The 57,671-nt window shown below is 58.6% G+C and carries 53 protein-coding genes and 1 tRNA gene (1 of these 54 only partly in view); 50 read left to right on the top strand and 4 right to left on the bottom strand.

Going from position 1 to position 57,671, the window contains the following annotated elements; all coding sequences use genetic code 11:
* The 4 genes in view from PA598K_RS11090 to PA598K_RS11075 are tightly spaced (at most 30 nt apart) and all read left to right on the top strand, a layout consistent with a single transcriptional unit that may run on beyond the window.
* On the top strand, positions 1 to 1,219 hold the 3' portion of the coding sequence (locus PA598K_RS11090; protein WP_260405356.1) for a phytoene desaturase family protein. It extends 260 nt beyond the left edge of the window; the window shows 1,219 of its 1,479 coding nt (coding positions 261-1,479); its start codon lies off the left edge, out of view; the stop codon is at positions 1,217 to 1,219.
* 19 nt (positions 1,220 to 1,238) lie between these two features.
* The gene (gene fni, locus PA598K_RS11085; RefSeq protein WP_128657010.1) at positions 1,239 to 2,327 is read left to right on the top strand and encodes a type 2 isopentenyl-diphosphate Delta-isomerase; all 1,089 of its coding nucleotides are present in this window, start codon (positions 1,239 to 1,241) and stop codon (positions 2,325 to 2,327) included.
* A 30-nt stretch (positions 2,328 to 2,357) separates the two neighbouring features.
* The gene (locus tag PA598K_RS11080) at positions 2,358 to 3,095 is read left to right on the top strand and encodes a class I SAM-dependent methyltransferase (protein WP_128657009.1); all 738 of its coding nucleotides are present in this window, start codon (positions 2,358 to 2,360) and stop codon (positions 3,093 to 3,095) included.
* A 23-nt stretch (positions 3,096 to 3,118) separates the two neighbouring features.
* Positions 3,119 to 4,105: an MBL fold metallo-hydrolase gene (locus PA598K_RS11075; RefSeq protein WP_260405355.1), complete on the top strand. Its 987-nt coding sequence runs from the start codon at positions 3,119 to 3,121 to the stop codon at positions 4,103 to 4,105.
* Between the two features lie 226 nt (positions 4,106 to 4,331).
* On the opposite strand, the gene PA598K_RS11070 is transcribed toward PA598K_RS11075, so the two are convergent.
* Complete coding sequence (locus PA598K_RS11070; protein ID WP_128657007.1) at positions 4,332 to 4,871, bottom strand: phosphatidylglycerophosphatase A family protein; 540 nt, start codon at positions 4,869 to 4,871, stop codon at positions 4,332 to 4,334.
* Between the two features lie 132 nt (positions 4,872 to 5,003).
* Between PA598K_RS11070 and PA598K_RS11065 the strand changes: the two genes are divergently transcribed.
* From PA598K_RS11065 to rdgB, 3 genes are all read left to right on the top strand, one after another.
* A complete protein-coding gene (locus tag PA598K_RS11065) occupies positions 5,004 to 6,056 on the top strand; it encodes a GerMN domain-containing protein (protein WP_260405354.1) in 1,053 nt (350 codons plus the stop codon).
* A 166-nt stretch (positions 6,057 to 6,222) separates the two neighbouring features.
* Positions 6,223 to 6,969 carry a ribonuclease PH gene (gene rph, locus PA598K_RS11060; RefSeq protein ID WP_128657006.1) on the top strand — a complete coding sequence of 249 codons (747 nt, stop codon included), beginning with the start codon at positions 6,223 to 6,225 and terminating at the stop codon, positions 6,967 to 6,969.
* Entirely contained in the window at positions 6,966 to 7,610 is a 645-nt protein-coding gene (rdgB, locus tag PA598K_RS11055; RefSeq protein ID WP_128657005.1) for an RdgB/HAM1 family non-canonical purine NTP pyrophosphatase, read from the top strand. The genes rph and rdgB overlap by 4 nt, the downstream gene beginning before the upstream one ends.
* A gap of 89 nt (positions 7,611 to 7,699) precedes the next feature.
* Here the strand turns inward: rdgB and asnB are convergent, their stop codons facing one another.
* A complete protein-coding gene (gene asnB, locus PA598K_RS11050; protein WP_128657004.1) occupies positions 7,700 to 9,544 on the bottom strand; it encodes an asparagine synthase (glutamine-hydrolyzing) in 1,845 nt (614 codons plus the stop codon).
* Between the two features lie 157 nt (positions 9,545 to 9,701).
* On the opposite strand from asnB, the gene PA598K_RS11045 reads away from it, so the two are divergent.
* Together PA598K_RS11045 and PA598K_RS11040 are read left to right on the top strand one after the other, a co-directional pair.
* Positions 9,702 to 10,112 (top strand): hypothetical protein, encoded by a 411-nt coding sequence (locus PA598K_RS11045; protein WP_128657003.1) that lies wholly within the window; start codon positions 9,702 to 9,704, stop codon positions 10,110 to 10,112.
* Positions 10,109 to 10,444 carry a hypothetical protein gene (locus PA598K_RS11040; RefSeq protein WP_128657002.1) on the top strand — a complete coding sequence of 112 codons (336 nt, stop codon included), beginning with the start codon at positions 10,109 to 10,111 and terminating at the stop codon, positions 10,442 to 10,444. The genes PA598K_RS11045 and PA598K_RS11040 overlap by 4 nt, the downstream gene beginning before the upstream one ends.
* 44 nt (positions 10,445 to 10,488) lie before the next feature.
* Here PA598K_RS11040 and PA598K_RS11035 read toward each other — a convergent pair whose 3' ends face one another.
* Positions 10,489 to 11,391, bottom strand: a complete 903-nt coding sequence (locus tag PA598K_RS11035) for a YihY/virulence factor BrkB family protein (protein ID WP_128657001.1) — start codon at positions 11,389 to 11,391, stop codon at positions 10,489 to 10,491.
* Between the two features lie 162 nt (positions 11,392 to 11,553).
* Between PA598K_RS11035 and PA598K_RS11030 the strand changes: the two genes are divergently transcribed.
* The 7 genes from PA598K_RS11030 to PA598K_RS11000 all read left to right on the top strand — a co-directional run bounded on the left by PA598K_RS11030 (position 11,554) and on the right by PA598K_RS11000 (position 18,644).
* Positions 11,554 to 12,921 (top strand): spore germination protein, encoded by a 1,368-nt coding sequence (locus PA598K_RS11030; RefSeq protein WP_185601830.1) that lies wholly within the window; start codon positions 11,554 to 11,556, stop codon positions 12,919 to 12,921.
* Positions 12,921 to 14,024 (top strand): GerAB/ArcD/ProY family transporter, encoded by a 1,104-nt coding sequence (locus PA598K_RS11025; RefSeq protein ID WP_128656999.1) that lies wholly within the window; start codon positions 12,921 to 12,923, stop codon positions 14,022 to 14,024. The genes PA598K_RS11030 and PA598K_RS11025 overlap by 1 nt, the downstream gene beginning before the upstream one ends.
* Positions 14,021 to 15,121: a Ger(x)C family spore germination protein gene (locus PA598K_RS11020; protein ID WP_128656998.1), complete on the top strand. Its 1,101-nt coding sequence runs from the start codon at positions 14,021 to 14,023 to the stop codon at positions 15,119 to 15,121. Before PA598K_RS11025 ends, PA598K_RS11020 begins: the two co-directional genes overlap by 4 nt.
* Before the next feature lie 134 nt (positions 15,122 to 15,255).
* A complete protein-coding gene (locus PA598K_RS11015) occupies positions 15,256 to 15,948 on the top strand; it encodes a response regulator transcription factor (protein ID WP_128656997.1) in 693 nt (230 codons plus the stop codon).
* A gap of 82 nt (positions 15,949 to 16,030) precedes the next feature.
* The gene (locus PA598K_RS11010) at positions 16,031 to 16,954 is read left to right on the top strand and encodes an ATP-binding cassette domain-containing protein (protein ID WP_128656996.1); all 924 of its coding nucleotides are present in this window, start codon (positions 16,031 to 16,033) and stop codon (positions 16,952 to 16,954) included.
* Positions 16,947 to 17,708, top strand: a complete 762-nt coding sequence (locus PA598K_RS11005; RefSeq protein WP_128656995.1) for an ABC transporter permease — start codon at positions 16,947 to 16,949, stop codon at positions 17,706 to 17,708. Before PA598K_RS11010 ends, PA598K_RS11005 begins: the two co-directional genes overlap by 8 nt.
* Before the next feature lie 30 nt (positions 17,709 to 17,738).
* Positions 17,739 to 18,644 carry a sensor histidine kinase gene (locus PA598K_RS11000; protein WP_260405353.1) on the top strand — a complete coding sequence of 302 codons (906 nt, stop codon included), beginning with the start codon at positions 17,739 to 17,741 and terminating at the stop codon, positions 18,642 to 18,644.
* 84 nt (positions 18,645 to 18,728) lie between these two features.
* Here the strand turns inward: PA598K_RS11000 and PA598K_RS10995 are convergent.
* Positions 18,729 to 18,802: transfer RNA gene (locus tag PA598K_RS10995), tRNA-Arg, on the bottom strand.
* Between the two features lie 273 nt (positions 18,803 to 19,075).
* Here PA598K_RS10995 and PA598K_RS10990 point away from each other — a divergent pair.
* The 34 genes from PA598K_RS10990 to PA598K_RS10825 all read left to right on the top strand — a co-directional run.
* Complete coding sequence (locus PA598K_RS10990) at positions 19,076 to 19,942, top strand: hypothetical protein (RefSeq protein WP_128656994.1); 867 nt, start codon at positions 19,076 to 19,078, stop codon at positions 19,940 to 19,942.
* Positions 19,943 to 20,037: 95 nt separating this feature from the next.
* Positions 20,038 to 21,339: a trigger factor gene (gene tig, locus PA598K_RS10985; RefSeq protein WP_128656993.1), complete on the top strand. Its 1,302-nt coding sequence runs from the start codon at positions 20,038 to 20,040 to the stop codon at positions 21,337 to 21,339.
* Between the two features lie 237 nt (positions 21,340 to 21,576).
* Positions 21,577 to 22,164: an ATP-dependent Clp endopeptidase proteolytic subunit ClpP gene (gene clpP / locus PA598K_RS10980; protein ID WP_128656992.1), complete on the top strand. Its 588-nt coding sequence runs from the start codon at positions 21,577 to 21,579 to the stop codon at positions 22,162 to 22,164.
* A 26-nt stretch (positions 22,165 to 22,190) separates the two neighbouring features.
* Positions 22,191 to 23,447 (top strand): ATP-dependent protease ATP-binding subunit ClpX, encoded by a 1,257-nt coding sequence (gene clpX, locus PA598K_RS10975; protein WP_128656991.1) that lies wholly within the window; start codon positions 22,191 to 22,193, stop codon positions 23,445 to 23,447.
* A gap of 145 nt (positions 23,448 to 23,592) precedes the next feature.
* The gene (ispG, locus tag PA598K_RS10970) at positions 23,593 to 24,702 is read left to right on the top strand and encodes a flavodoxin-dependent (E)-4-hydroxy-3-methylbut-2-enyl-diphosphate synthase (protein ID WP_128656990.1); all 1,110 of its coding nucleotides are present in this window, start codon (positions 23,593 to 23,595) and stop codon (positions 24,700 to 24,702) included.
* A 320-nt stretch (positions 24,703 to 25,022) separates the two neighbouring features.
* Complete coding sequence (gene lonB / locus PA598K_RS10965) at positions 25,023 to 26,732, top strand: ATP-dependent protease LonB (RefSeq protein ID WP_128656989.1); 1,710 nt, start codon at positions 25,023 to 25,025, stop codon at positions 26,730 to 26,732.
* A gap of 37 nt (positions 26,733 to 26,769) precedes the next feature.
* Positions 26,770 to 29,112: an endopeptidase La gene (lon, locus tag PA598K_RS10960; protein ID WP_128656988.1), complete on the top strand. Its 2,343-nt coding sequence runs from the start codon at positions 26,770 to 26,772 to the stop codon at positions 29,110 to 29,112.
* A gap of 19 nt (positions 29,113 to 29,131) precedes the next feature.
* Positions 29,132 to 29,719, top strand: a complete 588-nt coding sequence (gene yihA, locus PA598K_RS10955) for a ribosome biogenesis GTP-binding protein YihA/YsxC (RefSeq protein ID WP_128656987.1) — start codon at positions 29,132 to 29,134, stop codon at positions 29,717 to 29,719.
* Between the two features lie 200 nt (positions 29,720 to 29,919).
* On the top strand, positions 29,920 to 30,510 hold the full coding sequence (locus tag PA598K_RS10950; protein ID WP_128656986.1) for a non-ribosomal peptide synthetase module: 591 nt from the start codon (positions 29,920 to 29,922) through the stop codon (positions 30,508 to 30,510).
* Between the two features lie 253 nt (positions 30,511 to 30,763).
* A complete protein-coding gene (gene speD / locus PA598K_RS10945) occupies positions 30,764 to 31,162 on the top strand; it encodes an adenosylmethionine decarboxylase (protein WP_128656985.1) in 399 nt (132 codons plus the stop codon).
* Positions 31,163 to 31,428: 266 nt separating this feature from the next.
* A complete protein-coding gene (gene hemA, locus PA598K_RS10940) occupies positions 31,429 to 32,817 on the top strand; it encodes a glutamyl-tRNA reductase (protein WP_128656984.1) in 1,389 nt (462 codons plus the stop codon).
* Positions 32,818 to 32,843: 26 nt separating this feature from the next.
* The gene (locus PA598K_RS10935) at positions 32,844 to 33,665 is read left to right on the top strand and encodes a cytochrome C assembly family protein (RefSeq protein ID WP_128656983.1); all 822 of its coding nucleotides are present in this window, start codon (positions 32,844 to 32,846) and stop codon (positions 33,663 to 33,665) included.
* A 19-nt stretch (positions 33,666 to 33,684) separates the two neighbouring features.
* Positions 33,685 to 34,317 (top strand): precorrin-2 dehydrogenase/sirohydrochlorin ferrochelatase family protein, encoded by a 633-nt coding sequence (locus PA598K_RS10930; protein ID WP_185601827.1) that lies wholly within the window; start codon positions 33,685 to 33,687, stop codon positions 34,315 to 34,317.
* Between the two features lie 17 nt (positions 34,318 to 34,334).
* Positions 34,335 to 35,276, top strand: a complete 942-nt coding sequence (hemC, locus tag PA598K_RS10925) for a hydroxymethylbilane synthase (RefSeq protein ID WP_128656981.1) — start codon at positions 34,335 to 34,337, stop codon at positions 35,274 to 35,276.
* Positions 35,277 to 35,284: 8 nt separating this feature from the next.
* Positions 35,285 to 36,838: a uroporphyrinogen-III C-methyltransferase gene (gene cobA, locus PA598K_RS10920; RefSeq protein WP_128656980.1), complete on the top strand. Its 1,554-nt coding sequence runs from the start codon at positions 35,285 to 35,287 to the stop codon at positions 36,836 to 36,838.
* 94 nt (positions 36,839 to 36,932) lie between these two features.
* A complete protein-coding gene (hemB, locus tag PA598K_RS10915; RefSeq protein ID WP_128656979.1) occupies positions 36,933 to 37,919 on the top strand; it encodes a porphobilinogen synthase in 987 nt (328 codons plus the stop codon).
* A gap of 25 nt (positions 37,920 to 37,944) precedes the next feature.
* A complete protein-coding gene (hemL, locus tag PA598K_RS10910) occupies positions 37,945 to 39,246 on the top strand; it encodes a glutamate-1-semialdehyde 2,1-aminomutase (RefSeq protein ID WP_128656978.1) in 1,302 nt (433 codons plus the stop codon).
* A gap of 2 nt (positions 39,247 to 39,248) precedes the next feature.
* Positions 39,249 to 40,193 carry an RluA family pseudouridine synthase gene (locus PA598K_RS10905; RefSeq protein ID WP_260405352.1) on the top strand — a complete coding sequence of 315 codons (945 nt, stop codon included), beginning with the start codon at positions 39,249 to 39,251 and terminating at the stop codon, positions 40,191 to 40,193.
* Positions 40,194 to 40,281: 88 nt separating this feature from the next.
* A complete protein-coding gene (locus tag PA598K_RS10900) occupies positions 40,282 to 41,763 on the top strand; it encodes a LysM peptidoglycan-binding domain-containing protein (protein ID WP_128656977.1) in 1,482 nt (493 codons plus the stop codon).
* Positions 41,764 to 42,154: 391 nt separating this feature from the next.
* A complete protein-coding gene (locus PA598K_RS10895) occupies positions 42,155 to 44,821 on the top strand; it encodes a valine--tRNA ligase (RefSeq protein WP_128656976.1) in 2,667 nt (888 codons plus the stop codon).
* A 27-nt stretch (positions 44,822 to 44,848) separates the two neighbouring features.
* Complete coding sequence (locus PA598K_RS10890) at positions 44,849 to 46,207, top strand: bifunctional folylpolyglutamate synthase/dihydrofolate synthase (protein WP_128656975.1); 1,359 nt, start codon at positions 44,849 to 44,851, stop codon at positions 46,205 to 46,207.
* Positions 46,191 to 47,621 (top strand): UDP-N-acetylmuramate--L-alanine ligase, encoded by a 1,431-nt coding sequence (gene murC, locus PA598K_RS10885; RefSeq protein WP_128656974.1) that lies wholly within the window; start codon positions 46,191 to 46,193, stop codon positions 47,619 to 47,621. Before PA598K_RS10890 ends, murC begins: the two co-directional genes overlap by 17 nt.
* 152 nt (positions 47,622 to 47,773) lie before the next feature.
* Positions 47,774 to 49,165, top strand: coding sequence for an SPOR domain-containing protein (locus PA598K_RS10880; protein WP_185601823.1), 1,392 nt, complete (start codon positions 47,774 to 47,776; stop codon positions 49,163 to 49,165).
* 58 nt (positions 49,166 to 49,223) lie between these two features.
* Positions 49,224 to 49,466, top strand: a complete 243-nt coding sequence (locus PA598K_RS10875) for a DUF4321 domain-containing protein (RefSeq protein WP_128656972.1) — start codon at positions 49,224 to 49,226, stop codon at positions 49,464 to 49,466.
* Between the two features lie 21 nt (positions 49,467 to 49,487).
* Positions 49,488 to 50,120 carry a Maf family protein gene (locus PA598K_RS10870; protein ID WP_128656971.1) on the top strand — a complete coding sequence of 211 codons (633 nt, stop codon included), beginning with the start codon at positions 49,488 to 49,490 and terminating at the stop codon, positions 50,118 to 50,120.
* Positions 50,121 to 50,206: 86 nt separating this feature from the next.
* The gene (gene radC, locus PA598K_RS10865) at positions 50,207 to 50,896 is read left to right on the top strand and encodes a RadC family protein (protein WP_128656970.1); all 690 of its coding nucleotides are present in this window, start codon (positions 50,207 to 50,209) and stop codon (positions 50,894 to 50,896) included.
* 63 nt (positions 50,897 to 50,959) lie between these two features.
* Positions 50,960 to 51,976, top strand: a complete 1,017-nt coding sequence (locus PA598K_RS10860; RefSeq protein ID WP_128656969.1) for a rod shape-determining protein — start codon at positions 50,960 to 50,962, stop codon at positions 51,974 to 51,976.
* A 42-nt stretch (positions 51,977 to 52,018) separates the two neighbouring features.
* Positions 52,019 to 52,903, top strand: a complete 885-nt coding sequence (mreC, locus tag PA598K_RS10855) for a rod shape-determining protein MreC (RefSeq protein ID WP_128656968.1) — start codon at positions 52,019 to 52,021, stop codon at positions 52,901 to 52,903.
* Entirely contained in the window at positions 52,900 to 53,424 is a 525-nt protein-coding gene (gene mreD, locus PA598K_RS10850; RefSeq protein ID WP_128656967.1) for a rod shape-determining protein MreD, read from the top strand. Before mreC ends, mreD begins: the two co-directional genes overlap by 4 nt.
* Before the next feature lie 47 nt (positions 53,425 to 53,471).
* Positions 53,472 to 54,155, top strand: a complete 684-nt coding sequence (gene minC, locus PA598K_RS10845) for a septum site-determining protein MinC (protein WP_128656966.1) — start codon at positions 53,472 to 53,474, stop codon at positions 54,153 to 54,155.
* Between the two features lie 3 nt (positions 54,156 to 54,158).
* Complete coding sequence (minD, locus tag PA598K_RS10840; RefSeq protein ID WP_128656965.1) at positions 54,159 to 54,950, top strand: septum site-determining protein MinD; 792 nt, start codon at positions 54,159 to 54,161, stop codon at positions 54,948 to 54,950.
* Positions 54,951 to 54,956: 6 nt separating this feature from the next.
* Positions 54,957 to 56,102, top strand: coding sequence for an FtsW/RodA/SpoVE family cell cycle protein (locus PA598K_RS10835; protein ID WP_128656964.1), 1,146 nt, complete (start codon positions 54,957 to 54,959; stop codon positions 56,100 to 56,102).
* 161 nt (positions 56,103 to 56,263) lie between these two features.
* A complete protein-coding gene (locus tag PA598K_RS10830; RefSeq protein ID WP_128656963.1) occupies positions 56,264 to 57,145 on the top strand; it encodes a M23 family metallopeptidase in 882 nt (293 codons plus the stop codon).
* Positions 57,138 to 57,671: M50 family metallopeptidase (locus tag PA598K_RS10825; RefSeq protein ID WP_260405351.1), on the top strand; the 534-nt coding region annotated here is incomplete at its 3' end. The genes PA598K_RS10830 and PA598K_RS10825, both read left to right, overlap by 8 nt.

The following is a 57,671-nucleotide window of genomic DNA, read 5'->3' as shown; positions in this document are numbered from 1 at the left end:
GGTGCGCAATGTGTTCCACGACGGCTCGATCGTCGACCTCCATCGTTCCGTCGAAGCGGTAGCCTTGCAGATCGCCGCCTACAGTCCGGAGGACGCTGCCGCCTATCCTCGCTTTTGCGAGGAAGCGGAGCGGTTGTACCGGATCTCCGAGGAGCAGTTCCTCGGCAAGCTGATGCTGGGCTGGCGGGATATGGCGCGTCCCCGGATGGCTGCGGCCTTTGCTCGCATACGGCCCTTTACGACACTGCAACAGCTGCTCCGCCATTACTTCCGCCATCCCAATACGCTTGCAATGCTGGGCCGATACGCGACGTACGTCGGCTCCTCGCCTTATGAGGCGCCAGCGATATTCGCGATGCTGGCCCATGTCGAGCGAGAGCTCGGCGTCTATAGCGTGAAGGGCGGCACGAGCTCGATCGTGGACGCCTTCGAGCGGCTCGCCGGCGAACTTGGCGTCGAGCTGCATTACCGTACGACCGTCGAGCGCATCAGGGTCAGCGGCGGCCGCGTAGCCGGAGTGGAGACGACTGCGGGCAGTATGGACGCCGACATCGTGATCGCCGGCGGCGACGTGCTGACGATCTGTGAGCGCTTGCTTCGTCCCGAGGACCGGCGCTCCATGCCGGACGCACGTATCCGAGGATACGAGCCGTCGCTGTCGGGCTTCGTCATGCTGCTCGGCATCCCTGCTTCGCAGCCGCAGCTGCTGCATCACACCGTCTTCTTCCCGGCGCGCTATGAGGACGAGTTCCAGTCGATCTTCCGCGAGCTGCAGCCGCCGCAGGCGTCGACCGTCTATATCTGCCATCCGGCAGCGACCGAGCCGGAGGCGGCGCCGCCGGGCGGCAGCAGCCTGTTCGTGCTCGTCAATGCGCCTTACCTCTCGGAGCGATGGTCGTGGGAGGAGGAGAGCGAGCGTTATGCGGCGCGGATCGCAGCCGATCTGACGCGGCTTGGCGTCGCAGGCGTCCCGCAGGCCGAGGTGCGACGCATCTACACGCCGCAGCAACTGCACGCCGATACCGCAGCCTACCGGGGAGCGATCTACGGCATCTCCTCCAACGGCGCCCGCCAGACCTTCTTCCGCCCGGCCAATCGCTCGCGAGACATCGAGGGCCTCTGGTTTGTCGGCGGCACGACGCATCCCGGCGGCGGCACGCCGATCGTCACGCGTTCGGGCCAATTGGTAGCGGAACGCCTCATATCCATATACAGCTAATAAGCAAAGGAGGAGTAGGATGACAGAAGAGAGAAACAGCCATCACGAGGAAGCTGCTACAGCCAAACGCAAGGGCGAGCATATCCGCATCTGTCTCGAGGAGGATGTCGCCTCTGTCGGCATCGCCAGCGGCTTCGAGCATCTGCGCTTCCGTCATAATGCATTGCCCGAGCTGTCGCTTGGCCGCATCGACCTCTCGAGCGCCTTCCTCGGCAAGCCGCTCAAGGCGCCGCTGCTCGTCAGCTCGATGACCGGCGGCACCGATCAGGCGGAGCGGATCAATCGCAAGCTGGCCGAAGCGGCGGAGGCGCACGGCTGGGCGATGGGACTGGGCTCGATGCGCGCCGCGATCGAGGACGAGGCGCTGGCCGCGACGTTCCGGGTGCGCGCAGAGGCGCCGACGATACCGATCCTCGCCAATCTTGGAGCGGTGCAGCTTAATTACGGCTATGGCGTCGATACGTGCAGGCGGGCCGTCGAGCTCGCCGAAGCGGACGGGCTGGTGCTGCATCTCAACAGCATGCAGGAGGTGTTCCAGCCGGAGGGCGACACCAACTTCGGCGGGCTGCTCGAACGCATCGCCGAGCTGTGCCGGGAACTGCAGGTGCCGGTCGGCGTCAAGGAAGTCGGCTGGGGAATCGATGGCGATACGGCCCGGCGACTGCTGGACGCCGGGGTATCCTTCATCGACGTCGCGGGCGCGGGCGGCACGTCCTGGAGCCAGGTGGAGAAGTTCCGCACCTCCGATCCGATCCGGCGTGCAGCAACAGCGGCGTTTGCCGACTGGGGCATCTCGACGGTCCAGAGCATCCGCGAGGTGCGGGAGCAGTCATCGTCCGTCTCCGTTATCGCCAGCGGCGGTCTGCACTCGGGCGTCGACGCGGCCAAGGCGATCGCGCTTGGCGCCGATCTGGCGGGCTTTGGCCGGGCGTTGCTGCCCTCGGCCGCTGGCCGGTCGGCAGGTGCGACAGCAGACGGATTGCTGAGCCAGTTCGAGCGCATCGAGTTCGAGCTGCGCGCCGCCATGTTCGGGATCGGCGCCGCTACGATCGCCGATCTGAAGCGGACGACGCGGCTTGTATCGAGCGGACGCGGGGATCAGCAATAGCAGCAATACGGAGAGGGGGAGAGACTCGCGATGAGTTGGTTTGAGCATAGCTTCGGCGAGGATTACAAGGTTGTCTACAGACATAGAGATTGGGAGCAGGCCGCGCAGGAGGTCAACCGGATGGCCGGCTGGCTCGCGCTGGCCGGCGGCGCCCGCGTGCTCGATGTCGGCTGCGGCATGGGCCGGCACGCGCTGGCAATCCAGAGGCTGGGATACAAGGTGACGGGCATTGATCTGTCTGAGGCGCTGCTGCGCGAGGCGCGCGCCCACGACGGCGAGCAAGCTGTGACCTGGGTACAAGGCGACATGCGTCGATTGCCGTTTGCCGACGAGAGCTTCGATGCCGCGGTCAATCTGTTTACTTCATTTGGTTATTTCGACACGGAGGCGGACAACGAAGCGGTGCTGCGACAGCTGCGCAGAGTCGTCAAGCCGGGCGGCAAGCTGCTGATCGACTATCTTAATCCCGCTCAGGTCCGGGAGAGTCTGGTCCCGCACTCGGAGCGGCTGGATGAGCCGACGGGCTGGCGGATCATCGAGGACCGTCTTGTCGATGAGCAATGGGTGCGCAAGCAAATCCGCGTCGTCACCCAGGAAGGACTCGAACGACGGTATGAGGAGCGGGTGCGGCTGCTCGGCCCGGCGTGGTTCGAGCAACGGCTGGCGGAGGTGGGCTTCCGCATCGTCGGGCTGTTCGGAGACTATGAGGGAGCCGTCTACGACGAGCGGTCCTCGCGTCGCCAGATTCTGCTGGCGGAGGCGCGCTGATGGATCCGTCCAGGAGGCGCAGCGTGACTGAATGGCCGGAAGGGTGGCTGCAGGTCAAGGTGCCGCTGCCCTTCTCGCTGCGCTGGGTGAACAGCTATCTGATCCCCGACCGTCGGGGTTATACGCTGATCGACCCCGGCTTGCACACCCCGGAGGCTGCGGCGTTCTGGGGGACGACCATGGCAGAGCATCAGGTAGCTTGGCAGGCGATCCATACGATCGTGCTCACCCATCAGCATCCCGACCATTACGGGCTCGCCGGGTGGTTCCAGGCGCGCACGGGAGCCGAAGTCCGGATGTCGTCTGCCGCCTTGGCGTATGCGTCTGAGCTGTGGGGGGCGGAGAGCGACTTTGACGCGCGGCTGGCTGAGCTGTATGCGCGGCATGGCATGCCGGAGCGCGAGCTGGACGGCATCCTAACCAATCTCGGGCTATTCGTCGGGCGCGTATCGCCGCAGCCGACACAGATTAGCCTACTTGAGGCGGGAGAGTCTATCCTGTTGGGCGACCGCGCCTGGGAGATGATCGACGCGCCGGGTCATGCCTATGGACAGTTGCTCTTCTACCAGCGCGAGCGCCGTCTTATTCTGTGCGGCGACCAGGTGCTGCCGGGCATCACGCCCAACATCAGCCTCGTCCCCGGAGGGGAAGTCGATCCGCTCGCATCCTTCCTGAATAGTCTCGACGAGCTCTCGCGTCTGCCGGTCGAGCGGGCCTTCCCCGGTCACCGCGATCCGTTCGCCGACTTTGGCGGCAGGATTGCGGAGATCCGGGCGCATCACGAGTATCGACTCGCCGAGATCGCGGAGTGGCTAACCGAGCCGCTGCACGGGTATGAGATCTGCCTGCGAATGTTTGGCGAGCGAGTCGGCCGCGACAGCCACAATCTGCGGTTCGCGATGGCGGAGACGCTAGCGCATCTGCAGCATCTGGCCCACTCTGGCGCGATCGTCGAGCTTGGGGCATCCCCAGACGGCGTCATGCGCTATCTGTCAACCGATAAGGAATAAGTTCCGAATAGAGAATGATATCCAAGAGAGAATGATATTCAAAAAAAGCGCTGTGCGTAAGGCGGATAACTTGCCTTATGCACAGCGCTTTTTGGTGTGATCTCTGCGCGCGATAGCACTCGTCGCCGGTCTGAAGACGCATACTCGTGCGGGCGTTCCCGCGCGGGCTTCGAGGAGCGAGTCAGCTATCGGCATCCGTTCGTGAGAAGCCCGGTCTGGCAAGCGTTCAGTCGAGCGGCGGCGTCGTCTCGCCCTCGCGCTCCGCCTGCTTGCGGTGGGCGATCCGGCTGCTGGCCGAGGCCGCGATGGCGCCGACGATATCGTCGAGGAACGTATGCGTATGCTCGCCGTTTTTTTCGTTGAGCTTGACGAGCACGCCAGGCTTTAGCTTGTCGATATAGCCAAAGTTGGTCAAGCCGATGCTGCCGTATACATTGACGATGGACAATGCCAGGATCTCGTCGCAGCCGTACAAGCCTTCGTCATTGACGATCATTTCCTGGAGCGGGGTCAGCAGCTTGCCTTCCTCAGCGAGGATGTCGAGCTGGATGCCGGTCAGCACCGCGTTTTGCACCTCGCGCTTGGAGAGTACAGCCTCGACGTTATGGACGCATTCCTCCATCGTCAGCTCGGGAAAGTAACTTTTTTGCAGCAGCATGACGAGCTCCGCGATCTGAAGCTTGGTGACGCCGCGTTTTTCCAGCCACGCTTGCGTCGCTTCGGCGACTTGGCGGCTGTTCAGGCTGTATTTTGCAGGATTGGACATGTTGGACACCCCTTTGGGACGAATTCTGAATATGGGACAAAACTTGGTCTAAAAGTGGAGAGGGCTCGTATACATAGTACTACAAAACAGAAGTTGTACCAAATGAAACCTACGTTACAGGGAGGCGCGGAGATGATGAGACGAACACAATGGATGCGGCGTAGTCTGCTGGCAGGGGGAATGGTAGCGGTGCTGGCGACAGCGTCCGGCTGCGGTCTGTTCTCCGAACAGACAAGCCGGCAGATTGATCCGCCGCAGACGATCGAGGACCCGCTGTCCGGCGATCAGGCAACGGCGGCTCCAGTGGAGGGCGGCACCGAGCTGACGGTGTTCCTGAAGGATGCGAATGGCTATATCGCGCCGGTGACGCTGCAGGCTGCCCTGAAGCCGGACGAGCGCATCGAGCAGCGTGCGCTCGAGATGATGGTGGAGAACGGCGCTTACGCGGACCAACTGCCTGCGGGATTCTCGCCGGTGCTGCCGCAGGGCACAGAGGTGCTGACGTTTAACGTCATTCAGGAGCAACGCAAGGCAATCGTCGATTTTACGAGTCCGTTCCTCGATTACAATGTCCCGGATGAGCGCAAAATCGTCGAAGCGCTCACTTGGACGCTGACCGGCTTCCCTGGCATCGAACAGGTGGAGATCTGGAACGAAGGCGAACGTCTCGACGAGATGCCGGTCGACGGTATGCCGCTGGCAGGTCCGCTGTCGCGCAAGATGGGCATTAACCTGGAGATAGCGGAGGGCGTCAATTATGCCCGCTCCACACCGGTGACGCTCTACTTCTCGGCGATTACCGAAGAGGACGAGCAATACTATGTGCCAGTCACCCGTCTCATCGAGCGGTCTTCCGAACCGGCCAAAGCGGCCATCGAGCAATTGATCGCAGGTCCGGGGCCGTTCAGCAAGCTGCATGCGGTCATGACTGAGGATATCGAGGTAAGCGGGCTTGATATCGCGGATGGGGTCGTCACCGTCGATCTGAAGGACGAGATGTTCAGCGCCGAGCAGAAGCTGCCCTCGGAGATGCTGCAAGCCGTCGTGCTCTCGCTGACGGAGAATACCGGCGCCAAGCAGGTGCAGATTCAGCTCAACGGCAGCTCCGACCTCAAGGACACCGACAATCGCTCCTACAGCGAGCCTGTCGATCGCCCGACCCATGTCAACGGTTTGAAGTTTTAAATCCGCCTGCCGCGGAAGGAGAGAGAGGGGCAACCCTCTCTTTTGCGCGTCGCTTGCTCGCTGCACGGGCATCGCTCCAAGGGTGCTTTTGCGGCGGGGATTTGGTAGAATGGGGGAGGACTGTTGGAAATCAAGGGTCGGAATCAATCTATCAGGAGGCTATTACATGCGAGTAGAAGGACGCTCAGACGCGCAGCTGCGGCCGGTAACGATCACGCTGCATCCGAATAAATACGCCGAGGGCTCGGTCTGGATCGAGATGGGCGAGACCAAGGTACTCTGCACCGCTTCGATCGAGGAGCGGGTGCCGCCGTTCATGAAGGGGCAGGGCAAGGGCTGGATTAATGCCGAGTATGCGATGCTGCCGCGCTCGACGCATACGCGCAATCAACGGGAAGCGGTGCGAGGCAAGCTGACCGGACGGACGATGGAAATTCAGCGGCTGATCGGACGCGCGCTGCGGTCGGTCGTCGATCTGCAAGCGCTCGGAGAGCGGACGATCACACTCGACTGCGATGTCATCCAGGCTGATGGCGGGACCCGCACGACGTCGATCACCGGGGCGTTCATCGCGCTGGCGCTGGCGGTGCATAAGCTCGACCGTTCGTCCCGCTTCGCTCGCTACCCGCTGACGGACTTCCTGGCTTCGGTGAGCGTCGGCGTCATCGGCGATGCGGTCCGGGTCGATCTCAATTATGAGGAAGACTCCAAGGCCAAGGTCGATATGAATGTCGTCATGACGGGCAAGGGCAACTTCGTCGAGGTGCAGGGCACGGGGGAAGATGCGCCATTCTCGCGGCAGGAGCTGAACGCGCTGCTTGAGCAGGCGGAGGCCGGCATCCGCCTGCTCATCGACCATCAGCGCGAGGCGCTCGGCGAGGCCGGAGCGCGGATCGGCGGGGAGCAGGCATGACGCAGCTTAGCGAACGGATCGTCGTCGCCACCCAGAACCAGGGCAAGACTGCGGAGTTCCGCCATGCCTTCGCCAAGCTCGGCATCGCCGTCGAGAGCATGGCCGACTACGAAGGGCTGCCGGACATCGTCGAGGACGGCAGCACCTTCGCCGACAATGCCCGCATCAAGGCCCGTATCGTCGGCGATGCGCTGGGGCTCGCGGTGCTCGCTGACGACTCCGGACTGTGCGTGGACGCCTTGGGCGGCGCTCCCGGCGTCTACTCGGCGCGTTATGCCGGCGCAGGCGCTACCGACGCGGATAACAACGCGAAGCTGCTGGCCGAGCTGGCACGGATCGGCGCGCGGGTACCGGCGGACGAGCTGCCAGGAGGCGTCGAAGGACTGAGCGCAGGACGCTTCGTCTGCGCGCTGGCGCTGTACGACCCGGCCTCCGGAACATTCGTAGAGACGGAGGGGACGATGGACGGCATGATCGTCGCATCGCCATCAGGCGAGGGCGGTTTTGGCTACGATCCATTGCTGTACATCCCCGAGTCCGGGCAGACGGTCGCCCAGATGTCCAAGGACGAAAAGCAGCGGCTTGGCCATCGCGGCCGCGCGCTGGCCAAACTACTGGAGCTGTTGGCTTCGCGGGCTTAGATCTTGTAGTGGATAGTGAAAAGGCGGCTTCCGGCGCATTGCGCAACGGGAGCCGCTTGTTTTGTGCTGTGAAATGAAACCGAGTCGTGTCAGCGAATCGAAATATTGTACGTCTTCAGCCACGTATTCGTCTGCGACAAATAGGCAAATAGCTGCGGCGTCGACATCAACTGACCGAACCAGGGCAGGTGGGAGGAGGGATCGGCGGCTTCGGCGAGCGCACGTATTTTTTTGACATTGATCAGCGGCAGCAGCGGAGCGGACGGATCGTCGAGGATCGTCAGCACCTGCTGCTTCATCGCTTCCAAATAGGCCGGATTATGCGTCTTCGGATACGGGCTTTTTTTGCGCTTCAGCACATCCTCAGGCAGTACACCCCGCAGCGCCCGTCGCAGGATGCCCTTCTCGCGGTCTCCCGACGTCTTGATCTCCCAAGGGATGTTCCACACATATTCCACCAGCCGATGATCGCAAAAAGGCACCCGGACCTCCAGACTGGCCGCCATGCTCATCCGGTCCTTGCGGTCCAGCAGCGTCGGCATGAAGCGGGTAATGTTCAGGTACGACATTGTCCGCATCCGCCGCTGCGCTTCGGTCTCGCCCGCCAGATGCGGCACCTCGGCGACGGCATCGCTATAACGCGAGGCGATATACTCTTCCGGCCGGATCCAGGCCGCGATCTCGGGCGAGAGCAGCTCGGCGCGCATCCCGGAGGCCAGTGCCCACGGGAAGGTAGCAGCCTGCAGCGACTCCTCGCGGTGGAACCACGGGTAGCCGCCGAAGATCTCGTCAGCCGCCTCCCCTGACAGCGCAACCGTTGCCTCTTGCTTGATCGCCCGGCAGAACAGCAGCAGCGAGCTGTCGACATCGGCCATCCCCGGCAGGTCGCGAGCCCGCAGGGCGTCGTCCAGCGCCGTCGCCAGTTCCGGCGTATCGAATGCGACCGCATGATGCTTCGTGCCGAGATGCTCCGTCATGCGCTTGATCCAGGGCGCATCGCTGCCTGGCTGGAAGACGTGGGCCTTGAAGTGCTTGTCGTTGTCGACGAAGTCAACGGAGAAGGTATCGACGCCGCCCAGGCCGAGACTGTCGTAATGCCGAGCGGCGAAGCTGGTCAAGGCGCTCGAGTCGAGACCGCCGGAGAGCAGCGTACAGATCGGCACATCCGAGACGAGCTGGCGGCTGACCGTATCCTCGAGCAGCTCGCGCACCCGCGCCGCCGTCGCTTCGACATCGTCGGCATGCGGCGCGCTCTCGAGTCGCCAGTAGGTGCCGATCTGATGGCCGGAGCGGTCGACCCGCATATACTGGCCGGGCCGCAGCTCGCGGATATGCCGATAGACGCCATGTCCCGGCGTGCGAGCCGGCCCGATCATGAAGATCTCCGCCAGTCCTTCGCTCCCGACCTCTGGCGGACAGGCAGGATGCGCCAGCAGCGCCTTCTGCTCGGAGCCAAACACGAATAAGCCGTCGACCGCGCTGTAGAACAACGGCTTGACGCCGAGACGATCGCGTGCGAGGAACAACGTCTGCTCCTTGTCATCCCATACCGCAAAGGCAAAAATGCCGTTCAATCGCTCCAGGCAAGCACCGCCCCATACGATGTACGCGGCCAGCAGCACCTCCGTGTCGCATTGGGTCTGGAATCGAATCCCCTCGCTTTGCAGTTGGACGCGCAGCTCCGGCGCATTGTACAGCTCACCATTATATACGATGACATACGTATCGTCGCCTCGCAGCTTCACCATCGGCTGGGCGCCGTTCTCGGGGTCGATGACGCTTAATCTGCGATGCCCGAGCGCGCAATGGGCGTTGATCCATGAGCCTGACGCATCCGGCCCGCGCAGTGCCAGCGTCTCCGTCATCTGCTCCAGGGTTGCGCTCTGCTGAGTCAGGTCGTTTGTCCAATCGATCCACCCGGTAATACCGCACATAGCGTTCATTCCTCTCCTGTCGTTTTTGCAGGGCTTATGACATAAGGTCTAAGAGGTATATGCGTGCGCCAAGCATAAAATGTCTGTCCGGCTGGGAAGCTATAGGCAGCGGCAGGCACTCTTAACCCCTATAAGTCAAAAGGAGGCGCAAGCGCAAATGACGACAGAACACGAGAAGGAGCCGCATCGCGAAGAAGCTCAGGCAGGCGCTCAGGACGCATCGTTCGACGCCCGCAAAACCTACTATGTTGCCGTAGGAGGGGCACAGATTCTAGAGGACCCCGAGGCGGCAGCCTATGAGCTGGTGATCCGGGCCAATGAGGAAGAGTTGAACCGGCTGCAGGAGCTGTTCGAGGAACTGGTCAGCTGGGACGAGGCGCAGACCTTTCATTTTGCCAAGACGCCATACACGAGCTTCTCGACCGACCGGATCAACCTCGGATATGACTTGCTCTTGAAGCGTGTCTATACGATGCTGTACGAGCTGGGGACGGAATCGACACGCGCGCATATCAAATCTATAGCATTCGTCGAAATTCCAGGAGAAAAGGAGACATCCGATTCATGAATGTACTGAGGGCAAGCGTGCGTAGAATTGTCGATCGGGGCGGCGTGCGATGCGGCGAGGTAGAGGTCAAAACCGACGACCCGGAGCACCCGGTGCTGCTCGCCTATATGACGCCGACTTATGGCGACGAGTATGACATGGTATCCTTGCTGGGCAACGATGCCGATATGGAGATCGACTGGTACGACAATAATCTGCATCATGCGTTTACCGACGAGACGATGGCGTTGTCCTCTGGCATGGATGGCAACGTCGAGCTGGCCTCCTTGAAGCAGCAAATATTGGCCAGCGGGGTCGTCCGCGAGGACCTTGCCCGCGAATTGTCCAGATAAACAAAGCTGTCGCCCCGCGCAGCATCAGGAGATCGTCCGGCCTCTCATGTGTTGAGAGGACCGGATTTTTTGTTGGCCCAAGGCAGTTTCACGCCGATCGTCTTGGCTCCGATTTTCTCCCGCCCCTCGCGCTTGAAGGCAAGCGCGGCGTTAATCTCGCCGCCGGTGATGATGATGATCGAGCTGATATAGAGCCAGATGAGCAGGACGATGACACCGCCGATGCTCCCATACGTGTTGGTGTAATTGCCAAAGTTGTTGACGTAGAAGGAAAAGCCAAGCGACGTGACGATCCAGCCTAGCGTCGTAAAGATGGCGCCGGGGACGACCTCCTTGATGCGAATTTTGCGGTTGGGCGCGATCCAGAACAATACCGTGAACACTGCAATCATGCCAAGCAGAGGCACGACAATCTTGACCACGTTCCAGGTCGATTCGAAGCCAGCAGGATACTCCAGTATCTCGAACAGATAGGCGCCGATGCCACGGCCGAATACGAGCAGCACCATCGCCAGGATGATAACGATCGAGAGGACGAGCGTCAACAGGATGGAGATACCCCGTACCTTCCAGAACGGGCGGCTCTCCTCCTCGTCATACGCCTTGTTCAGTCCCTTGATCATCGCATTGACTCCGTTGGAGGCAGCCCAGATCGTACCGAGGATGCCAAACGAGAGGACTGCGCCGCTGCGATTCAACGCGACCTCGTTGAGGATCGAGGTGACGGTGCTGGCCGTCTCGGTCGGCAGCAGCTGCACCGTTTCCTGGATGAACTGCTCGCCAGACATCTGGGCAAAGCCGAGCAGCGTCACGGTGAAGATGAGGAACGGAAAAAACGACAGGACAAGATAATAACTGAGCTGAGCGCCAAGCGCAGGCACCTCGTCGGCCTGGAAGCGGGCGATCATGCGTTTGACAAAATCCATGACATGTTCTTTTTTAGACATCGAGATTCCCCCTTGGCGATTGCAATAGCAACCGAATAAGCTGATATGTTGTTCATTACCCTGATGATCTGACCTGAAACGAAAGGGCTGCCTACATGAAATGACTGGGAATGGGCATGCTAAAGCGCAGCTTCGCATTCAGTCAGGGGCAGGGGGATGCATATGGCCGATCTTTTGACCTTAATCTATCGTTTAAATGAAGCGCCGGGGGCTCGTTCCCTGTATGAACAACTAAACGAGGCGTTCTCCGACTCGGCCGATTACATAACCGAGCGGCTGGGGACGGATACGGAGGGCGAGCTTATTTTATGCTATTTGCGCTCCTTATGCTCTTCAGTCAAGCTCAATTATTTGCTTCGATCCAATAATGAAGGCGAGATATCGATCCATCTTGACCATTACAGAGGCAACGATCTTGATGAGGGCGACTTCAATCGATGCAAGCAGGCGATTTGTCAAGGTTTTGCAGTGCTGTGCAAGCGGGGCTCAACGGAAGGCATTATTTTGAATCTGGAGCAATACCATGGGCGAACGGTTCAGTCTCCGATCACTGAAAATGTGCTGCAAGGGCCAATGAGCGCATTTACGGAAAATCTTGATATCAACACCGCTTTAATTCGCCAGCAGCTCCGTTCGTCCAAGCTGAAGCTATGGGAGTATCGAATCGGCGAAGAAAGTCATACGCGGATCGCCATCTATTCCTATTCGGATAAGACGGACGAGACGATGCTGACGCAGTTGAAGGAAAAGATTAAAGGCATTCGAACCGAAAGCTTGCAAGACAGCGGGCAATTGCTGCGGCTATTATTGTCCTCTAAACGAATGAAGCTGTTTCCGCTTGCTGTTTCGACAGAGCGACCCGACAGAGCATCGACAGAATTGATGGCCGGGAAGGCCGTTATAATCGTGGACGGTTCGCCATTTGCATTAAGTGTGCCTTCAGTGTATACGGACTTCTGGCATTCTCCCGAAGACAAGTATGTCAATGGATATGTTGCTTATTTTCTGTTAACCCTTAGATTCCTGGCCATGCTGGCCAACCTGTTCCTGCCGGCCCTGTACGTTGCGCTGACCTCTGTAAATGTCGACGTCAATCGGCTGGAGATTAGCCTGGCGGCCTCCGCAAGCCGCGAGGGCGTCCCGTATCCTGTCTTTGTCGAAACCCTTTTGATGCTAATTATTATTGATTTCATCACCGAAGCAGGTCTCCGGCTGCCGAAGACGATCAGCTCGACTGTCACCATGGTTGGCGGCGTCGTCCTCGGACAGGCTATCATTCAGGCCAATATCGTCAGCCATCTGTTAGTCATTATTACAGCTGCTACCGCCATTACGAACTTTATCGTTGTCGATTATCAGATGGGGCTTGTTCAGCGCATACTCAAATATTTCATTATGATCGGAGCGACCATCGCCGGACTTTTGGGCGTCGTATTTTGCTTCGCTTGCCTCATTTTCTATCTGAGTTGCCTGGAATCCTTCGGCTCCCCTTACTTGACCTCGTTGCGACCGAAGAAAGGAGCATCCTGATGGACAAGTCTTCCAAGCTAGGCGGATATGAGCATTTCGTTATTCACTTGCTTTACTTTGGTTCGACAGCCGGTTTCATTTACCCCAGCTTCCTGACACGCAGCACGGCGGGCAGCTATTGGGTTCCGCTTGTAGTCTGGTGCGCGGCAGCTGTCGTCTGCTCCTGGCTTTACGCCCTTCTTCTTTCCCGCCTCCAGGGCAGGCGATTGCTGACAGAGCTAAAACGATCCGTCGGCTGGGCGCCCGCAATTCTGCTTTGCTTGCCGTTATTTGTCTCTCTGCTCGGAGCACTCGTCGTGATGCTGCGATCCTACGCCGAGGTCATCACGATGACGATGCTGCCGACAACGCCCATTGCCTTTTTGAATGGCATGATCCTGGCGCCGGCTTTACTCGCCAGCGCAGGGGTGATGCCGATCGTTCGGTCAGCCAAAGTACTCGTTCTCTTCGCTGTGCCGGCAAGCGTCACGCTGCTCATCCTGGGTTGGAGCAATCTGGATTGGTCGATGGGGATTCCTTGGGCCCGCTTCAATGGCGACTTCATCCGCAACAATCAGTTTTACGCCGGCTCCTGCCTTTGGATGGGCTTTGTTATTACGGCTCTGATCCAGCCTTACTCTCATCGCTCCGTCGCTGTCGCTTGGCGCGCGTATGGACTGGCGTTATTATGCGCGCTGCCGATGATTGCGGGCTACATCTACTTGCCGGTGCTTACCTTTGGCCGAGAGTTGACGAGTCAGCTTACGGTGCCTTTTGTCTCCAAGATGGATTCGATCTATCATTATTGGGTCATCGTTGAGAATTTGGGCGCCATTTTTGTAACGGTCTCGTTGTTGTATGTGCTTGTCATCCTGGCGCTGAAGCTGCATGTCTTAAATGAAACCGTGCGTACGTTCCTGCCTCCGCGCAGCAGCAAGATGACTGGCGCCGTACTGGTGCTGGCGGTGTTCTTAACAGCCACATTTATCCCTTCGTGGCGGGACGTTGAGCTGGTCATGGTACTGACGGCGGGGCTGCGGCTCTATGTCATGTTTGTGTTCCCGTTGCTGGGGATAGCATTGCTGCATCTGGCAGGACGTCGCATGCAGGAGCGTGCGGTATGAGCAGGGGGAGTCGAATTCTCGCCGCATGCTGCGCTGCAACCCTGCTCCTCCTGTGTGGTTGTTGGGATTCCCGCGATGTTGACAATCGCCTGATCGTTGGCGCGCTTGGGCTTGAGCATGCCGATGGCGACACCGTCCGTATCTGGGTGCGCTTCCCTCTTCCCAAGGCGACACTGGAGCAATCCAAAAAAGATTTTTTCGTGATCAGTCAGGAAGGCCATACCGTACCCGACGCCTTGTATAAAGTAGGCTATAAACTCCCCAAAGCAGTCGACGCCTCTTCGACGCGCGCGCTTCTCATCGACGAAAAGCTCGCAAAGGTAGGGCTCGCCCCCTATCTAGAGTTTGCCATGCGCGAGCGCTCGGTGCCGCTTGATACCGTAGTGGCTGTTGTCCGAGGCAATATGGAGCATATATTCAGCAGCCCGAACCCGACCGGAGAGCTTTCGGGTATTTATACCAAGTTGTTTTTCGAGCCTTATGCCGGAGGGATGCCGCGCAAAAATAAAACAAGGTTATGGGAGATTTACTCCAAATTTCACAATCCGTTTCATGCCAACTTGATTCCATTATTGAAGGAAGGCGAGCAGAACTCGTTTGAATTCGCAGGCAATGTCATTTTCAGGGGGGACAAAATCATCGGCGAGCTCAACAAGGATGAATCGCTGTTGTATCAGTTGTTCACTCACCGCTTCCATGACGCGGAAGTCGAGCTTATGGATCGGGCGGATGTCCGTATCGTGCATAACATCAGCCACATCGACACGTCGATGAAGGCAGGCATTCCGACCATTCGAATCCATTGCGAGTTATCGTTGACGCTGATCGACAGCTCGCATTGGGGGGATGCGAGCAAGACGGACGTCGTATCCGAGCTCGAAACGGAACTAAAGGGCTTGGCCAAGTCGATGTTTGAAAAAACCCAGCGAGCAGGCGCCGACGTTTTCGGCTTTGGCAACCGTTATCGCGGACAGTTAACGTCATCCCAATATGCAGATTGGTCGGAGCTATACAAAAGGGCTCGAATCGACTACACGTTCGGGATCGAATTAAGAAACACCGGGTTGCAGTTTCTCGAACCTCCAACTCAGCGATAGGGAAAAGGCATGGACAGAGTACGAACGAACGTCGATCCTTCGGATTGTCCGGCGTTTCATGCCATGCTACACTTATGTAAGCAACCGTCCTGACGGGCTTGACTACGTATACCTATGTAGGTGAAGGTGAGCTCATGAATCAAAGCGTACATATCCTCGTAGCCGAGGATGACAACGATATTAATCGATTGCTGTGCAATATTATTCGGAAAAGCGGCTACATCGCCCAGCCTGCGTACTCCGGGACAGAGGCGTTGTTGTATTTGGGGCAGAGGGCCTGGAGCCTGCTGCTGCTTGATTTGATGTTGCCAGGCTTATCCGGGGAGGAATTGTTGATTCAAATCAAGGATCGCGACGCGATGCCGATTATTATTATTTCAGCGAAGCAAGAGAGCCAGACCAAGGTAACGGTGCTGCGCAACGGAGCCAATGATTTTATTACCAAGCCTTTTGATACGGAAGAGGTATCGGCTCGGATTGACACTCAGTTAAGATTGTATGCCCGCATGGGCAGACCGTCTCTCCCCGAGGTCAGGGAGTATCGAGGCCTGGTCCTCGACCCGGAGCCTCGGACCGTTGCCTATCAAGGAGTGGAGTTGCATCTTACGTCGAGGGAGTTTGATATTTTGTTCCTGTTGATGCATCACCCCAAAAAGGTGTTCGCCAAATCGAATCTGTATGAGCGGGTGTGGGGCGAAAATTACTACGGCGATGACAATGCCATCAACGTGCATATTAGCAATCTGCGAGGCAAATTGTCCAAAGCCGCTCCAGATCACGAATTTATCGAAACAGTCTGGGGATTGGGCTATCGTCTGAAGCCTTAATACATTCTTAAGATTTGCCTTTAGAATTGCTAATGAACCTCCTAGTAAGCTTGGTCTATTGCCAAAGGAGGCGAGTAAAAGCATGCAAGAGTATGTATTAAAAACAAATGAGTTGTCCAAAAGCTTCAAAGATCAGCGTGCGCTCGACAAGGTAACGATGGCTGTGCGCAAGGGAGCGATCTATGGTTTTATCGGACAAAACGGCGCCGGGAAATCTACCTTGATCAGAATCGCAACTGGTCTTGCCTTCCCAAGCACAGGCTCGCTGGAGCTGTTCGGTGAAACCGGAGAGAAGGCCTTGATCAAGGCGAGACGGCGAATGGGATCGATTATCGAGAGTCCGGCATTATTCCCGACCATGACAGCGAGGGAAAACCTCGAGGCTAATCGTATGTTGCGCGGGATTCCCGGGAAAGATACCGTCACTCGCATGCTGCGCCAGGTAGGTCTGCATGAAACGGGCAGCAAGAAGGCCAAAAACTTCTCGCTCGGCATGAAGCAGCGACTGGGACTGGCCATAGCCTTGCTAGGAGATCCTGAGTTTATTATTCTCGATGAGCCGACGAATGGCCTGGATCCGATGGGCGTAGTTGAAATGCGGGAGTTGCTAAAAGCCTTAAACAGGGAGCTAGGCATCACAATTATGATCTCAAGCCATATCCTAAGCGAATTGCATCTAATGGCGACCGATTATGGGATTATCCATCAGGGGAGATTGGTTGAACAGCTGACCGCCGAGGAGCTTGATCAAAAATGCCGGCAATATATTTATATTCAGGTCGATGACGCCAGAAAAGCAGTAACGGTGCTGCAAAACGAATGGGGGCACTTGAATTACGAAGTGATGCCGGATGGAGCGATCAAGTGGTACGGTCACTATGAGGAACCAAACCGACTATCGTCGAGCTTGTTTGCGGCGGGACTGAAGATCGACAAATTCATGCCGATGGGCGAAGACCTCGAGAGCTATTTCATGAAGATTGTCGGAGGTGGCTCTCATGCATAACCTGTTGAAGGCGGAATGGTTCAAGCTTCGCAAAAACCGCGCGTTTTGGACCCTACTAGTGTTGCTTTCCGTGCTGTCGCTCATTTACCCGCTTCTCTACTATTTTGATCGTCAGACGAACGGTGAGCCGCAGTTTACAGGCGCCGAGTTTCTTCTGTCGTTTATCGGCAGCAACAGCTACCTGATCAAGCTGGGGACTGCGATGCTCGCAGGTTTCTTCATTGCCCAGGAATACGCCACAGGAGTTATGAAAACGATCGTTTCATCGGGAATTCGCAGGGAACGGCTATATTTGGCCAAAACGGCGATTTTTGCGTTTGGAGCCGGCATGCTGTCGATAGCGTTTCCAGTGGTAAGCACGCTTACGGCCACATTGCTTTCAGGGTTCGGTGAATGGCCGGCCGAGGCGGGGGCGCTATATGGGGTCCGTGTCCTGCTGCTTACGATGTTGTATACTGCGGCTTACGCTGCTATAGCGGCATTGGTTGCTACCCTTTTCACGGATAGCGGCAAAACGATCGCTTTTTCGCTTGTTTTTTTCATCGGGATCGAATTCGTCCTATCGAGCTTGGGCTCAAAAGTTGCGATGGTGCAATCCTTTTATGAATGGTCTGTATTTAAATTCGTGGGAGAGATCGGACAAGTGGCTATTGCTAGCGAGGATTGGCTCGCGATTTGGCTTGTCCCCTCGGTCAGCGCTGTGTTGTCGGTTGTACTCGGCATGATTGTTTTTCGTAAGAAAGATATTAAGTAGCCGTATTCATCAAGCGGAGGGAGGAAGACCGTGTTGCTGGCCATGCTCTTCATTATCTTTGCGACGGCTACAGGTCTTCTGCTCATTCACTTGCTCCGGTTGCGACGTGAAATAGTACGGATGACCAAGCAGCTGCTGCTCAGCAATGAAAAGGCTCAAGGCGTTAAAATTAGACTCAGTCTGTTTGATCGCACGCTTGAAGGATTGGCAGAGCAGATCAATGGCCAGTCTCGCTTGATAGATGAGAAAGAAGCGCTGAGGGATAGAAAGCAGAGGGAATTCCGCCAAGCTATCGCTCATATCTCCCATGACATTCGAACGCCGCTTACCTCTATACAGGGTTATGTTCAAATGATGGAGACAGCCAACATTACGGCGGAAGAAAAGCGCGAGTATATAAGCATCATCAAAAATCGCACGCTTCGCCTTCAGACGCTATTACATGATTTTTACGAGCTGACTATCATTGAATCGCCCGATTATGAATTGAGCAGGGAGCCGCTCGATTTGACCTCGTTGCTGTATGAAACCTTGTTCCATTACTTTGATTTGTTTCAAAGCCGGGGAATCACGCCGGTATTGGGGCTGACAGAGGAAAAACTGATGGTACGCGGTGATGAGCATGCGATCAAAAGGGTCATCGAAAACTTGCTGGCCAACACAGCCAAGCATGGCGAAGCGCCGGTCGAGATCTATTTGCAACGCGATCAGGAGAACGCCGCGCTGACCATTGTCAACGAGGCAAGAGGACTGAACGAAAGCGAGGTGCGGCTGCTTTTTGACCGTTTTTACACGGTTGATCGCGCCCGCGCCTCGCAAACCTCCGGCTTGGGACTGGCGATCGCACAGCAATCGATGATCAAAATGGGAGGCATGCTCACTGCCGAGCTAAAAGAGGGCCGACTGACAATGAACTGTCGTTGGCCATTGGAGTAAATGCACAAGCAACTTATCCATTCAAAAAATCCGCAAATCCCTTAATGTGCAAGGGGGTTGCGGATTATAAAATAGTTGTAAAAGCGTCCCAGGAGGGATTCGAACCCCCGACAACTCGCTTAGAAGGCGAGTGCTCTATCCGACTGAGCTACTGGGACAAGATGACATATCGAATATACGATATCGAATAAACACAGCCAGATTAATATACCATATCCTCGACATCTTGGCAACGAAATTAAGGAAAAAACAAAAAAAATACTGCGAAAGGTTGATGCTTCGTATTTTTAGGTGGCGCGTGGTATAATCAAACCGATTTGTGGTAATAACTTCGTAAGATTGTCGTCAGAGACGAAGGCGGTGATAGCATTACTACTTCCAATACGCCGGAAGGCGATACACCGAAGGACAATGTATACCTCTTCCCCAACATGCTCGATCACTATCAGTTCCAACTGACGCGCATGCTGGAGGCGGAGCAATACGGGGAGGCTCGCGAGCTGCTGCAGTTTTTGATGCAATGCCAGGGCGAGGATCAACGCCACTACGAGGAGTGGAGCAATCTGCTCAAATGGGTGGAGATGGCCTTTCCCGAAAGCTTGACGACTCAAACGCCGAGCGAGTCCTCGCAGAGCGAAGAAGACTTGCGCCGGCAAGCGCTCGACCCCGGCGAGCAAGACGAAGAGTACATAAATCAAGTGTTGTATATTATGAAACATCATCCGATGATCGACCAGCAGATGCTGGCGCTCGAACGGGCAGCGCTGCTCGAATCCCCTATCGTCAGTCGGGAGATCGAGGATTGGATCGTCTCATCCGCTCTGCATCCGGCCGTCCAGTTCAAGGCGTTGCAATGCCTGCGCAAGCGGGGGGAGACGGGGGCGCTGACGATGGATCGTCTTGGCGAGTCGGTACGTCTGGAGATCGAGCGAACGCCGCTTTCATTGGAGGAATTTCCACAGCCGGTGCTCGATGTGCTGGAGCGGGTCGAACGGGTGACCGAAGTACTTGACGCCAGCTTGCCGCATTTTGCCCGCGAGCTGTGGCGGGAGTGCTTGCAATTTTTGTATGGCACGTCGACGTACAACTGGATGCTCAGCGACCAGGAGGATACGGTCGATTGCTTCGCGGCGGCGCTTCATCTGGCGCTGGCTACCGCCGCCTACGGCCAGGCAGATGAGGAGGAGATCCGGGCGTCATATGGCATTACGGAGGCGCTTCGTTTTCGTTATGAACAGGCATGTCGGATGATGCGATATGTCGCTCAGGGGGCTCAGGGATCGGACGATGATAGTTAGTCTTGATATTCGTTCCGATGTTGTTTATAATGGAGTGGTTTATGAAACGGAACAAGTAGGTGCGATCGCGCATTTTTTGGAGGGGAAAGCATAATATGAAAGCAACTTGGGAAAAGATAGAGAAGAACCTTGGGGTTCTTGATGTGGAAGTGGACGCGGAGCAAGTCGCCGCCGCCTTGGACAAGGCATTCAAAAAAGTCGTTGTTAAAGTTAACGTTCCCGGATTCCGCAAAGGCAAAGTGCCGCGCGCGATGTTCGAGAAGCGTTTTGGCGTGGAGAGCCTCTATCAGGATGCGGTAGATATCCTGTTGCCTGAAGCTTATGCCAATGCTGTGACCGAAGCGGGCATTACGCCTGTCGACCGTCCGGAGATCGAAGTCGAGCAATTCGCCAAAGGCGAATCGTTTAAATTCAAAGCTAAAGTAACCGTCAAGCCGGAAGTCGTGCTGGGCGATTACAAAGGGCTGGAAGTGCCTGCCGCTGAAGCGCAGGTTGCGGACGAGGACGTCACAGCCGAGCTGGAGCGTCTCCAGCAGCGTCATGCCGAGCTGGTCGTCATCGATGAAGGCGAAGTTCAACAAGGTGATACGACAGTCATCGATTTCGACGGCTATGTTGACGGCGAGGCATTCGAAGGCGGCAAGAGCGAGCGTTATTCGCTAGAGATCGGCTCCGGCTCGTTTATCCCCGGCTTCGAGGACCAGATCGTAGGCATGAACATCGGCGACTTCAAGGACGTCGAGGTTACCTTCCCTGAGTCGTACCATGCCGAGCAACTGGCTGGCAAGGCTGCTGTCTTCAAAGTCAAGCTGCACGAGATCAAGCGCAAGAATCTGCCGGCTTTGGATGATGAGTTCGCCAAGGACGTCAGCGAGTTCGATACGCTGGAGGAGTACAAAGCCGATCTGAAGCAGCGTCTGCTGGAGAAAAAACAGCAGGAAGCCGAGCAAACGCGCGAAGTTGCTGTCGTAGACAAAGCAACCGAGCTGGCAGAGGTCGAGATTCCTGAAGTGATGATCGAGAGCGAGACGGATCAACTGCTTCGCGATTTCGAGAACCGTCTGCGCAGCCAAGGCATGAACCTGGATCTGTACTACCAGTTCTCCGGCCAGACCGAAGCTGATCTGCGCGGCCAGATGAAGGGCGACGCCGAGAAACGCGTCCTCAACAATCTGGTGCTCGAAGCGATCGCCAAAGCCGAGGGCATCGAAGTGAGCGAAGACGAAGTCACTGAAGAACTCGAGAAGTTGGCACAAGCTTACAACCGTCCGGCTGAAGAGATTCGCGAGATCTTCACTGCCAATGGCAACCTGGAAAGCATGAAGGAAGACCTGACATTGCGCAAGACGATTCAATTTTTGGTGGAAAACAGCAAGTCTGCAACAACTGTCGCATAACATATTGAGAACATAGAAGATAAGGCACGTGAACTTCAACGCGTGCCTTATTTTAAAATCCGGGCATGCGCTCTCCGCCCCACTACATATCGCAAGGTTGATCCATCCGCTCCCCCCTTCGCAGGGGGTTGGAACCGCGGCGTCGAACATGGTAAAATGGAAGTATGCCAATCAGGGCCGTCACGCCCCTTGGCACCTCGGCAAGTTTTATTCCGCAAAAGAAAAGAGGTTGGTCGTATGAATCTAGTGCCTATCGTGGTCGAGCAGAGCAATCGTGGAGAGCGGTCGTATGATATCTACTCCCGGCTGTTGAGAGACCGGATTATTTTTCTGGGGAGTGCCATCGATGATGACGTCGCCAATCTCATCATTGCCCAGCTGTTGTTCCTCGCAGCGGATGATCCGGAGAAAGACATCCATCTCTACATCAATTCCCCTGGCGGTTCGGTAACGGCGGGAATGGGTATATTCGATACAATGCAATATATTAAGCCGGATGTGTCGACGATTTGCGTCGGTATGGCGGCGAGCATGGGATCGCTGCTGCTCACGGCAGGAGCCAAGGGCAAGCGATTCGCTTTGCCGAACAGCGAAGTTATGATCCATCAGCCGCTGGGCGGTGTGCGGGGCCAGGCAACGGATATTAAGATTCATGCCGACTGGATCCTCAAGACCAAGCAGAAGCTGAACCAGATTTTGGTGGAACGTACTGGTCAACCCTATGACAAGATCGACCGCGATACAGACCGCGATTATTTCATGAGCGCCGAGGAAGCGCTGGCTTACGGTCTGATCGATAAGGTCGTCGCTGCGCCTGAGCTTTGACAACTTTACTCTAGAGGGGTGAACCGATGTTTAAATTCAATGACGAAAAGGGCCAGCTCAAATGCTCCTTCTGCGGCAAATCGCAGGATCAGGTGCGCAAGCTCGTCGCCGGTCCTGGCGTATATATATGCGATGAGTGCATCGAGCTGTGCACGGAGATTGTCGAGGAGGAGCTCGGCCATGAGGAAGAGCTGGACCTCAAGGACATTCCGAAGCCGCAAGAGATCCGCGCCATCCTGGATCAATACGTAATCGGCCAGGAGCAAGCGAAAAAATCGCTCTCCGTAGCTGTGTATAATCATTACAAACGCGTCAACTCGCAGAGCAAGATCGAGGATGTCGAGCTGCAGAAGAGTAACATCCTGCTCGTCGGTCCTACCGGATCGGGCAAAACGTTGCTTGCACAGACGATGGCCAAAATTCTCAACGTGCCGTTCGCGATCGCGGATGCGACATCGCTCACCGAGGCTGGCTATGTCGGCGAGGATGTTGAGAATATCCTGCTGAAGCTTATTCAAGCTGCGGATTACGATGTCGAGAAGGCCGAGCGCGGCATCATCTATATCGATGAGATCGATAAAGTCGCTCGCAAATCGGAGAATCCGTCGATTACCCGCGACGTTTCCGGTGAGGGCGTGCAACAAGCGCTCCTCAAAATTTTGGAGGGCACGGTTGCTTCTGTACCGCCGCAAGGCGGCCGCAAGCATCCGCATCAAGAATTCATCCAGATCGACACGACGAATATTCTGTTCATCTGCGGCGGCGCCTTTGACGGCCTGGAGCAGATGATCAAGCGCAGAATCGGCAAGAAGGTGATCGGCTTCAGCACAGCCGGCGAAGGTCAAAAGGACCTGAAGCCGGGCGAATACCTGTCGCTGGTACTGCCTGAGGACCTGCTCAAGTTTGGTCTGATCCCCGAGTTCGTCGGCCGTCTGCCGGTCATCTCGACTCTGGAGCCGCTCGATGAGCAAGCGCTGGTACGGATCTTGTCCGAGCCGAAGAACGCGCTGGTCAAGCAATACCAAAAGCTGCTCGAGATGGATAACGTCACGCTTGACTTCGAACAGCCTGCGCTCGAAGCGATCGCCAAGGAAGCCATCAAGCGCAATACCGGCGCTCGGGGACTGCGCGCGATTATCGAGGGCATCATGCTGGATGTCATGTATGAGGTTCCTTCCCGCGACGATGTCAACACTTGTCTCATCACGGAGAAGGTCGTACAGGATCGCATCATGCCGGAGCTCTCGAGCAAGAAACCGAAGAAGAAGGAAGAAAGCGCCTGACGTAACGACTTGCAGTCCACCCGTGTCCGGCCCCGGGTTACGGGGCCTTAGGGCATGGGTGGATTTGCTTGGTTTATAAGCAGAATGAACGATAGGCAGTCCGCGTGTTGCTGGCGCGGCGTCTGCCGGATGGGAGAGATTAGCGATGTTCATGCGTACGGATACCGTGCCGGTGCGGGTCGGCGATCTGACAATCGGCGGCAGCAATGAAGTCATCATACAGAGCATGTGTACGACCAAAACCGCCGATGTTGAGGCGACGGTCGCCGAGATCCTGAGGCTGGAGGAGGCGGGCTGTCAGGTTGTGCGCGTCACCGTGAACAACAAGGAAGCGGCAGCGGCCATCAAAGAGATCAAAAAACGGATTCATATTCCTCTTGTAGCGGATATTCATTTCGATTACCGTCTGGCGCTGGAAGCGATCGAAAATGGCATCGACAAGGTGCGAATCAATCCCGGCAATATCGGGCGTCGCGAGAAAGTGGAAGCGGTCGTCAAAGCATGTAAAGCGAAGGGTATCCCGATTCGGATCGGCGTCAACGCGGGCTCGCTGGAAAATCATTTATTGGAGAAGTATGGCTACCCGACGGCCGAAGCGATGGTCGAGAGCGCGTTGTTCCACATCGGCATCCTGGAGGAGCTCGACTTCCATGATATTATCGTCTCGCTGAAGGCGTCCGATGTGCCGATGGCGATCGAAGCCTATCGGATGGCGGCCGAGCGTATCCGCTACCCGTTGCATCTGGGCATTACGGAGGCGGGCACGCTCTATTCCGGCACGATCAAGAGCTCGGCAGGCATCGGGGCGTTGCTGGCGATGGGGATCGGCAATACGGTACGGATCAGCCTGAGCGCCGACCCGGTCGAAGAGGTCAAAGTTGCGCGCGAGCTGTTGAAAATCTACGGCTTGATCTCCAATGCGGCGACGCTCGTCTCGTGTCCGACCTGCGGCCGACTGGACATCGACCTCTTCGCTATCGCCAATGAAGTCGAGGACTACATCGCCAACATTCGCGTGCCGATTAAAGTGTCGGTGCTCGGCTGCGCGGTCAACGGCCCTGGCGAGGCGCGCGAGGCCGACATCGGTATCGCGGGCGCTCGCGGCGAAGGCATGCTGTTCCGCTATGGCGAGATGATCCGCAAGGTGCCGGAGGCGGACCTGCTCTCGGAGCTGAAGAAGGAGATCGACGAGATCGTCCGCGTCTACGAGGCGACCGGCGAGATCCCGGGGCGCAAGCACGCTCAACTGCAATAAAGCGACTGCCTTCAAAAGGAGCCTACGGTCACGGGATCGATCTTCCGATCGCTGTTGTCCCCAGATTTCTTTGTTTTAACCGCTTAGCGGTTGAAATCCCGGGACAAAGGCGAGCGCTTCGCTTCTACAGATTCGATCCCGTGCCTCTTCGGCCGTTTGAAGTCAGTCTAAAGATTGCTTTATCTCATGCTTCGCTTTTTCATTCAACCAACGATTATTCCGATCGGCAGGGGGCAATACTACCAAGTATTAGTCCATTCTGCCGATTTTTTGCGTGCTTGAAAGCAAAGGCGGCGAATACCGGAGGTGCGTGAGAAGCGATGAGCTTGAATATGGTATTGATGCTGGTGCAGGTGTTTTTTGCGATTGTGATCGGTTTGTATTTTTGGAATTTGCTGCGCAATCAGAAGACGAATCGCAGTGCGGTGGATCGCGAATCGCGCAAGGAGATGGATAAGCTGCGCAAGCTGCGTTCGATCTCGCTGACGAAGCCGCTGGCGGAGAAAACCCGTCCGCAAGCGATGCAGGATATTATCGGTCAAATGGATGGTCTGCGCGCCCTCAAGGCGGCGCTGTGCAGCGCCAATCCGCAGCATGTCATTATCTATGGTCCGCCGGGCGTGGGCAAGACGGCGGCGGCGCGCGTCGTCCTGGAGGAAGCGAAGAAAAACAAAACGTCGCCTTTTTTGAGCGAGGCCAAATTTACGGAGATCGATGCGACGACGGCCCGCTTCGACGAACGCGGCATTGCCGATCCGCTGATCGGCTCGGTGCATGACCCGATCTACCAGGGAGCCGGGGCGATGGGCGTGGCAGGCATTCCTCAGCCGAAGCCGGGCGCGGTGACGAAGGCGCATGGCGGCATCCTGTTCATCGATGAGATCGGCGAGCTCCACCCGGTGCAGATGAACAAGCTGTTGAAGGTGCTCGAGGACCGGAAGGTGTATTTGGAGAGCGCGTATTATAACTCTGAAGACAATAATATCCCTAACTATATTCATGATATTTTTCAGAACGGTCTGCCCGCCGATTTTCGTCTGGTTGGCGCGACGACCCGCTCGCCGCAGGAGATCCCGCCGGCGATTCGTTCGCGGTGCATGGAGATTTATTTCCGTCCGTTGCTGGCCGACGAGATCGGCTTGATCGCTACCAATGCGGTGCGCAAGATCGGCTTCCGCCCTTGCCCCGAGGCGATCGAGGTCGTCAAAAAATACGCCACCAATGGCCGTGAGGCAGTTAATGTCGTCCAACTCGCCGCCGGCCTGGCGCTCTCGGAGAAGCGTGACGATATCGAGGCTGCGGATATGGAGTGGGTCGTTAACAGCAGCCAGATCCCGCCCCGCCCGGACCGCAAGGTGCCTGCGGCGCCGCAGGTCGGATTTGTCAACGGCTTGGCTGTGTACGGGCCGAATATGGGCACGCTGCTGGAGATCGAGGTGAGCGCCATCCCGGTCCAGGAGGGCAAGGGCACCTATACGATTACTGGCGTGGTCGACGAGGAAGAGATCGGCGGCGGCGGCTCGCGCACGCTGCGGCGCAAGAGCATGGCCAAGGGCTCGGTGGAGAACGTCCTGACCGTCCTCAGACGGGTGGGCTGGCAGCCGCATGACTACGATCTGCACATCAACTTCCCTGGCGGCACGCCGATCGACGGGCCCTCGGCGGGTATCGCGATGGCGGTGGCGATCGCCTCGGCGATGACCGGCGAGCCGGTGGACAACAAGCTGGCGATGACCGGCGAGATCGGTATCCACGGGAACGTCAAGCCGGTTGGCGGTGTGCTGGCTAAGGTGGAGGCAGCGTTTCAAGCGGGAGCGGATACGGTTATTATACCAAGAGATAATTGGCAGGCGATCTTCGCGGATCTCAAAGGATTGCGCGTAATCGCGGTGGAGACGATAGAAGAGGTGCTCAGCGAGGCGTTGCCGCTCGGCCGTCCCGAGGCGGAACAGGCCGATGCCGCAGCGGTCGTACACGAAGGATTCCTCGGCGCAGGCGTTTCCTATTTGCAGGCGGAATCCTCGGAGTGATAAAATAGCGGGAGACATAAATACAGGAGGTGCTGGCATGGGACCTGGCAAATGGAAAGGTCGGAGGCTGCCTCTGCTTCCGCTAAGAGGACTGCTCGTATATCCCAGCATGGTGCTTCATCTCGATGTAGGCCGTGAGAAGTCGGTGCGCGCCCTCGAGCGCGCCATGATTGACGACCATATGATCTTGTTGTGTTCCCAGTCGGAAGTCAATATCGAGGAGCCTACGACGGATGACATCTACCGCGTAGGCACGATCGCCCGAGTGCGGCAAATGCTGAAGCTGCCTAACGGGACGATCCGCGTATTGGTCGAAGGGGTCGTACGCGCTGAGATCGTCGACTATGCCGACAATACAGAGTTCTACGAAGTGAACGTCAATGAGCTGCCGGAGGAGGAGCCGGACGATCCAGAGATCGACGCCTTGATGCGTTCGGTGCTTACGCAGTTCGAGCATTATATCAATCTCTCCAAGAAGGTCACGCCAGAGACGCTCGCTGCGGTGTCGGACATCGAGGAGCCGGGGCGGCTGGCCGACGTCATCACCAGCCATCTGTCGCTCAAGATCAAAGACAAGCAGGACATCCTCGAAACCGTCGATGTCATCGCGAGGCTGGAGCGGCTGCTCGACATCCTCAACAACGAGCGCGAGGTGCTCGAGCTCGAGCGCAAGATTAGTCAGCGCGTCAAGAAGCAGATGGAAAAGACGCAGAAGGAATACTATCTCCGCGAGCAGATGAAGGCGATCCAAAAGGAGCTTGGTGATAAGGAAGGCCGGGCCAGCGAGGTGGAGGAGCTGCGCAATCAGCTGCAAGCCGCTGGCGTCCCGGAGAAGGTGCAGGAGAAGGTCGAGAAGGAAATCGACCGGCTCGAAAAAATGCCGTCCACCTCAGCCGAGGGCGGCGTCATACGCAACTATATCGATTGGCTGTTAGCCTTGCCATGGAATCATCTGACCGAAGATCATCTCGATATTAATCGGGCCGAGGAGATCCTCAATGAGGATCACTATGGGCTGGAAAAACCGAAGGAACGGGTGCTGGAGTATCTCGCCGTGCAGCAGCTCGTACGCAAGCTGAAGGGACCGATCCTCTGTCTCGTCGGTCCGCCGGGCGTCGGCAAGACGTCGATGGCCCGCTCGATCGCCAAGTCGCTCGGCCGCAAGTTCGTGCGCATCTCGCTCGGCGGCGTGCGCGACGAGGCCGAGATTCGCGGTCATCGCCGCACCTATGTCGGCGCGATGCCAGGCCGCATCATCCAGGGGATGAAGACAGCGGGCACGACCAATCCGGTGTTCCTGCTCGACGAGATCGACAAGATGGCGATGGACTTCCGCGGCGATCCGGCTTCGGCGTTGCTCGAGGTGCTCGATCCCGAACAGAACAATACCTTTAGCGACCATTTCGTTGAGGTGCCGTTCGACCTCTCCAACGTTATGTTCGTGACGACAGCCAACGCGATGCATAATATCCCGCGGCCGCTGCTCGATCGGATGGAGGTGCTCTACATCCCGGGCTACACGGAGCTGGAGAAGCAGCAGATCGCGCAGCGCTATCTGCTGCCCAAGCAGAAGCGGGAGCACGGGCTGGAGGAGGAGCAGCTGGTGATCGACGAGAGCACGACGCTCCGTCTGATCCGCGAGTATACGCGCGAAGCAGGCGTCCGCAATCTCGAGCAGCAGGCGGCGGCGCTCTGCCGCAAGGCTGCCAAGCAACTCGTCACCCATCCGGACGTTGCGCCGATCGTCGTGGACGAAGCGCAGCTCAAGGAATGGCTGGGGCCTCCGAAGTTCCGCTACGGGATGGCCGAGGCCGAGGATCAGATCGGCGCTGTGACAGGCCTGGCCTGGACTGAGGTGGGCGGCGATACATTGGTCATCGAGGTGACCGTCATGCCGGGCAGCGGCAAGCTGACGCTGACAGGCAAGCTGGGCGACGTCATGAAGGAATCGGCGCAGGCTGCCTTCAGCTACACACGCTCCAAGGCCAAGGAGCTGCAGATCGAGCCGGACTTTCATGAGAAAAACGATATTCACATCCATATCCCGGAAGGGGCCATCCCAAAAGACGGGCCGTCTGCCGGCATTACGATTGCTACGGCGCTCATCTCGGCGCTCACCAATCGTCATGTCGACCGGGAGGTGGCGATGACCGGAGAGATCACGCTGCGCGGCCGGGTGCTGCCGATCGGCGGGCTGAAGGAAAAGTCGCTGGCCGCGCATCGCGCGGGCATCCGCAAGGTGCTGCTGCCCAAGGATAACGAGCGGGATCTGCGGGATATTCCGGACAGCATCCGAGCCGATCTCGAATTCGTGCCGGTCGCTCATATGGACGAAGTGTTGGCGCATGCGCTCGCGCAGGCGCCGCTGGATGTGCACTAGGAAAGCAGGGGAAACGACAATGAAAATTACGCAAGCCGAATTTGTAATCAGTGCGGTCAAGCCGCATCAATATCCCGAGGACGCCTTGCCAGAGATCGCTCTGGCAGGGCGTTCCAACGTGGGCAAGTCTTCGCTGATCAACAAGCTGATCCTGCGGAAAAACCTCGCCCGGACGAGCTCGCAGCCGGGCAAGACGCAGCAGCTGAACTACTATCGGGTCAACGATATGCTCTACTTCGTCGACTTTCCGGGGTACGGGTATGCCAAGGTGTCAAAGACCGAGCGCCAGGCGTGGGGCGTCATGATCGAGACGTTCCTGCAGGAGCGCGAACCGCTGAAGCTGGTGCTGCAGATGGTCGATCTTCGTCATCCGCCGAGCAAGGAGGATCAGCAGATGTATGCCTGGCTCAAGCACTTTGGCATCCCGCTCTGCGTCGTCACCACCAAGGCCGACAAAATCCCGCGCAGTCGCTGGGACAAGCATCTCAAGATCGTGCGCGAGACGCTGCAGATGGAGGCCGGCGAGCCGCTTGTTTTATTCTCGTCGGAGACGGGTAAGGGGAGAGAGGAACTGTGGGAGGTTATCCTCCAGGCAATCGAAGCGTAGCTACGTAAGCCCTACCATCTGGGGCCGAAAAGCGAGGATATACTCAAAAATGCCGGACTTATCGTGAATTCTACCCGATTATTCTGAAATATGCGGGAATTTAGCGGCTCCAGCTGAGGCATAATGCTTGAGGATCACGTATAATATAGTTAGGTAGGTTGTAATAAACTGTGCAAGTCTAAAGAATTGAGGAGATTTTTATGGCTCAGCGGTTAGCCACAGAATACGTTAAAGGCCGTCTGCAACTGACAAGTGATGAGATGAATAAATTCATTCGCTTTTTTGGCGATCAACATGTGAGATTAGGTGTGCGAGTGCTTGAAGGCGGCAACCAGGAGCTCGTGCTCGAGGATGTTGCCGGAGGCGAAGAGGTCCACCTGACTTTCGAGCGCCAGAAGGATCTTTACGTCGGTGTGCTTACCTGCCGCTTACTCAAACCAAAGCTAACCAATGCCATGCGCAAAGCCGTATCGATGTTCAAGGGCGACGCGATTGTGCATCGCATCTATCCTACGTACACGATGGTCTATCATTATGTCGGCGGAACCGTCAAGAAGATTATCGAACAGTCGTCCGGACGCTCGCGACTCATCTTCGAGTGGAAGGATACGCTGGGTCAGTTAGAGCGACAGTTCAACAGCCGATTGGTCGAGCAAGAGATTCGGATGGCGCAAAACGCCATCAACGAGCTTTTGGATCTGCGCAACCAGTGCGCATCGGCAGCAGAGATCGAATCGATCGATGCCCGGCTCTCCGAATTGACGCACAAATTGTTTGTCCTCGAAGCCTAGATTTGTTTCTGATCAGCTCCCGACTGTTGCCTATATGGCTCAGTCGGGAGCTTTTTTGTTAAATTTCAAAAAATGTATTGCTTTTATTCGTGATAGATGTTATTTTTATTCTCGTTGAAATGAATATTAGGAACCAGGATTCACTCAGGACATGGTATGTTGCGAGAGATAACTCCCTCGGGTAGTGAATGACGTAGGTCCTAGCGGATGAAATTTTTCAAACATTTTATTCCTAGGAAGGGGGAACCGAAAGATGGAATACTCTACTTTCGGAAGACACGTAGCTGTTGATACTTGGGGTGTAGATTTTGATCTCCTGAACAGCTCGGAACTGTTGGAAGCCCACATGGTGGAGGCTGCTGAAGCATGCGGCGCTACCGTACTCTCTGTGCAAGCCAAGCAATTTGAGCCCCAAGGGGCAACGGTATTGGTCATGCTGTCGGAAAGCCATCTGTCCATCCATACGTATCCCGAAAGAGGATTTGCCGCACTTGATTGCTATACCTGTGGCGAAACGGTTGATCCCCAGCTGGCGATTGATTACATGCTGGCAGTCTTGAAGCCTACCAAAGCACATGCCAAGAAGCTGATTCGCGGCCTCGGCGAGTTGCAGGTGGAAGAACCGCAATTGAAGCAAGTAGAGCTGGTCTAATCCGGCTATTACCCACAAGCCATGGAGCGAGCTCCATGGCTGTTTTGTTACAAAGACGGCTTGTCCTGTGACACAGCCTTGAATTTGCGCGAAGTCGGGTATAAGTTTCTTAGGTTGGTTTACACTAGAATTAGCTGTAAAAGAAGCATAGCAAGGCGTTTTTCATGCGCCAGAGTTTTCATATTTTCTTCATAAATACGAACGTACGGCATGTCGAACTATGCTATACTTTACATTAGAATGATTATAAGGCAGGTGATAGCGCAGTGCACATCGTAGTGGTTGGTCTGAATTATAAGACTTCTCCTGTGGAAGTCAGAGAGAAGTTTACGTTTGCGGAGCGCGAATTGCCTCAGGCGCTGCGCCAGCTGAAGCAGACGAACAGTATTATGGAATGTGTCATTGTGGCGACCTGCAATCGGACAGAGATCTATGCGGTCGTCGACCGTCATCAGCTGTGCGGGCATCATATCCGTACGTTTATGGAGCAGTGGTTCGGACTTCCGCGCGAGCAATTCACCAGCCATCTGTACATGTATGAGGATGACCGGGCGATCGAGCATCTGATGCGGGTGACCTGCGGGCTGGATTCGATGATTATCGGCGAGACTCAGATCCTCGGTCAGATCCGCGACGCCTTCCTGCTGGCGCAGCAGGAGAAGGCAACAGGCACGCTGTTCAACATGCTGTTCAAGCAGGCGGTGACGCTCGCCAAGCGCGCTCACTCGGAGACGTCGATCGGCGAAGCGGCCGTGTCGGTCAGCTATGCGGCAGTTGAGCTGGGCAAACGCATCTTTGGCCAGTTCCATCAGAAGACCGTCATGATCATCGGCGCCGGCAAGATGAGCGAGCTGACCGCCAAGCATCTGTACGCGAACGGCGCTGAGCAGGTGCTCGTCGTTAATCGTACCTACGACCGCGCAGTTCAACTGGCGGACAAGTTCAACGGCATTCCGTTGTCGATGGAGGATGCGATACGTCGCCTGCACGAAGCGGATATTATTATCAGCTCGACTGGCTCGGATGGCTACGTGCTGCGCCGCGCACAAGTGCAGGAGGCGATGCAGCGTCGCTCCAGCCGTCCGCTGTTCATGATCGATATCGCGGTGCCTCGCGATCTTGATCCGAATATCTCCGATGTGGAGGGCGTATTCCTCTACGATATCGACGATCTGGAAGGGATCGTCGAGAGTAATCTCGAGCTGCGCCGCGCCGAAGCGGCCAAGATCGAGACGATGATCTTGATCGAGATGGATGCATTCCGTCAGTGGTACAAGACGCTGGGCGTCATCCCGCTGATCCGCTCCTTGCAGACCAAGGCTGCGGCGATCCACGAGGATACGATGGAGAGCCTGACCAACAAGCTCCCGGATCTCGATGAGCGAGAGCTTAAGGTGATCCGCAAGCTGACCAAGAGCATCGTCAATCAACTGCTCCAGGACCCGATCCTGCGCGTCAAGGAGATGGCCGGCGACAAGCATGCCGCTCAGTCGATGGATATGTTTGTGAAGCTGTTTGCCCTCGAAGAACCGCTGGCCCAGGCTGCAGCCGCCGAGCGTGCGGCCGAGCTCGAGGCTGCCGCCGAGCTGAAGAGGCTCAAGGCGCAGGCGCAAGGTCACGCGGGTGCTGCGGGACTGGCTACCGTTACGCCATAGGGCTGTTGCCGACCGGGAGGCGCTGCATGGTATTTAACCATTATTTATATGTGATGCTGATTTATTTGTATGCCCTGAGCCTACTGTTTTACTTCTCCGACCTCGCTGAGCCGAGTCGGAGAGCGAAGCGGATGGGCACAGGGCTGCTTACTTTCGTCTGGGTTCTGCAGACGGGCTTCCTCGTCTATCGCTTGACCACACATAGAGAGATGTCGACGATTTCGCTGTTTGAATATTTGTTTTTATTTTCGTGGCTGCTCATTACGATCTCGCTGATGATGAATCGTTTTTTTCGTATCGAGTTTCTAGTTTTTTTCGTTAATATCATCGGCTTTGTCCTGCTGGCCGTCAACCTGTTCAGCCGACCTTCGGCCGAGATCGGCCTGAAGTCCTGGGGACAGGCGATTGGTCTGCTCTATATCCATATTACGCTGATTACCTGCGCGTATGCGATCCTGACGATCGGCGCCATCTTCTCCGGGATGTACCTGTTCCTGCATGGCAAGCTCAAAGGACGCAAATGGTCGGCCTCGATGCGCCGGATGCCTTCGCTCGAATCGATCGAACGCTATGTTTATCGTACGGCCTTAATCGGGGCGCCGCTGTTGATTTTGTCGCTTGCGGTTGCCGTCGCATCGATTATTGTCGAGGGGAAGTCGGCATTGCTGCTCGATTGGAAGGTGTTTTCGTCGTTTGTCGGACTTGGCTTTTATCTCGTCTACCTCGTGCGGCGCAATGTGCTGCGCCATGGCGGGGCAAGCACGGCGAAGTGGAACCTCACCTCGTTTGCCGTGTTGCTGTTCAACCTGTTTTTGAACTCGGCCTCCCAGTTCCATAATTGGACTTGAGGCTATGGGAGGATCGCGTATGACGCGTTATTATCCACTGATGCTCAAGCTGGAGGGGGCGGCCTGCGTCGTCGTCGGCGGCGGAGCTGTCGCGCAGCGCAAAGTGTCCGGGCTCCTGGAGTCTGGCTCGGCGGTGACCGTAATCAGCCCGGCTGTGACGGAGCGGCTGGAGCTAATGGCGACGAGGGGGGAGCTCGTGCTCCATCGCAGAGCATACCGTGCTGGCGATCTGCAAGGGGCGCGTTTAGTCTTCGCCGCGACTGACGATCCTGGGATTAACCGGCAGGTTGCGAGCGAGGCGGATCGGCTGAGCATCCCGGTCAATGTCGCTGACGATCCCGAGTCTGGCTCCTTCGTCACGCCGGCCACAGTTAGACGAGGCGATCTCGTGCTCAGCGTCACGGCCTCGGGAGCGAGCCCGATGCTGGCATCCCGGATCAGACAGGAGCTGGAGGCGCGCTACGGCCCGGAGTATGAGCGGCTGACAGCCTGGCTGCGCGAGCTTCGGCGGCGCGTGCAGCAGCAGGGCCAGCCGGCGGACGTCCGTCGCCGCATGCTGGAGCGGGCGCTTGAGCTGCCGGAGGCGTGGTGGCAGCCGGAGCAGAGCGAGGAGAGCTGGGCGCAGCTGCTCGATCAGCTGCGCTTAACATAGAAAGGAAGGTACATAACGTGGAGCACCATACTAGGAAAATTATCGTAGGCACGCGCCAGAGCTCGCTGGCCTTGACCCAGACCGGACAGGTCATCGAAGCGCTGCAGCAGCTGAGCGACGCGCACGGATTGGGGTATACGTTCGAGTTGCGCAAGATCGTCACCAAGGGCGATCAGATCATCGACGTGACGTTGTCCAAGGTCGGCGGCAAAGGCCTGTTCGTCAAGGAGATCGAGCAGGCGCTCATGGACGGCGTTATCGATATGGCTGTGCACAGCATGAAGGATATGCCGTATGAGCTGCCTGATGGGCTGATCAACGGGGCAACGCCTGCGCGGGTGGATGCGCGGGATTGTCTGATCACCAGGGACGGGGGATCGCTTGCGGATCTGCCCGCCGGCGCCGTCATCGGCACCAGCAGCCTGCGGCGCTCCTGCCAGCTGCTCCATGCTCGGCCGGATCTGAACGTGCAGTGGATTCGCGGCAACATCGACTCGCGGATCCGCAAGCTGCATACCGAAGACTTCGATGCGATCGTACTCGCCGCTGCCGGACTGCAACGGATGGGCTGGACAGATCGGATCTCGTCGGTGCTGCCCGCCGACGTCTGCATCCCGGCGGTCGGACAAGGGGCGCTCGGCATCGAATGCCGAGCCGACGACCGTCAGGTGAGAGAGCTGCTGGCGCTCTACAACGATCCGACGACAGACCTCGCGGTCTCGGCCGAGCGCAGCTTCCTCGGTACGCTGAACGGCGGTTGTCAGGTGCCGATCGGGGCGCATGCGACGGTCTCGCAGGATGGCGTCATCACGCTGACAGGCATGGTCGGCTCGCCCGATGGCCAGCAGCTGCTACGCCATACAGCGACTGGAAGCGATGCGGCGCAGCTCGGGGTGGACGTCGCTGCCGCGCTGCGGACCGAGGGAGCCGAGCGCATCCTGGCGGAAGCGAGGAGCTGAGCATGGGGATGGGGAAGGGAATCGTCTATCTGGTCGGCGCTGGTCCGGGAGATCCGAAGCTGATCACGGTGAGAGGGCTGGAGTGCATCCGGCTCTGCGACGTCGTCGTCTATGATCGTCTGGCCAGCCCGCGGCTGCTCAAGCATCTGAAGCCGGGCGCGGAGAAGGTCTATGTCGGCAAGCTGCCGGATCGCCATACGATGAAGCAAGAGGAGATCAATCAGCTGCTGGTCGATCTGGCGCTGCAGGGCAAGATCGTGACGCGGCTGAAGGGCGGCGACCCGACGATCTTCGGCCGTGTCGGCGAAGAGGCCGGGTTGCTGCGCGAGCATGATATCCCGTTCGAGATCGTCCCCGGCATCACCTCGGCGATCGCGGTGCCGGCGTATGCGGGCATCCCGGTGACCCATCGCGACCTCGCTTCGTCGATGTCGATCATCACCGGACATGAGAGTCCGGACAAGCTCGACCGCTCGATCCAGTGGGACAAGGTGACGCTGGCTACTGGCACACTCGTCTTCCTGATGGGCGTCGCCAAGATCGGCTATATTAGCGAGCAGCTGATCCGCCACGGCAAGCCAGCTTCCACTCCGGTCGCCCTGGTGCGCTGGGGGACGCGGGTGGAGCAGCAAACGATCGTCGGCACGTTGGAGACGATCGAGGAGCAGGTGCGGGAGGCGAACTTCCAGCCGCCGGCGGTCATCGTCGTTGGCGAGGTGGTCCGGCAGCGCGAGCAGCTGATGTGGTACGAGCGCAAGCCGCTGTTCGGCACCCGCATCCTGGTGACGCGGGCACGCGCGCAGGCGAGCGCGCTCGCCGATCGCATCGAGGAGCTGGGCGGCGAGCCGGTCGAGTATCCGGTGATCGAGATCCGCGAGAGCGAGGACCCGGCGATCGCGGAGCAGCTGCAAGCTGCGGTACAGGCAGCCGACAGCTTCGACTGGCTGATCTTCACGAGCGCCAATGGCGTCGATTCGTTCTTCCGCTGGCTGCGACGGCTGCGTGTCGATATCCGGCGCTTCCACCGGGCCGAGCTGGCGGTAGTCGGTCCCGGTACGGCGCGGGCGCTTGAGCGCTACGGCTTGCTCGCCGAGGAGCTGCCCGAGACCTTCCAGGCGGAAGGTCTGGCCGAGCAGTTGGAGGCACGGCTCCGGCCCGGTCAGCGAGCTTTGCTGCCGCGAGGCGATCTGGCGCGCGATGTGCTGCCGGAGTCGCTGCGAGAGGCTGGCGTCGACGTGTGGGCCGTGCCGATCTACGAGACGGTGCTGGCGCACAGCGACGACGATGACGAGGTACTGGATCAGCTCCGATCGGGAGCGATCGATGTGATCACCTTCACCAGCTCCTCGACGGTGACTAATCTGCTGGAGCGTCTGCGACAGCAGGGCATCGCCGCGCCGGAGACGCTGCTGCAAGGCATCGCCGCTGCTTGCATAGGCCCCGTGACGGCGGCCACCGCCCGCGCAGCCGGGCTCGATGTCGCGATCGAGCCGGCAGAGGCGACGATCGAAGCGCTCCTCGACGCTATTGCGGCCCATCGGCATGATCGGCGGGAGCCTTAGCGGTCCCGACCCTATGCATGCTGCAGATGGCTTTGACCTTATTCATCCATCCGAATCCATACCCATCCATACCCATCGAAAGGGGATGTCCGTTATGAGTTTTCCGACTGTTCGACATCGTCGTCTGCGCAACAGCGGCGCCATGCGCGCGCTCGTACGGGAGCATGCGCTCTCTGCCGACGACCTGATCTATCCTATCTTTGTTACGACTGGCGAGGGCGTCAAGGAAGAAATTCCGTCGATGCCGGGGGTGTACCACTATTCGCTGGATACGCTCGATGCAGAGATTGACGAGGTGACGGAGCTTGGTATCCGTTCAGTGCTGCTGTTCGGCGTGCCGGATCACAAGGATGCCGAAGGCACCTCCGCCTACGACCCGAACGGTATCGTGCAGCAGGCGACTCGCCGCATCAAGGCGCGGGCCCCGCAGCTGGTCATCATTGCCGATACGTGCCTGTGCCAATTTACCGATCACGGACATTGCGGGGTCGTGCGCCAAGGCGACAACGGCGAAGCCTGCGTAGACAACGACGCCTCGCTTGAGCTGCTCGTGCGCACAGCCATCTCGCAGGCTGAGGCCGGAGCCGATGTGATCGCGCCGTCCAACATGATGGACGGATTCGTACAGGCGATCCGCGCCGGGCTGGACGAAGCCGGTTACGAATCGTTGCCGATTCTGTCTTACTCGGTCAAGTATGCGTCGGCGTTTTATGGGCCATTCCGCGATGCTGCGCACTCGACGCCGCAATTCGGCGACCGTAAGACGTATCAGATGGACCCGGCCAATAGCCGGGAAGCGCTGCGCGAAGCCGAATCGGATGTGCTCGAGGGAGCAGATATGCTCATGGTCAAGCCGGCGCTCGCTTATCTGGATATTATCCGGGCGCTCAAGGAGAATTTCGATCTGCCCGTCGTCGCTTATAACGTCAGCGCCGAGTATTCGATGATCAAAGCGGCAGCCGCCAACGGCTGGCTCGACGAGCAGGCGATCGTCCACGAGACGCTGCTCGGCATGAAGCGGGCTGGCGCGGATCTGATCATCACCTACTTTGCCAAGGATGCGGCGCGTCAGTTCAGATAACCTTTAACAGACAGGTGGGATAGCGATGAACAACAATCAATCGGCGCTGACGGATAGCCGTTCGCGCGAAGCTTTTGCACGGGCCAAGCAATCGATCCCTGGCGGAGTCAACTCGCCGGTCCGCGCCTTCAAGTCGGTCGGCCTGACGCCGCGCTTCATCGAGAGCGGCAAGGGCAGCCGGATCACGGATATCGACGGCAACAGCTACATCGATTATGTCCTCTCCTGGGGACCGCTGATCATGGGGCATGCGCACCCCGAGGTCGTCGAAGCGATCAAGCGCACGGCGGAGAAGGGGACGAGCTTCGGCGCGCCGACCGAGCTGGAGACGGCGATGGCCGAGCTCGTCATCGAGCGGATGCCGTCCGTCGAGGTCGTCCGGATGGTCAACTCGGGCACCGAGGCGACGATGAGCGCGCTGCGACTGGCGCGCGGCTATACGAAACGGAGCAAGATTCTCAAGTTTGAGGGCTCGTACCACGGCCATGCCGACAGCCTGCTCATCAAGGCCGGCTCCGGCGTAGCGACGCTGGGGCTGCCCGACAGCCCGGGCGTGCCCGAGAGCGTGGCGACGCATACGCTGACCGTGCCGTTCAATGATCTGGACTCGGTGCGTCTGGCTTTCGAGCGGTTCGGAGAAGAGATCGCCTGCGTCATCGTCGAGCCGGTCGCCGGCAATATGGGCGTCGTGCCGCCGCTGCCGGGCTTCTTGCAAGGTCTGCGCGACATTACCGAGGAGTATGGCAGCCTGCTCGTCTTCGACGAAGTGATGACCGGCTTCCGCGTGCATTATCATAGCGCGCAGGGGCTCTATGGCATCACGCCTGATCTGACGTGCATGGGCAAGGTGATCGGCGGCGGTCTGCCGGTAGGCGCATATGGCGGCAAACGCGAAATTATGGAGCAGATGGCGCCGGCCGGGCCGATCTATCAGGCGGGCACGCTCTCGGGCAATCCGCTGGCGATGGCAGCGGGCTATGCGACGCTGCAGCTGATGACCCGGGAACGCTACGAGGCGATCGAACGGCTGTCGGTGCGACTGCAGCTCGGGCTGGAGCGCAACGCCGAGAAGCATGGCGTCCCTTCGACGATCAATCGGGTCGGCTCGATGGTCTGCCCGTTTTTCACCGACACGCATGTCATCAATTACGATACCGCCAAAAAGTCGGATCTGGAGCGCTTCAAGGCGTACTTTGCGGGGATGCTGCAGGCGGGCGTCAGCGTCGCGCCGTCGCAGTTCGAAGGGATGTTCCTCTCCGGGGTCCATACCGAGGCCGATATCGACTGCACGATCGAAGCGCATGATCGCGTGCTGGGGAGTCTGTAACGATGACGAACGATTGGTTGACGGCGCGTCGCCGCGCCAAGCGCATGGGGGAGTGGCTGGAGTTGCCGCTCCCCTTTGCGTTGTCGGAGCAGTCGCCCCGCTCGGCTCATAACGCCAGACTGCTGCTGCTGGAGGCGAGCGGCTTGCCGGCCAAGTGGATCAACCGGCTGTTCTCGACGGGGGGCATCCAGCCCGGCGATGGCGCGATCCGGCTGCATGTCTTCCCTGCGGCCGAGCTGTCGTCGGAGCCGTTGTACCGTCTGGCGCGGCAGTCCGTTGCCGGGAGCCCGGAGGTGCTGTTCGAGGACGATTATTGCCTCGTCCTGAACAAGCCTGCGGGGATGAACGTTCATCCCGCTCGTCCGGGCGAAGCGGGGACGCTCGACGAGGCCGCGCTTCGCCATATGCTGGCGACGAATCAGCAGGCCGCGGTCCGACATGTGCATCGGCTCGATCAGGAGACATCCGGCCCCGTCCTCTACGCCAAAAACGACCTCGCCCAATGGCTGCTCGACGAAGCGCTCCGCAACAAGTCGATGGGCCGGGAGTATGTGGCGGTCGCGCAAGGAAGAATCCGGGCGGACCAGGGCACGCTGACCTGGCCGATCGGCCGCGACCGTCATCAGGCCGGGCGTCGGCGCGTCGCGCCCGGCGGCGACCCCGCTGTGACGCATTACGAGGTGATCGGCCGCGCCCGCGACGCGACGCTGGTGCGCGTCCGTCTGGAGACGGGACGCACCCATCAGATCCGTGTCCATCTGAGCCATCTCGGCCATCCTCTGGTCGGTGATCGTCTGTACGGCGGCGCTTCGGCGCTGCTGTCGCATCAGGCGCTGCACGGCGAGCGGCTCGTCTTCGAGCACCCGTGGACGCAGGAGCGCGTCTGTGTCGACGCTGTCCGTCCGCCTTGGCTGAGCGAGCTGTGGACAGCGCTCGACGGGCGCTGAAATTCATAGGCATGCGCGTCCTCTCGTTCCCATATAGATAGATAGTGAATGATGCAATAGAGCATCCACACTGAAGGGAGGATGTAGCGTGCTGGATCATAACCAAGGATTGCGGTTTGACGTCTATGAGCGCATACACTTGTCCGATGAGGTCGCAGCCATCGACGAGCTGGAAGAGATCGAACTGACCCCCCATATCGAGATTGTCGATCAGGAGGAGCAAGTGCTGCTGCGGGGCAATCTGCTGCTGAGCGGGCTATACGATTCGCAACAGGCGGGCGGGACGCAACTGCTCGAGTATTGGATTCCGGTGGAGATTACATTGCCGATGAACCGGGTGCATCGTCTGGAGGATCTGGCGGTCGACATCGACAACTTCGACGTCGATCTCCTGTCGGCGCGGACGCTCAGCATCACCGGCGTGCTGTCGCTGCGCGGACTGATCGCCGAGGAGCGACCGGTCTACGAGCAATGGGAGGAGACGGAGGAGCCATTCACCGTCGTCCACCGGGTGGATCCGGAGGAGGAGCGGCAGGCTATCCCCGCCAGCGAGTCGATCCCTGTCGCGGAAGGTCCTGCGCGTCCCTATGCGCCGCCGGAGAGCCCGATCCATGGCGCTGCCGAGCAGTCGGCCAGACGCACGCGCCAGCAGCCTGCGGCACCGCCGCTGGAGCCGACGCTGCCGAGGCAGACGCCTGCGCGGACACCGGAGGCCAAGGTCTCCGCCGTACCGGAGCCTGTCGCCGAGCCCGCGAGATCGGTTGCGCCTGAGGAGCCCGCTGCCAAGGCAGCGCCTATACAGCCAGTGCCGTCGATTCCAGAGGCTGTACAGGCCGCGCCGCCTGTCGGTCCGCCCAAGACGGCGCCGTTATCGGTCGCGTCTCCCCGCCAGCCGAAGGCGAGCGCGCCGCCGGCCGCCGCGGCGCATCGTCTCGACAAGCCGTCCGCAGTTACCGAGCCGACTGCCGAGCCAGCGGCGCAACAGCCATTCCAGACACGGTCTGCAGAGCCCCTGGCTGCGCCGCAAGCGGCCAAGACGGCGGAACAGGCGGACACAGAGCCGGTAAGCTGGGCAGGATTTGCGGAGTCGGACGAGCGTGAGCCAACTGCATCGCCTCAATTGTCGGAGGATACTGGGCCGACGGAGGAGCTGTCGGCAGCAGAGCCGGTCGAGGAGGAAGCGTCTCCGCGACCGGAGATGAAGATCGCCTTTGCCGGCAAGCGTCCCGAGCCCGGCGAGCCGGAGGATAGCATCGGGCTCAAAAGCCTGCTCCCTAACGCCCAAAAAGCTGCAGACATCCGCCAGCAAGCCAAGCCGCTCGAGGAGGAAGAAGCGCCGGAGCCGCAGGCAGCGTCCAACGCTGGCGACGAGGTCGAGTGGAAGCGGCTGTTCCTGAGCAAGTCCGGCGAAGAGACGGAGTTCCGAAGAATACGGATGTGCATCGTCCAGCGCGAGGAGACGCTCGAGGAGATCGCCGAGCGATACCAGCTGGGCTCGCGGGAGATCATCCTGTATAATCGGTTGCCGGACCACAGTATCTCTGAGGGCCAGGTGCTACATATTCCGTAACGTGCTGGACGGATATGCCAGGGCTGTATTGACTCCTGAGCGGAAGAGCGGTATCATAGAAGGCGTATGTTATGCGCAACTTCATAGATATCAACCGTGAAAGGGAATGTTCACCGCGAAGCCTTCAGAGAGCGGAACTGTCTGCGCTGTGAGGTTCTGCAGGAAGTAGCTGTGAGCCTGTCGCCCTGGAGTTGCCTGTGCCATGCCCGCTATGTCGGCGATTTGCCGACGCGCGCTAATACAGGCCGGTAGCAGCCGTTATATGTTTGAGTGTCGCAGTGCGTGTTTCGCGCACCGCGAAACAAAGGTGGTACCACGGAAGCTCAAGCCTTTCGTCCTTTGAGGACGAAAGGCTTTTTTGATTTTTCGACGAAAATTGGAGGGTCTGTGAATGTCTGAACTGAACAACAACACAACTGTGGAAATGCCGACGACGTATGATCCGCAAGCCGCTGAGAAAAAATGGTACGCCTACTGGATGGAAGGCAATTATTTCGAGGCAGGACAACGGCCCGACGCGCCGGCGTATTCGATCGTCATCCCGCCGCCCAATGTGACGGGGATGCTCCATATCGGTCATGCGCTCGACTTTACGCTGCAGGATATCCTCATCCGCGTGAAGCGGATGCAGGGCTACGACGCGCTCTGGCTGCCGGGCACCGACCATGCCGGGATCGCGACGCAGACCAAGGTGGAGCAGAAGCTGCGCGAGGAAGGCCAATCCCGCTACGATCTGGGCCGCGAGGCGTTCCTGGAGAAGGTATGGGAGTGGAAGGAGCATTACGCCGGGACGATCCGCGATCAGTGGGCCAAGATGGGACTGTCGCTCGATTATTCCAGAGAACGGTTCACGCTTGACGAGGGCTTGTCAAAGGCGGTAAGAGACGTGTTCGTGCAGCTGTACGAAAAAGGACTGATCTATCGCGGCAAAAAGATCATCAACTGGGACCCCGAGGCGCGTACCGCGCTCTCCGATATCGAGGTGGAACATAAGGAAGTGCAGGGCCATCTGTATCATCTGCAATATCCGCTCCAAGAGGGCGGCGGCACGATCACAGTGGCGACGACGCGACCGGAGACGATGCTGGGCGATACCGCTGTCGCCGTCCATCCCGAGGATGAGCGCTACCGCCATCTGATCGGCAAGATGCTCGTGCTGCCGATTATCGGACGCGAGATCCCGATCATCGCTGACGAATACGTCGATCGCGAGTTCGGCAGCGGCGCGGTCAAGATTACGCCGGCCCATGACCCCAACGACTTCGAGATGGGCCAGCGTCACGACCTGCCGCAGATCATCGTCATGGATGAGTCCGGGACGATGAATGCGGAGGCGGGACCGTACCAGGGTCTGGATCGCGCCGAGTGCCGCAAGCGGATCGTCAAGGATCTGCAGGAGCAAGGCGTCTGCGTCCTCATCGAGGACCACACGCACCAGGTCGGCCATAGCGAGCGCAGCGGCGCCGTCGTCGAGCCGTACTTGTCGACGCAATGGTTCGTCGATATGAAGCCGCTGGCCGAGCGGGCAATTGCTGTGCAGAAGTCCGGCCAGGGCGTCAAGTTCGTCCCGGATCGCTTCGACAAGGTATATCTGCAATGGATCGAGAACGTACGCGACTGGTGTATCTCACGCCAGCTCTGGTGGGGACACCGGATTCCGGCCTGGTACTGCGACGCTTGCGGCGAGCTTCATGTCGCCCACGAAGCGGTCGCTCAGTGCAGCGCGTGCGGCAGCGCCTCGCTGTCACAGGATGAGGATGTGCTCGATACGTGGTTCAGCTCCGGTTTGTGGCCGTTCTCTACGCTCGGCTGGCCCGAGGCGACCAAGGATCTGGAACGTTATTACCCGACCAGTACGCTGGTGACGGGCTACGATATTATTTATTTCTGGGTGGCCCGGATGATCTTCACGGCGCTGGAGTTCACCGATAAGATCCCGTTCGGAGACGTGCTGATGCATGGCCTGGTGCGCGCCGCCGACGGCCGCAAGATGTCCAAGTCGCTCGGCAACGGCGTCGATCCGCTCGAGGTGATCGAGCAATACGGTGCCGATGCGATGCGCTACATGATCTCCACCGGCAGCACGCCCGGGCAGGACCTGCGGTTCCGCTGGGAGCGCGTCGAGCAGGCCCGCAACTTTGCCAACAAGATCTGGAACGCTTCGCGATTTGCCCTGATGAATCTGGACGGCGTCACAGCCGACGACATTACGCTGGACGGACCGCTCGGCACGGCCGACCGCTGGATTCTCCATCGGCTCAATGAGACGTCGCGCGATGTGACGCGGCTGATCGACAGCTACGATTTCGGAGAGACCGGCCGTCTGCTCTACAATTTCATCTGGGACGATCTGTGCGACTGGTACATCGAGTTCGCCAAGCTGAGCCTGTACGGCACGGACGCGGCGGCCAAGCGCGCCACCCAGTCGGTGCTGGCCTACGTGCTCGATCGGACGCAGCGGCTTATCCATCCGTTCATGCCGTTTATTAGCGAGGAAATATGGCAACACTTGCCGCATAAAGGGGAGACGATCACGCTCGCTGCGTGGCCGACGTACGACGCTGCGCTGGAGGCTCCGGACGCGGTACAGGAGATGGGACTGCTGATGGATGTCATCCGCGCCGTCCGCAACATCCGCGCCGAGGTCAATGTGCCGATGAGCAAAAAGATCGAGCTCATCCTGCGTCCGTCCGGTGCGGAGACAGAGGCTGTACTGCGACGCAATGAAGAGTATATCGTCCGCTTCTGCGGCACCTCCTCGCTCGTTATCGACGCTGCGCAGGGCGCGCCGGACAAGGCGATGACGGCGGTCGTCACCGGCGTCGAGCTGTATCTGCCGCTGGCCGGCCTGATCGACATCGAGCAGGAGATCGTACGACTGAACAAGGAAATCGCCCACCTCACGCAAGAGGTCGAGCGTGTCGAGAAGAAGCTGGCCAATCCAGGCTTCGTCGCTAAAGCACCGGCCAAGGTTATCGAAGAGGAACGGGCCAAAATGAACGATTATGCAACCAAACGCGAGAAGGTGCAGGCGAGAATCGCCGAGCTGCGCGGTTAGTCCGGGACAGAAGGAAGGCGGAACAGCATGTCCGATAATCAAGCCGTCGAGACGGCGTTTACTACCTATGAGGAAGCAAGAGACTGGATCGAATCGCTGGTGCCGTTTGGCATCCGTCCCGGACTGGATCGGATCCGGCTGCTGCTGGAGCGCTTTGACCATCCGGAGCGGCGGCTCAAGTTCATCCATGTCGCCGGCACCAATGGCAAAGGCTCGGTCTGCGCCTATCTGACCCGCGTCCTGGTGAAGGCCGGTTACGATGTTGGCACCTATACCTCCCCATATATCACATCCTTTACGAATCGTATCCAGTATAACGGGACCGACATGGACCCGGAGGCGCTGGTTGAGCTTGTGAACGAGGTTCGTCCGCAGGTCGAGGAGATCGCAGCATCCGAGCTGGGGTCGCCGACGATGTTCGAGGTGTCGACGCTGCTGGCGATTCTCTATTATGCCAGACGCACCTACCCGGACTTCGTCGTCTGGGAGACCGGACTTGGCGGGCGTTTGGATGTCACCAACGTCGTCAGCCCGCTCTTGTCGGTCATTACCAATGTCGGGCACGACCATATGGACATTTTGGGCGACAGCCTGGAGGCGATCGCCCGCGAGAAGGCTGGCATCATCAAGCCCGGCGTGCCGGTCGTCGCCAGCGTGACGCAGCCGGAGGCGATAGCGGTCCTGCGCGAGCAGGCTGCCGCGGCCAAGAGCACGCTGTATCTGCTCGGCGAGCAGTACCACGAGCGGCTCCTCTCGCAGCGCGAGAATGAGCAAGTGTTTGAGTTTGACGGACTGCAGCGCAGCCTCGGATCGCTGGCGATTACGATGAACGGTCGCCACCAGGTGACCAATGCGGCTGTAGCCGTCATGGCGCTCGAGGTGCTGCGCTCGTATTATGCGGTGCTAGTCGACGAGGACGTCCTGCGGTCCGGACTGCGAGAGACCGTCTGGGCCGGACGGCTGGAGATGGTCTCGCAGGAGCCCCGTCTGCTGCTCGACGGCGCGCACAACCCCGAAGGGGCGGCGGCGCTGGCGGCCGCTCTGCAAGATACCTATTCATACAAGCGTCTGCACGTGATGCTGGGGATGCTCGAGAACAAGAGTCATCGGGCGACACTCCGGCATATACTGCCACTAGTGGATTCGCTGATCGTGACCGAACCCGAGTTCCGCAAAAAAATGTCCGCCGACGCCCTCGCGGCATTGGTCGCGGAGGAAGGCTGCGCTTGCGAGATTATCATCGAGCCGGATTGGCGGCAAGCGCTCGATCAGCTGCAAGCGAGAACCGGGCCGGAGGACCTTGCAGTGGTCACCGGTACGCTTTATCTGATCGCCGATGTCCGTTCCCGTTTGCTAGACCATTCGGATTATGAAAAAGGTTGGTGAATCGCTTTTGAATACAGCAGAACATGTGCATTTTATAGGCATCGGCGGATACGGGATGAGCGCCATCGCCAGAGTCATGCTAGAGATGGGCTATACCGTGACCGGCTCGGACGTGGCCAGGGCAGAGCTGAGCGATAAGCTGGCGGCCAAGGGCGCGCGCATCTATCTCGGCCATCAGGCCGAGCATGTGAAGGGCGCCGATCTGGTGGTCTACTCGACGGCGCTCACCCGAGACAATGTGGAGCGGCAGGCTGCCGAGGAGCAACAGATCCCGATCCTGCACCGGGCCCAGATGCTGGCGCGGCTCATGAATGCGGGCAAAGGCATCGCCGTAGCCGGAGCGCACGGAAAGACGACAACCTCCTCGATGATCGCGCTCGTGATGGAGCACTGCAAGCTCGATCCGACCTATATCATCGGCGGCGAGGTCGTCAATCTGGGCACCAACGCGAAGGCGGGCAAGGGAGAATATGTCGTCGCTGAGGCGGACGAGAGCGACGGCTCCTTCCTTCAGTACCATCCGCATCTGGCGATTATCACTAACATCGAGGCCGATCATCTGGAGAACTATGACAGCGACTTTGGCAAGCTGAAGACGGCGTACGTCACCTTCCTGTCGCAGGTGAAGCCAGGCGGCAAGGCGATCCTCTCCGCAGACGACGACAACATCCAGGAGATGCTGCCGAGTCTGCGTCGCGAAGGCGCACTGGCCGGGCAGGGTGGTCTGATCACCTATGGCATCGACCGCGAGGCCGATTATCGCGCCGAGCGGATCGAGCTGGGCGATCGCAGGGCGAGCTTTGACGTCGTGGCGCACGGCCAGTCGCTCGGCCGGGTGGAGCTTTCTGTGCCTGGGCGTCACAATATCTACAACGCGCTGGCGACGATCGTCACCTGCCTCGCTGCGGGCATGCCGTTCGTTGAGGTTGCAGAGGCGATCCGGCACTTCCGTGGCGCCAAGCGGCGCTTCCAGGTGCTCGGCGAGGTGGACGATATGCTCGTCATCGACGACTACGCGCATCACCCGACCGAGATCCAGGCGACGATCCAGGCTGCCAAGTCGACGGGCAAGCGCATCGTCGCAGTTTTCCAGCCACAGCGCTACACACGGACCTTTTTCTTGTTTGATCAGTTCAGTCGGGCGTTTGCGGAGGCGGATGAGGTGATCATCACCGACATTTACTCCCCGGCCGGCGAGCAGCAGATCGAAGGCATCAGCTCGGGCAAGCTGGTTGAGATGATCAAGACGAACAGCAATGCCAACACCCGCTATATTCCGACCAAGGAAGAGGTGCAGACGGTGCTGGAGCAGGAGGTGCGTTCGGGCGATCTCGTCATTACGATGGGGGCGGGCGATATCTGGAAGGCAGCCGAGCATCTGGCCACGCATTTGCGCGATCGGACCAAAGCCTGATTCGTAACGCGTTTCATACGATACAAGTTCAAAGGATGGCGGTGCCGGGATTTGCTGCACCGCCATTTCTGGGTTTGCTTGACCGATTGTCATATTCGTACGGCTTGTCTCATAGAGTAGCAATAGACGATATGGGACAAGGAGCGAGTGAGATGAGCCAGAAAGCCCGAATTACGTACCGATTCGATCAACCCTCCGGCAAGCTGGTCCAGCCTGCCGACGACCGTGCGACAGGCGTCGTCCGCGACGCATCGGCCAGCCGACGCGTTGACGTCCGGTCAGCTGCCGAGCCCAAGTACCAGGAGCCTGTCAGCACAGCGACGCCGCAACGGACGGAACCGTCGACGCGGCCGCTCTTCCAGGAGCCGTTAGCCTTTACTCGCGAGCAGGATCTGCCGTCCTGGGTCAGTCCGTTTCAGGACGACGCCTTTGCTCTGGAGAGACTGATCCGCGAGTCGGGTCCCGTCTCCGAGCGTCAGGCGATCGACCCTGCCATAGGAGCTTCGCAGCCGGATCTGCAGCGTGCAGACGAGCTGCCTTATATAGAACTGGGCGAGACTACAGCGCCGATGCAGGCCGAGCGTGAGGTCGAGCGATTTACGGAACAGCCTGTCAAGCGATTGTCGGAGCACTCGGTCGAGCGATTCGCGGAACGCCCCGCGCCGCTGCTGTCGCACGACCAGGGGCCGCCGCTGCATCAGGAGCCATCGATCATCAGACGTCACCCGGTCGGTCCGTCCTGGCTGAAGGTGTTTGTTTCGGTGACTGGCGCGATTGCGACTGGTGTCTTGTTTGGCTATTTGGCACTATCGCTGTTCACCGGCGAGCCTGCGACGCCTGCGACGACGGACGAGACATCCGTTGTCCAGCCATCGGGCGGGACGGCGGGAGAGACGCCGTCAGGCGGAGCGGTCATGACGGAGGCCGAGGTGCCCTCCGGCAATTACTATATGCTGCAGTACGGCGTATTTAGCAATGAAGAAGGCATGGCGGCGGCGATCGCCGAATTGCGCCAAAAGGGCTTGGCGGCCGCTTCCTCGACCACAGACGGCTACCGGGTTTTTGCGGGCATGGGCACAAGCCGCAACAGCGCGGTCATGCTGAGCGAGCAGCTCGGCGGGGCGGAGGTATACCTGAAGGAATTTGCAGTGCCGGCCGTCGGCAAGCTGCCATTTCAAGGCCAAAGCGGACAGGCGGAGCTTTTTTTTGAACAGACGCGGGAGTTGATTCGTCTATTTAATGAGTTAACGCTGAGCCAGCTGGCCCAGGCCGAGCCGGCGCGGCTGCCGGAGCGCGACGCGCTCGCCTGGAAGAGCGCGCATCAGCAGTGGACAGCCACAGCGGCGGCGATATTCAAAGACTGGAGCCCGGAAGCCCAGGAGACGGCGGAGGCCTTGGTCACTCGACTGCAGACGGCCGCCGTCTCCTTTGAAGAGTATGACAAAAATCCGTCGCGCGCCCATCTGTGGACGGCTCAAAGCGCCTTGATGGAAGCCGTGATCCTTCAGAAGGATTGGCTTACGCAAATCGACGCATTGTCATAGAGCGGCTTCCAACGTATAATAGACCCAGGTGTCAAAACCTGACGAAGGACGTTGGACGATGAAGAAAAATATAGTTGTACTGCTCGTCTTTATAGGGCTTGGGCTGATCGCCGGCACGCTGATCGGAAGGTGGGTGGCCGATGTCCCCGGACTGGAGATGCTCGCCCGCTCGATGGAGGCCAGGTGGTCTCCGGCAGCCGACTTGATCGTGTTGCGTTTTGACTTGAATCTACATATTCAGATCAGTCTGCTGAGCATCATCGGTGCCGCCGTCGCGATCTGGATCTATCGCAGACTATAACTGAGAAGGAGCAGGGATGCCGTGTCACGCCAAGCAAGCTCATCGGAGAAGGTAACTGAATTGCTGCTGGCGTCGGCTTCGCCAAGGAGACGCCAACTGCTCGAGCAGCTGGCGCTCTCGCTGCCTGTTCGCATCCAGGCTACAGACACGGATGAATCGACGCCGTCGTACTGGCGCCCGGCAGAGATTGTCGAGCAGTTGGCGCTGCGCAAGGCAGAGGCGGCGCGCCGGGCGCTCCTAAGCGGGGACGCAGACGCGTCAGGCACGCTCATCATCGGCGCAGACACGATCGTCGTCCATGACGACGTCGTCCTGGGCAAGCCAGCGGATGTCCTGGATGCGCGCTGGATGCTCGAGCGCCTCCAGGGCAGCCGCCATCAGGTATACAGCGGCATCGCGCTGCTGCATGCCAGCAGCGGCCAGACGCTGATGCGTCATCGCGCGACCTCCGTAACGATGAAGCCGCTCGACGCGCGTCTGATCGAGCGCTATATTGCTTCCGGCGAGCCGATGGACAAAGCGGGAAGCTACGGCATCCAAGGGCTGGGGGCGGCGCTAGTCGACGGCATAGACGGCTGCTACTTCAATGTCGTTGGCATGTCGCTCGTTTTGCTGTCGGACATGCTGTCCCATTATGGCGTGGAGACGCTGTAAGCCCGTATTTACTTTTTGAGATCGCGCGGCCTTGTGCCGGGCGGTCGTTGTTTGTACACCTCAATGGAGAAGGCAGGAGACAGGACATGGAGATGCCGAGTTACGGCATGCGAGATGTCCCAAGCGAAGACCGACCTAGAGAACGCATGATGCAGTTTGGGGCAGAAGCGCTCAGTCATACAGAGTTACTGGCTATTTTATTGCGTACAGGCACGCGCAGCGAGTCCGCCGTTCACCTGGCAAGCAGGATCCTGCAGAGCTGCGGCTCGCTCGCCGGGTTGGTCGATATGAGTCTGGAGGAGCTGACCGCGATTCGCGGCATTGGTCCGGCCAAGGCCGTGCAGCTGCGGGCCGGCATCGAGCTGGGTCGGCGGCTGTCGCGCGAAGGCCGCGAGACGAGATTGACGGTACGGCGTCCGCAGGATGCAGCCGATTATTTGATGGAAGAGTTGCGCTATCTCAAAAAAGAACATTTCATTTGTCTGTTCCTTAATACGAAGAACCAGCTGATTGCTCAGGAGACCTTGTCCGTCGGCACGCTCAACGCGTCGCTCGTTCATCCGAGAGAGGTGTTCCGGGCGGCGATCAAATGCAGCAGCGCATCGCTGATCTGCGTTCACAATCATCCGAGCGGCGATCCGACGCCCAGCCCCGAAGATGTCGCCTTGACGAGAAGACTGGTCGAGGCCGGCGAGTTGGTCGGCATCGATGTGCTGGATCATATTGTCATCGGCGAGCAGCAGTTCGTCAGTTTGAAGGAGCAGGGACTTATGTAATATAATATTATGCGGGTTTGTTCAGACGATGCCCGCATGGCCAAGTAGAAAGGGAGATCAATTATGTTTGGTGGCTTCACGAAAGACCTCGGGATCGACCTGGGAACCGCGAATACGCTCGTATTCGTCAAAGGAAAAGGCATTGTGGTCAGAGAGCCGTCGGTGGTTGCTCTGCGTACTGATACGAAAACGATTCAAGCCGTAGGCGAAGACGCCAAAAAAATGATCGGCCGCACGCCGGGCAATATTCGCGCGATTCGTCCGATGAAGGACGGCGTCATTGCGGACTTCGAAACGACGGCCACGATGATCAAGCATTTCATCAAGCAGGCGCAAAAGGAGCGCTCGATGTTCCCTCGGCATCCGAATGTGATGGTATGCGTACCGTCCGGGATTACGGCAGTCGAGAAGCGCGCGGTCGAGGATGCGACGAAACAGGCGGGAGCGAGAGAGGCCTATACGATCGAGGAGCCGTTCGCGGCAGCGATCGGCGCCGATCTCCCCGTATGGGAGCCTACCGGTAGTATGGTCGTCGATATCGGCGGCGGCACGACCGAGGTTGCCGTTATCTCGCTTGGCGGCATCGTCACGAGCCGTTCGATCCGGATCGCCGGCGATGAGATGGACGACGCGATCATCCAGTACATCAAGCGGATGTACAACCTGATGATCGGCGAGCGGACGTCGGAGCAGCTGAAGATGGACCTGGGCTCGGCACTCACATCGGACAAGCAGGAGTCGATGGAGATTCGCGGCCGCGATCTCGTGTCGGGACTGCCCAAGACGCTCAGCGTAACGGCGGACGAGATTACGGAGGCGCTCACCGATACGGTCAATGCGATCGTCGACGCCGTCAAGGTGACGCTGGAGAAGTGTCCGCCCGAGCTGTCGGCCGACATCATGGATCGCGGTATCGTCCTGACCGGCGGCGGCGCGCTGCTGCGCAACCTGGACAAGCTGCTCGCTCGCGAGACCGGGATGCCGGTTATTGTCTCCGAGCATCCGCTCGATTGCGTGGCGATCGGCACAGGTCGCGCGCTGGACAATATTCATCTGTTCCGCAAGGGCGGCAAGCGATAAGGTAATCATCCGTAAGGGGGAGTGGGATGAGCATGCGAGCGGGTGATTGGCCTGTTTAACATGATGCGCAACAAACGGCTGTTCGTCCTTCTGATTGGCCTGATCCTGTTCATAGCGGTGATGGGGTTCTCGCTCAGCGATCGGAAGGATCTGACCTGGCCGGAGAAGTTTCTGAATGATACGGTTGGTTATGTTCAGCAATGGTTTTACAAGCCCGCTGGTTATGTAGCGGGCTTGTTTGAAGATATCCGCACGATGCGGGAGCTGTATGAGGAAAATGCCCGCCTGCGGACAACGGTAGCCAGCTACGCGCGCGACAAAAGCAAGTACAACCGGATCGAGCAAGAAAATGCCAGGCTGCAAGCCAAGCTTAACTTCACGGAAGAACAAAAAAATCGCAATAATTATACGTACATGATCGCGCAGGTCGTCTCAGTAAGTCCCGATGCCTACAACCGCACCTTCAAGATTAATCTCGGCTCGCGTCACGGCCTCAAGGAAAATATGGCCGTCGTTACGGAGCAAGGTCTGATCGGTATGATCAGCAGCGTCTCGCCGTTTACCGCAAACGTGATTCCGATTACTGAGCTGGACGGACAGTCCGTTAATCCGAAGTTCATCTCGGCTACAGTGGAGGGCAAGGAGGAGGATTCGTTTGGCATTATCGAGAGCTATAATATCGAGAACGGCCAGCTGCTGATGTCCAAAATTGCGGAGGAGGACCCGCTGACCGAAGGCGATGTCGTCATCACCTCCGGGCTCGGCGACGTGTTCCCGGTCGGCATCGTCATCGGCACCGTCACGTCTCACCAGGTGGGCGATTTCGGGTTGACACGCACGGCATTTATCGAGCCGGCGGCTGAGTTCGACAAGCTCTCCGAGGTGCTTGTCGTCAAGGTTCCTGAAGCGGCGGGAGACGCTGAATGAGGCGGCGCTGGGTCATTCTTATCATGCTGCTCCTGTTTATTGTGGAAGGCTCGCTCATGCCTTGGCTCATTCCGGCGGACTGGCTGGGCAGGCTTGTGCCGCAATTCACGTTTGTATTTGTGCTGTATGCCTCCCTCTATGCGGGGAGGCATGCCGCATTGATGCTAGGGATTAGCTTTGGTTTGCTGCAGGATTTGGTGTTTTACGGTCATTTGATCGGCGTTCATGCGTTCGCGATGGGGCTATGCGGCTATGTGGTCGGCTTGCTGCTCTCCTTCAAGCGGATTCCTATGCTGACGGTGCTCTCGCTGATCGGGATGACCTGCTTGCTCTACGACTCGATCATCTACGGCATGTATCGCGTATTCCGGGTGACGCACGATACCTATGTGCTTGCCTTGATGCAGCATATTTTGCCAAGTCTGTTTTTGCAGCTGGCGTTCGCCTTGGCCGTTTACGTGCCGGCCCGTCGCTGGTTTTCGGATTTTGGTCAAAAAAAACCGCTCGATGATGCAGTTTGATCCGCGACCAGGCAGGATTTGCGGCTGCCGATAAAGAATGGTACAAGATGGAGGTGGGACGGAAGGTGGCCGACAAGCAGCATATTACAATCAAAGGCGTCAAGGAGGGACTGGTGTTCCTGCTTGACGATGCGTGCGATTTTGCGTCGCTGCTTGAGGAATTGCGGTACAAGCTGGAGAAGTCCCACCAGCAGGTGTTGACGGGGCCGCTGATCCATGTGCAGGTCAAGCTGGGTTCCCGAGAGTGCAGCGAAGAGCAAAAGGAAGCCATCCAGGATCTAATCCGAAGCCAAGGCAATCTGCTCGTGCAATCGATCGAAACGGACAAGCCGAAGGCAGAGGCGCAGGTAGCGGAAAAGGACCAGCTGAAGCTGATGACGGGCGTCATCCGCTCCGGGCAGACCGTCGCGCACGACGGCCATCTGCTGCTGATCGGCGATGTCAATCCAGGCGGCACGATTTGTTGTACGGGCGATATCTATGTGCTGGGCGCGCTGCGGGGTATGGCCCACGCTGGCGACCAAGGCCGCGAGGATGCGATCATCGCCGCCTCTCTGCTGAAGCCGACGCAGCTGCGGATCGCCGAAGTGATCAGCCGGCCGCCAGACGAATGGCTGAGCACGGACGCGGCGATGGAGTTCGCTTACTTGAATGAATCGCAGATGCAGATCGACAAGCTCTCGCAGCTGCACCGATTCCGTAAAGATCCGATTGTGTTCAAAGGAGTGTAAGCGATGGGAGAAGCGATTGTAGTAACATCGGGCAAGGGCGGCGTCGGCAAAACGACAACCTCGGCCAATCTGGGCACAGCGCTTGCCTTGACGGGCAAGAAGGTGTGCATGGTCGATACCGATATCGGACTGCGCAACCTCGATGTTGTGATGGGGCTGGAGAACCGGATCATTTATGATCTGGTCGATGTCGCCGAAGGGCGCTGCCGGCTCAATCAGGCGCTGGTGAAGGACAAACGCTTCGATGAACTGTATATGCTGCCGGCTGCGCAGACGAAGGACAAGCACGACATTACGCCGGAGCAGGTTAAGGATATCGTGCTGGAGCTTAAAAAAGACTACGATTATATCATCATCGATTGTCCGGCAGGCATCGAGCAAGGCTTCCGCAATGCGGTCGCCGGAGCCGATCGGGCGATTATCGTCACCACACCGGAGAACGCAGCGGTTCGCGACGCGGACCGGGTAATCGGCCTGCTCGAGCAATCCAAGCTGAGCTCCAAGCTGATCATCAACCGGATCCGTCCCGGCATGGTCAAGTCCGGCGAGATGCTCGACATCGACGAGATCTGTCAGGTGCTGGCCATCGACCTGCTCGGCATCGTGCCGGACGACGAGAAAGTTATCAAAGCAGCCAATACAGGGGAGCCTACCGTTATGGACCCGTCTTCGCGAGCGGCGATCGCGTACCGCAACATCGCCAGACGCATTCTTGGGGATATGGTTCCTCTAATGCCGCTCGATGAGAAAAGCGGTGTGTTCAAGCGGTTTCGCAGGTTTCTTGGAATAGGATGATCATAGGTGCATCTACTGAGTAAACTCAAAAAACTGGACTGGGGCATCCTGCTGCTGCTAGGGTTGTTTATGATTATCAGCTTCCTGGCGGTGCGGAGCGCCACCTTCATCTATCCCGGCTATACCAATTACGACATGAAGCAGATGTATTATTTTGTGGCGGGGTTTGCGGTGGTCACCTTGTCGGTCTTTTTCGACTATCGCATCCTGTTGCGTTTCTGGTATGTGCCGTATCTGATCGGGCTGCTGCTGCTGGTGGCGGTATTTTTTACCGAGCCGGTCAATGGCGCCCGCAGTTGGTTCGTCATCGGTGGCTTTCAACTGCAGCCTGCCGAGCTGGTGAAGCTGACGATCATCATGGCGATCGCTGTCATCATGAACCGCCGCGAGGGCGGCACGCTGCAGTTCACGTACGACATCCTGCCGGTCTTCGTCGTCTCGTTTGTGCCGTTCCTCCTCGTGATGGTGCAGCCGGATCTGGGCAATGCGATTATCTACGTGGCGATTGTGCTCGGCATGCTGTGGATTGGCAATGTCAAGTACCTGCATGTGGCGATCGGCATCGCGGTAGTAGTGGGCGGAGCGCTCCTGTTCTCCACCTTGTTCAATACATTTAATACAGAGATCAAGGATTTCCTCGAGGGCAAGCAGCGTTCGCACTGGTATCAGCGGATTAATACGTTCGTCAACCCCGAGCAGGCTTCCAGCGACGAGCGCTATCAGCTGGAGCGAGCGATGATCGCCATCGGCTCCGGGGGATTGACCGGCGACGGCTACATGCAGGGCGACTCCAAAAATGGCCGTTTCGTGCCGTATCCCTATTCAGACTCGATCTTCGTCGTCATCGGCGAGGAGTTCGGCTTCCAGGGCTCGGCGGTGCTGCTGCTGCTCTACTTCCTCTTGATCTACAGGATGATCATTATCGCCTTCCAGTGTTATGATCGGCGCGGCTCCTATATCATTATCGGGATCGTGTCGATGTTCGTCTTCCAGATCTTCGAGAATATCGGGATGATGATCGGCATTATGCCGATCACCGGCATCACGCTGCCTTTCGTCAGCTACGGCGGCACCTCGCTGCTGCTCAACATGCTCTGTATCGGGCTGGTGTTCAGCATCAGGGCGCATCAGGAAAAGCACGAGGACGCGTAAACGTTCGTGAACAGTTCTTCCTTGCGGGGAGGGCTGTTTTTTTGTGTTGTTACGGCTGAGCGTGGTCCCGCAGCTCGTCCGTATTCATAAACAAGCCCTCCGTTTCATAGGTATAAGTATATGATGGCTGCAGAAGGCGGGCAGTCCGGGAGGGATCGCGGATGGATACAAGAGAGACGGTGCGGGAGCGCAGACAAGCGAGGATACGAGCGTTGATGAGCGAGGCTCCCCCTCAAGTCGAGCCAAAGGCGGGAGGGGGGGCGGCGCCGAGCGAACCAGAGCGGCAAGCGATGAGAGACAAGCCCCCGCAGAGCCGGGTGGAGGACGACCCCGAGCGCCTCTGGAAATCCCGTCCCAATCCATGGCTCGGCTGGCAGGTCGGTCGGGAGGAGGGCGGCGGCGAATTGCCGCCTCCGACAGGGGCGGGACCCGGCCAGTGGGTAAAGGAGCTGCAGGTGAAGATCGTCATCAGCCTGGCGTTGCTCGGCTGCGGTTGGGGACTATTCCAGCTGGACATGCCCTGGGCTCGGACCGGGCAGTCGCTGGTCGGCGATATGCTGACGGTCGATATGGACTTCTCGGCGGCCGCCGCCTGGTACGACCGGACCTTCGCGGGCTCGCCAGCGTTCATCCCGATCTTCGGCGATCGCGAGCAGGCGGCGGAGCGCGCTCAGGCAGGTATCCGCACGGCTGCCTCGCCGGTGACGGGCGGTGTCATCGTGCGCGACTTCGCTGCGCTCTCGAGCGGTGTCGAGCTGGCTGCGGAGTCCGGGGCAGAGGTGCGCTCGATCGGCGCGGGACGGGTGCTCATCGTCTCGGACGAGTCGGGACAGGGGCAGACCGTCATTATCCAGCACGCCCAGCAGCGGATGTCCGTATATGGCCGGCTCGGCATGGCCGCAGTAGAGCCGGGCGATTGGGTGGAGGCGGGGGAGGCGATCGGTCGGCTGCAGACGAGCGAGGATGACCGGAGCGTGTTTTATTTTGCCGTGCGCGAGCGGGAACGTTATGTCGACCCGGCCGATGTGATCGCTTTTGATTAATCGCTGGTTCGGTATCCGTTGGTCTATTCATCCGTTGTTCGTACTGGTGATGCTGGCTTCTGTCGTCACCGGATACTTCATCGAGCTGATCACGCTGTTCGTCATTGTGCTCGTTCATGAGCTGGGCCATGTGCTGGCGGCCCGAGGCTTCGGCTGGCGCGTGACGGAGGTGAAGCTGCTGCCGTTTGGCGGCGTTGCCGAGGTGGAGGAGCTCGACCATATGCCGATCCGTCAAGAGCTGGTCGTCACGCTGGCTGGTCCGATGCAAAACCTGTGGATGGGCGCGGCAGCCTGGGCGATGGGGGAGGCGGGCTGGATATCGCCGGCCTGGTCCCAGCATCTGATCGAGGCCAATCTGATGATCGGGCTCTTTAATCTGCTGCCGATCCTGCCGCTTGACGGCGGACGACTGCTGCAGGCGCTCATCAGCTGTCGCGCCTCGTATCACCGGACGCTGCTCTGGAGCGCGAGGATCAGCCTCGCCTGCAGCGCTGCGATGGTCGGCGCCGCCTTCGCCCCGCTCGCC

Source organism: Paenibacillus sp. 598K (assembly GCF_003851045.1).
GTDB lineage: Bacteria > Bacillota > Bacilli > Paenibacillales > Paenibacillaceae > Paenibacillus_D.
Note: the sequence above shows the minus strand (reverse complement) of the source record. Positions and strands in the feature narration are given on the sequence as shown.

Coding starts and splice junctions, on each gene's coding strand:
- fni (WP_128657010.1), top strand. CDS start 1,239: ATGACAGAAGAGAGAAACAGCCATCACGAGGAAGCTGCTACAGCCAAA.
- PA598K_RS11080 (WP_128657009.1), top strand. CDS start 2,358: ATGAGTTGGTTTGAGCATAGCTTCGGCGAGGATTACAAGGTTGTCTAC.
- PA598K_RS11070 (WP_128657007.1), bottom strand. CDS start 4,871: ATGTCCAATCCTGCAAAATACAGCCTGAACAGCCGCCAAGTCGCCGAA.
- PA598K_RS11065 (WP_260405354.1), top strand. CDS start 5,004: ATGATGAGACGAACACAATGGATGCGGCGTAGTCTGCTGGCAGGGGGA.
- rph (WP_128657006.1), top strand. CDS start 6,223: ATGCGAGTAGAAGGACGCTCAGACGCGCAGCTGCGGCCGGTAACGATC.
- rdgB (WP_128657005.1), top strand. CDS start 6,966: ATGACGCAGCTTAGCGAACGGATCGTCGTCGCCACCCAGAACCAGGGC.
- asnB (WP_128657004.1), bottom strand. CDS start 9,544: ATGTGCGGTATTACCGGGTGGATCGATTGGACAAACGACCTGACTCAG.
- PA598K_RS11045 (WP_128657003.1), top strand. CDS start 9,702: ATGACGACAGAACACGAGAAGGAGCCGCATCGCGAAGAAGCTCAGGCA.
- PA598K_RS11040 (WP_128657002.1), top strand. CDS start 10,109: ATGAATGTACTGAGGGCAAGCGTGCGTAGAATTGTCGATCGGGGCGGC.
- PA598K_RS11035 (WP_128657001.1), bottom strand. CDS start 11,391: ATGTCTAAAAAAGAACATGTCATGGATTTTGTCAAACGCATGATCGCC.
- PA598K_RS11030 (WP_185601830.1), top strand. CDS start 11,554: ATGGCCGATCTTTTGACCTTAATCTATCGTTTAAATGAAGCGCCGGGG.
- PA598K_RS11025 (WP_128656999.1), top strand. CDS start 12,921: ATGGACAAGTCTTCCAAGCTAGGCGGATATGAGCATTTCGTTATTCAC.
- PA598K_RS11020 (WP_128656998.1), top strand. CDS start 14,021: ATGAGCAGGGGGAGTCGAATTCTCGCCGCATGCTGCGCTGCAACCCTG.
- PA598K_RS11015 (WP_128656997.1), top strand. CDS start 15,256: ATGAATCAAAGCGTACATATCCTCGTAGCCGAGGATGACAACGATATT.
- PA598K_RS11010 (WP_128656996.1), top strand. CDS start 16,031: ATGCAAGAGTATGTATTAAAAACAAATGAGTTGTCCAAAAGCTTCAAA.
- PA598K_RS11005 (WP_128656995.1), top strand. CDS start 16,947: ATGCATAACCTGTTGAAGGCGGAATGGTTCAAGCTTCGCAAAAACCGC.
- PA598K_RS10990 (WP_128656994.1), top strand. CDS start 19,076: ATGCTCGATCACTATCAGTTCCAACTGACGCGCATGCTGGAGGCGGAG.
- tig (WP_128656993.1), top strand. CDS start 20,038: ATGAAAGCAACTTGGGAAAAGATAGAGAAGAACCTTGGGGTTCTTGAT.
- clpP (WP_128656992.1), top strand. CDS start 21,577: ATGAATCTAGTGCCTATCGTGGTCGAGCAGAGCAATCGTGGAGAGCGG.
- clpX (WP_128656991.1), top strand. CDS start 22,191: ATGTTTAAATTCAATGACGAAAAGGGCCAGCTCAAATGCTCCTTCTGC.
- ispG (WP_128656990.1), top strand. CDS start 23,593: ATGTTCATGCGTACGGATACCGTGCCGGTGCGGGTCGGCGATCTGACA.
- lonB (WP_128656989.1), top strand. CDS start 25,023: ATGAGCTTGAATATGGTATTGATGCTGGTGCAGGTGTTTTTTGCGATT.
- lon (WP_128656988.1), top strand. CDS start 26,770: ATGGGACCTGGCAAATGGAAAGGTCGGAGGCTGCCTCTGCTTCCGCTA.
- yihA (WP_128656987.1), top strand. CDS start 29,132: ATGAAAATTACGCAAGCCGAATTTGTAATCAGTGCGGTCAAGCCGCAT.
- PA598K_RS10950 (WP_128656986.1), top strand. CDS start 29,920: ATGGCTCAGCGGTTAGCCACAGAATACGTTAAAGGCCGTCTGCAACTG.
- speD (WP_128656985.1), top strand. CDS start 30,764: ATGGAATACTCTACTTTCGGAAGACACGTAGCTGTTGATACTTGGGGT.
- PA598K_RS10935 (WP_128656983.1), top strand. CDS start 32,844: ATGGTATTTAACCATTATTTATATGTGATGCTGATTTATTTGTATGCC.
- PA598K_RS10930 (WP_185601827.1), top strand. CDS start 33,685: ATGACGCGTTATTATCCACTGATGCTCAAGCTGGAGGGGGCGGCCTGC.
- cobA (WP_128656980.1), top strand. CDS start 35,285: ATGGGGAAGGGAATCGTCTATCTGGTCGGCGCTGGTCCGGGAGATCCG.
- hemB (WP_128656979.1), top strand. CDS start 36,933: ATGAGTTTTCCGACTGTTCGACATCGTCGTCTGCGCAACAGCGGCGCC.
- hemL (WP_128656978.1), top strand. CDS start 37,945: ATGAACAACAATCAATCGGCGCTGACGGATAGCCGTTCGCGCGAAGCT.
- PA598K_RS10905 (WP_260405352.1), top strand. CDS start 39,249: ATGACGAACGATTGGTTGACGGCGCGTCGCCGCGCCAAGCGCATGGGG.
- PA598K_RS10895 (WP_128656976.1), top strand. CDS start 42,155: ATGTCTGAACTGAACAACAACACAACTGTGGAAATGCCGACGACGTAT.
- PA598K_RS10890 (WP_128656975.1), top strand. CDS start 44,849: ATGTCCGATAATCAAGCCGTCGAGACGGCGTTTACTACCTATGAGGAA.
- murC (WP_128656974.1), top strand. CDS start 46,191: ATGAAAAAGGTTGGTGAATCGCTTTTGAATACAGCAGAACATGTGCAT.
- PA598K_RS10880 (WP_185601823.1), top strand. CDS start 47,774: ATGAGCCAGAAAGCCCGAATTACGTACCGATTCGATCAACCCTCCGGC.
- PA598K_RS10875 (WP_128656972.1), top strand. CDS start 49,224: ATGAAGAAAAATATAGTTGTACTGCTCGTCTTTATAGGGCTTGGGCTG.
- radC (WP_128656970.1), top strand. CDS start 50,207: ATGGAGATGCCGAGTTACGGCATGCGAGATGTCCCAAGCGAAGACCGA.
- PA598K_RS10860 (WP_128656969.1), top strand. CDS start 50,960: ATGTTTGGTGGCTTCACGAAAGACCTCGGGATCGACCTGGGAACCGCG.
- mreD (WP_128656967.1), top strand. CDS start 52,900: ATGAGGCGGCGCTGGGTCATTCTTATCATGCTGCTCCTGTTTATTGTG.
- minC (WP_128656966.1), top strand. CDS start 53,472: ATGGAGGTGGGACGGAAGGTGGCCGACAAGCAGCATATTACAATCAAA.
- minD (WP_128656965.1), top strand. CDS start 54,159: ATGGGAGAAGCGATTGTAGTAACATCGGGCAAGGGCGGCGTCGGCAAA.
- PA598K_RS10830 (WP_128656963.1), top strand. CDS start 56,264: ATGGATACAAGAGAGACGGTGCGGGAGCGCAGACAAGCGAGGATACGA.